This window comes from Sulfurimonas sp. hsl 1-7, from assembly GCF_030577135.1.
GTDB classification, from domain to species: domain Bacteria; phylum Campylobacterota; class Campylobacteria; order Campylobacterales; family Sulfurimonadaceae; genus Sulfurimonas; species Sulfurimonas microaerophilus.
In genome coordinates this window covers 399192-454939 of the sequence record NZ_JAUIRR010000002.1, presented here as the reverse complement: position 1 = coordinate 454939, position 55748 = coordinate 399192, and the positions used below count along the sequence as shown (strand labels likewise).

General features: G+C 38.1%; 61 protein-coding genes (2 of these 61 cut by a window edge). 23 read left to right on the top strand and 38 right to left on the bottom strand.

What is annotated here, in order from left to right; genetic code table 11:
- The 3 genes from QWY88_RS06035 to QWY88_RS06025 form a co-directional block, all read right to left on the bottom strand.
- On the bottom strand, positions 1-1187 hold the 5' portion of the coding sequence (locus QWY88_RS06035) for a B12-binding domain-containing radical SAM protein (protein WP_304545111.1). The gene continues 310 nt to the left of window position 1, outside the view; 1187 of the gene's 1497 nt are visible here — the first part of the coding sequence; its start codon is at positions 1185-1187; its stop codon lies off the left edge, out of view.
- Between the two features lie 174 nt (positions 1188-1361).
- The gene (locus QWY88_RS06030) at positions 1362-2810 is read right to left on the bottom strand and encodes a methyl-accepting chemotaxis protein (RefSeq protein WP_304545108.1); all 1449 of its coding nucleotides are present in this window, start codon (positions 2808-2810) and stop codon (positions 1362-1364) included.
- Positions 2779-3264 carry a PAS domain-containing protein gene (locus tag QWY88_RS06025; protein ID WP_304545107.1) on the bottom strand — a complete coding sequence of 162 codons (486 nt, stop codon included), beginning with the start codon at positions 3262-3264 and terminating at the stop codon, positions 2779-2781. The genes QWY88_RS06030 and QWY88_RS06025 overlap by 32 nt, the downstream gene beginning before the upstream one ends.
- A gap of 106 nt (positions 3265-3370) precedes the next feature.
- On the opposite strand from QWY88_RS06025, the gene QWY88_RS06020 reads away from it, so the two are divergent.
- On the top strand, positions 3371-4477 hold the full coding sequence (locus QWY88_RS06020; protein ID WP_304545105.1) for an MFS transporter: 1107 nt from the start codon (positions 3371-3373) through the stop codon (positions 4475-4477).
- Between the two features lie 5 nt (positions 4478-4482).
- On the opposite strand, the gene QWY88_RS06015 is transcribed toward QWY88_RS06020, so the two are convergent.
- From QWY88_RS06015 to QWY88_RS06000, 4 genes are read right to left on the bottom strand one after another with little or no spacing between them, the layout of a single operon-like run.
- The gene (locus QWY88_RS06015; protein WP_304545103.1) at positions 4483-5277 is read right to left on the bottom strand and encodes a DUF481 domain-containing protein; all 795 of its coding nucleotides are present in this window, start codon (positions 5275-5277) and stop codon (positions 4483-4485) included.
- A gap of 12 nt (positions 5278-5289) precedes the next feature.
- Positions 5290-6108 carry a mechanosensitive ion channel family protein gene (locus QWY88_RS06010; RefSeq protein WP_304545101.1) on the bottom strand — a complete coding sequence of 273 codons (819 nt, stop codon included), beginning with the start codon at positions 6106-6108 and terminating at the stop codon, positions 5290-5292.
- 28 nt (positions 6109-6136) lie between these two features.
- On the bottom strand, positions 6137-6469 hold the full coding sequence (locus tag QWY88_RS06005; RefSeq protein ID WP_304545099.1) for a DUF309 domain-containing protein: 333 nt from the start codon (positions 6467-6469) through the stop codon (positions 6137-6139).
- Complete coding sequence (locus tag QWY88_RS06000; protein ID WP_304545097.1) at positions 6459-6779, bottom strand: type 1 periplasmic-binding domain-containing protein; 321 nt, start codon at positions 6777-6779, stop codon at positions 6459-6461. The genes QWY88_RS06005 and QWY88_RS06000 overlap by 11 nt, the downstream gene beginning before the upstream one ends.
- Positions 6780-6871: 92 nt before the next feature.
- Here QWY88_RS06000 and QWY88_RS05995 point away from each other — a divergent pair, with 92 nt between their 5' ends.
- Entirely contained in the window at positions 6872-9670 is a 2799-nt protein-coding gene (locus tag QWY88_RS05995; RefSeq protein ID WP_304545095.1) for a helicase-related protein, read from the top strand.
- On the opposite strand, the gene QWY88_RS05990 is transcribed toward QWY88_RS05995, so the two are convergent.
- From QWY88_RS05990 to QWY88_RS05960, 7 genes are all read right to left on the bottom strand, one after another.
- Positions 9671-11260 (bottom strand): methyl-accepting chemotaxis protein, encoded by a 1590-nt coding sequence (locus tag QWY88_RS05990; RefSeq protein WP_304545093.1) that lies wholly within the window; start codon positions 11258-11260, stop codon positions 9671-9673.
- Positions 11261-11298: 38 nt separating this feature from the next.
- A complete protein-coding gene (locus tag QWY88_RS05985; RefSeq protein ID WP_304545091.1) occupies positions 11299-11835 on the bottom strand; it encodes a histidine phosphatase family protein in 537 nt (178 codons plus the stop codon).
- On the bottom strand, positions 11832-12545 hold the full coding sequence (locus tag QWY88_RS05980; protein ID WP_304545089.1) for an adenosylcobinamide-GDP ribazoletransferase: 714 nt from the start codon (positions 12543-12545) through the stop codon (positions 11832-11834). Before QWY88_RS05980 ends, QWY88_RS05985 begins: the two co-directional genes overlap by 4 nt.
- The gene (locus tag QWY88_RS05975) at positions 12542-13042 is read right to left on the bottom strand and encodes a bifunctional adenosylcobinamide kinase/adenosylcobinamide-phosphate guanylyltransferase (protein WP_304545087.1); all 501 of its coding nucleotides are present in this window, start codon (positions 13040-13042) and stop codon (positions 12542-12544) included. The genes QWY88_RS05980 and QWY88_RS05975 overlap by 4 nt, the downstream gene beginning before the upstream one ends.
- A 9-nt stretch (positions 13043-13051) precedes the next feature.
- Entirely contained in the window at positions 13052-14110 is a 1059-nt protein-coding gene (gene cobT / locus QWY88_RS05970; RefSeq protein ID WP_304545085.1) for a nicotinate mononucleotide-dependent phosphoribosyltransferase CobT, read from the bottom strand.
- Positions 14111-14124: 14 nt separating this feature from the next.
- Positions 14125-15864 carry an Lnb N-terminal periplasmic domain-containing protein gene (locus QWY88_RS05965; protein WP_484600485.1) on the bottom strand — a complete coding sequence of 580 codons (1740 nt, stop codon included), beginning with the start codon at positions 15862-15864 and terminating at the stop codon, positions 14125-14127.
- Positions 15865-16005: 141 nt separating this feature from the next.
- On the bottom strand, positions 16006-16452 hold the full coding sequence (locus QWY88_RS05960) for a DUF3015 family protein (protein WP_304545081.1): 447 nt from the start codon (positions 16450-16452) through the stop codon (positions 16006-16008).
- Positions 16453-16577: 125 nt separating this feature from the next.
- Here QWY88_RS05960 and QWY88_RS05955 point away from each other — a divergent pair, with 125 nt between their 5' ends.
- The 4 genes from QWY88_RS05955 to QWY88_RS05940 all read left to right on the top strand — a co-directional run bounded on the left by QWY88_RS05955 (position 16578) and on the right by QWY88_RS05940 (position 19372).
- Positions 16578-17363 (top strand): MlaE family ABC transporter permease, encoded by a 786-nt coding sequence (locus QWY88_RS05955; RefSeq protein ID WP_304545078.1) that lies wholly within the window; start codon positions 16578-16580, stop codon positions 17361-17363.
- A gap of 98 nt (positions 17364-17461) precedes the next feature.
- Positions 17462-17827: a hypothetical protein gene (locus QWY88_RS05950; protein WP_304545076.1), complete on the top strand. Its 366-nt coding sequence runs from the start codon at positions 17462-17464 to the stop codon at positions 17825-17827.
- Positions 17817-18731 (top strand): MlaD family protein, encoded by a 915-nt coding sequence (locus QWY88_RS05945; protein WP_304545075.1) that lies wholly within the window; start codon positions 17817-17819, stop codon positions 18729-18731. Before QWY88_RS05950 ends, QWY88_RS05945 begins: the two co-directional genes overlap by 11 nt.
- Complete coding sequence (locus QWY88_RS05940) at positions 18728-19372, top strand: hypothetical protein (RefSeq protein WP_304545073.1); 645 nt, start codon at positions 18728-18730, stop codon at positions 19370-19372. Before QWY88_RS05945 ends, QWY88_RS05940 begins: the two co-directional genes overlap by 4 nt.
- Before the next feature lie 3 nt (positions 19373-19375).
- Here the strand turns inward: QWY88_RS05940 and QWY88_RS05935 are convergent, their stop codons facing one another.
- From QWY88_RS05935 to QWY88_RS05900, 8 genes are read right to left on the bottom strand one after another with little or no spacing between them, the layout of a single operon-like run.
- Complete coding sequence (locus tag QWY88_RS05935) at positions 19376-20077, bottom strand: GNA1162 family protein (protein WP_304545071.1); 702 nt, start codon at positions 20075-20077, stop codon at positions 19376-19378.
- Complete coding sequence (locus QWY88_RS05930; RefSeq protein WP_304545069.1) at positions 20067-20450, bottom strand: DUF4810 domain-containing protein; 384 nt, start codon at positions 20448-20450, stop codon at positions 20067-20069. The genes QWY88_RS05935 and QWY88_RS05930 overlap by 11 nt, the downstream gene beginning before the upstream one ends.
- A complete protein-coding gene (locus tag QWY88_RS05925; protein WP_304545067.1) occupies positions 20450-20746 on the bottom strand; it encodes a hypothetical protein in 297 nt (98 codons plus the stop codon). Before QWY88_RS05925 ends, QWY88_RS05930 begins: the two co-directional genes overlap by 1 nt.
- Positions 20746-21723, bottom strand: a complete 978-nt coding sequence (locus tag QWY88_RS05920) for a CsgG/HfaB family protein (RefSeq protein ID WP_304545065.1) — start codon at positions 21721-21723, stop codon at positions 20746-20748. The genes QWY88_RS05925 and QWY88_RS05920 overlap by 1 nt, the downstream gene beginning before the upstream one ends.
- Before the next feature lie 37 nt (positions 21724-21760).
- Entirely contained in the window at positions 21761-22624 is an 864-nt protein-coding gene (cbiB, locus tag QWY88_RS05915; RefSeq protein WP_304545063.1) for an adenosylcobinamide-phosphate synthase CbiB, read from the bottom strand.
- The gene (locus tag QWY88_RS05910; protein WP_369811214.1) at positions 22608-24038 is read right to left on the bottom strand and encodes a cobyric acid synthase; all 1431 of its coding nucleotides are present in this window, start codon (positions 24036-24038) and stop codon (positions 22608-22610) included. Before QWY88_RS05910 ends, cbiB begins: the two co-directional genes overlap by 17 nt.
- A complete protein-coding gene (locus QWY88_RS05905) occupies positions 23983-25026 on the bottom strand; it encodes a pyridoxal phosphate-dependent aminotransferase (RefSeq protein ID WP_304545060.1) in 1044 nt (347 codons plus the stop codon). Before QWY88_RS05905 ends, QWY88_RS05910 begins: the two co-directional genes overlap by 56 nt.
- Positions 25023-25229, bottom strand: a complete 207-nt coding sequence (locus QWY88_RS05900) for a hypothetical protein (protein WP_304545058.1) — start codon at positions 25227-25229, stop codon at positions 25023-25025. Before QWY88_RS05900 ends, QWY88_RS05905 begins: the two co-directional genes overlap by 4 nt.
- A 46-nt stretch (positions 25230-25275) precedes the next feature.
- Between QWY88_RS05900 and QWY88_RS05895 the strand changes: the two genes are divergently transcribed.
- Positions 25276-25902 (top strand): alpha/beta hydrolase, encoded by a 627-nt coding sequence (locus tag QWY88_RS05895; protein ID WP_304545056.1) that lies wholly within the window; start codon positions 25276-25278, stop codon positions 25900-25902.
- Positions 25903-25991: 89 nt separating this feature from the next.
- Positions 25992-27677 (top strand): protein adenylyltransferase SelO, encoded by a 1686-nt coding sequence (locus QWY88_RS05890; RefSeq protein WP_304545053.1) that lies wholly within the window; start codon positions 25992-25994, stop codon positions 27675-27677.
- A gap of 3 nt (positions 27678-27680) precedes the next feature.
- Here the strand turns inward: QWY88_RS05890 and QWY88_RS05885 are convergent, their stop codons facing one another.
- The 9 genes from QWY88_RS05885 to QWY88_RS05845 form a co-directional block, all read right to left on the bottom strand.
- Positions 27681-28481 (bottom strand): phosphotransferase, encoded by an 801-nt coding sequence (locus tag QWY88_RS05885; RefSeq protein WP_304545051.1) that lies wholly within the window; start codon positions 28479-28481, stop codon positions 27681-27683.
- Positions 28481-28906, bottom strand: coding sequence for a cytochrome c-type biogenesis protein (locus QWY88_RS05880; RefSeq protein ID WP_304545049.1), 426 nt, complete (start codon positions 28904-28906; stop codon positions 28481-28483). Before QWY88_RS05880 ends, QWY88_RS05885 begins: the two co-directional genes overlap by 1 nt.
- 1 nt (position 28907) lies before the next feature.
- Positions 28908-29534 (bottom strand): 5,6-dimethylbenzimidazole synthase, encoded by a 627-nt coding sequence (gene bluB, locus QWY88_RS05875; RefSeq protein WP_304545047.1) that lies wholly within the window; start codon positions 29532-29534, stop codon positions 28908-28910.
- On the bottom strand, positions 29531-30883 hold the full coding sequence (locus QWY88_RS05870; RefSeq protein WP_304545045.1) for a cobyrinic acid a,c-diamide synthase CobB: 1353 nt from the start codon (positions 30881-30883) through the stop codon (positions 29531-29533). Before QWY88_RS05870 ends, bluB begins: the two co-directional genes overlap by 4 nt.
- Positions 30880-31824 carry a FecCD family ABC transporter permease gene (locus QWY88_RS05865; protein WP_304545043.1) on the bottom strand — a complete coding sequence of 315 codons (945 nt, stop codon included), beginning with the start codon at positions 31822-31824 and terminating at the stop codon, positions 30880-30882. Before QWY88_RS05865 ends, QWY88_RS05870 begins: the two co-directional genes overlap by 4 nt.
- Positions 31821-32513 carry an ABC transporter ATP-binding protein gene (locus QWY88_RS05860; protein WP_193114712.1) on the bottom strand — a complete coding sequence of 231 codons (693 nt, stop codon included), beginning with the start codon at positions 32511-32513 and terminating at the stop codon, positions 31821-31823. Before QWY88_RS05860 ends, QWY88_RS05865 begins: the two co-directional genes overlap by 4 nt.
- A gap of 1 nt (position 32514) precedes the next feature.
- The gene (locus QWY88_RS05855) at positions 32515-34077 is read right to left on the bottom strand and encodes an ABC transporter substrate-binding protein (protein ID WP_304545039.1); all 1563 of its coding nucleotides are present in this window, start codon (positions 34075-34077) and stop codon (positions 32515-32517) included.
- Positions 34078-34091: 14 nt separating this feature from the next.
- Positions 34092-35918: a TonB-dependent receptor plug domain-containing protein gene (locus QWY88_RS05850; protein WP_304545037.1), complete on the bottom strand. Its 1827-nt coding sequence runs from the start codon at positions 35916-35918 to the stop codon at positions 34092-34094.
- A 111-nt stretch (positions 35919-36029) separates the two neighbouring features.
- On the bottom strand, positions 36030-36185 hold the full coding sequence (locus QWY88_RS05845; protein ID WP_304545035.1) for a hypothetical protein: 156 nt from the start codon (positions 36183-36185) through the stop codon (positions 36030-36032).
- Positions 36186-36269: 84 nt separating this feature from the next.
- Here QWY88_RS05845 and QWY88_RS05840 point away from each other — a divergent pair, with 84 nt between their 5' ends.
- The 8 genes from QWY88_RS05840 to QWY88_RS05805 all read left to right on the top strand — a co-directional run bounded on the left by QWY88_RS05840 (position 36270) and on the right by QWY88_RS05805 (position 43885).
- Positions 36270-37598: an NFACT family protein gene (locus tag QWY88_RS05840; RefSeq protein WP_304545034.1), complete on the top strand. Its 1329-nt coding sequence runs from the start codon at positions 36270-36272 to the stop codon at positions 37596-37598.
- Between the two features lie 9 nt (positions 37599-37607).
- Positions 37608-37919, top strand: a complete 312-nt coding sequence (locus QWY88_RS05835) for a hypothetical protein (protein WP_304545032.1) — start codon at positions 37608-37610, stop codon at positions 37917-37919.
- Between the two features lie 39 nt (positions 37920-37958).
- Positions 37959-38717 (top strand): phosphatidate cytidylyltransferase, encoded by a 759-nt coding sequence (locus QWY88_RS05830; RefSeq protein WP_304545030.1) that lies wholly within the window; start codon positions 37959-37961, stop codon positions 38715-38717.
- Between the two features lie 3 nt (positions 38718-38720).
- Positions 38721-39791: a 1-deoxy-D-xylulose-5-phosphate reductoisomerase gene (gene dxr, locus QWY88_RS05825; RefSeq protein WP_304545028.1), complete on the top strand. Its 1071-nt coding sequence runs from the start codon at positions 38721-38723 to the stop codon at positions 39789-39791.
- A gap of 10 nt (positions 39792-39801) precedes the next feature.
- Positions 39802-40785, top strand: coding sequence for a tRNA (adenosine(37)-N6)-threonylcarbamoyltransferase complex transferase subunit TsaD (gene tsaD, locus QWY88_RS05820; protein WP_304545026.1), 984 nt, complete (start codon positions 39802-39804; stop codon positions 40783-40785).
- A 35-nt stretch (positions 40786-40820) separates the two neighbouring features.
- Entirely contained in the window at positions 40821-42380 is a 1560-nt protein-coding gene (locus QWY88_RS05815; protein ID WP_304545023.1) for a sensor domain-containing diguanylate cyclase, read from the top strand.
- A gap of 102 nt (positions 42381-42482) precedes the next feature.
- On the top strand, positions 42483-42989 hold the full coding sequence (gene tpx / locus QWY88_RS05810; protein ID WP_304545021.1) for a thiol peroxidase: 507 nt from the start codon (positions 42483-42485) through the stop codon (positions 42987-42989).
- A gap of 131 nt (positions 42990-43120) precedes the next feature.
- Positions 43121-43885, top strand: a complete 765-nt coding sequence (locus tag QWY88_RS05805) for a TIGR04219 family outer membrane beta-barrel protein (protein WP_304545019.1) — start codon at positions 43121-43123, stop codon at positions 43883-43885.
- 4 nt (positions 43886-43889) lie between these two features.
- Here QWY88_RS05805 and QWY88_RS05800 read toward each other — a convergent pair whose 3' ends face one another.
- The 4 genes from QWY88_RS05800 to QWY88_RS05785 are packed head-to-tail and all read right to left on the bottom strand — an operon-like array spanning position 43890 to position 46080.
- Positions 43890-44696, bottom strand: coding sequence for a UDP-N-acetylmuramate dehydrogenase (locus QWY88_RS05800; RefSeq protein WP_304545017.1), 807 nt, complete (start codon positions 44694-44696; stop codon positions 43890-43892).
- On the bottom strand, positions 44696-44962 hold the full coding sequence (gene fliQ, locus QWY88_RS05795) for a flagellar biosynthesis protein FliQ (protein ID WP_304545015.1): 267 nt from the start codon (positions 44960-44962) through the stop codon (positions 44696-44698). The genes QWY88_RS05800 and fliQ overlap by 1 nt, the downstream gene beginning before the upstream one ends.
- A 1-nt stretch (position 44963) precedes the next feature.
- Positions 44964-45827: a menaquinone biosynthesis family protein gene (locus tag QWY88_RS05790; RefSeq protein WP_304545013.1), complete on the bottom strand. Its 864-nt coding sequence runs from the start codon at positions 45825-45827 to the stop codon at positions 44964-44966.
- 46 nt (positions 45828-45873) lie between these two features.
- A complete protein-coding gene (locus QWY88_RS05785) occupies positions 45874-46080 on the bottom strand; it encodes a hypothetical protein (RefSeq protein ID WP_304545012.1) in 207 nt (68 codons plus the stop codon).
- Between the two features lie 175 nt (positions 46081-46255).
- Here QWY88_RS05785 and recA point away from each other — a divergent pair, with 175 nt between their 5' ends.
- From recA to QWY88_RS05750, 7 genes are read left to right on the top strand one after another with little or no spacing between them, the layout of a single operon-like run.
- Positions 46256-47308 carry a recombinase RecA gene (gene recA / locus QWY88_RS05780; protein WP_304545010.1) on the top strand — a complete coding sequence of 351 codons (1053 nt, stop codon included), beginning with the start codon at positions 46256-46258 and terminating at the stop codon, positions 47306-47308.
- Positions 47309-47368: 60 nt separating this feature from the next.
- Positions 47369-48634, top strand: coding sequence for a phosphopyruvate hydratase (eno, locus tag QWY88_RS05775; protein ID WP_304545008.1), 1266 nt, complete (start codon positions 47369-47371; stop codon positions 48632-48634).
- 8 nt (positions 48635-48642) lie between these two features.
- Entirely contained in the window at positions 48643-48921 is a 279-nt protein-coding gene (locus tag QWY88_RS05770) for a hypothetical protein (RefSeq protein ID WP_304545006.1), read from the top strand.
- A gap of 47 nt (positions 48922-48968) precedes the next feature.
- Positions 48969-49607, top strand: a complete 639-nt coding sequence (locus QWY88_RS05765; protein WP_304545004.1) for an AMIN domain-containing protein — start codon at positions 48969-48971, stop codon at positions 49605-49607.
- Positions 49608-49617: 10 nt separating this feature from the next.
- Entirely contained in the window at positions 49618-50268 is a 651-nt protein-coding gene (locus QWY88_RS05760; RefSeq protein ID WP_304545002.1) for a glucosaminidase domain-containing protein, read from the top strand.
- A 24-nt stretch (positions 50269-50292) separates the two neighbouring features.
- Complete coding sequence (gene mgtE / locus QWY88_RS05755) at positions 50293-51618, top strand: magnesium transporter (RefSeq protein WP_304544999.1); 1326 nt, start codon at positions 50293-50295, stop codon at positions 51616-51618.
- A 15-nt stretch (positions 51619-51633) separates the two neighbouring features.
- The gene (locus QWY88_RS05750; protein ID WP_304544997.1) at positions 51634-52677 is read left to right on the top strand and encodes a CNNM domain-containing protein; all 1044 of its coding nucleotides are present in this window, start codon (positions 51634-51636) and stop codon (positions 52675-52677) included.
- A gap of 12 nt (positions 52678-52689) precedes the next feature.
- Here QWY88_RS05750 and QWY88_RS05745 read toward each other — a convergent pair whose 3' ends face one another.
- From QWY88_RS05745 to asnB, 3 genes are all read right to left on the bottom strand, one after another.
- Positions 52690-53871, bottom strand: a complete 1182-nt coding sequence (locus QWY88_RS05745; protein ID WP_304544995.1) for an NAD(P)/FAD-dependent oxidoreductase — start codon at positions 53869-53871, stop codon at positions 52690-52692.
- A gap of 75 nt (positions 53872-53946) precedes the next feature.
- Complete coding sequence (locus tag QWY88_RS05740) at positions 53947-54792, bottom strand: DMT family transporter (protein WP_304544993.1); 846 nt, start codon at positions 54790-54792, stop codon at positions 53947-53949.
- Positions 54789-55748 carry the 3' portion of an asparagine synthase (glutamine-hydrolyzing) gene (asnB, locus tag QWY88_RS05735; protein ID WP_304544991.1) on the bottom strand. The gene runs 846 nt beyond the window's last position, so 960 of the gene's 1806 nt are visible here — the last part of the coding sequence; the start codon falls outside the window, past its right edge; the stop codon is at positions 54789-54791. The genes QWY88_RS05740 and asnB overlap by 4 nt, the downstream gene beginning before the upstream one ends.

The window sequence follows — 55748 nt, the reverse complement described above, 5'->3', positions numbered from 1 at the left end:
TTTCCACTGTTGTGGAGTATATCCCAAAATCTGGCAAAGCGTTTCATCTTTTGGATCTCTTTAAAAGAGAGCTGATTGTTTTTGAGTATATCGTATGGCGGTATATCGCTGTAAACCATTCCAAAAGTTTCATCATGTCTGTCGATGTAAGTCCCTGAAAGCTTTTTTAGTATCCCTATCTGTATCTCGCATGAACTCATAGCTTTAACTGCATCGAGATTTTCTCCAAAGCTCTCTAAACTTTCTCCAGGTAAGCCGACGATGAGATCAAGGTGGATATGTGCAGAGGTTTCATTTTCTAAAAAGCTGATGTTCTCTTTGATCTTATCAAGTTTGAGTTGTCTAGATATATTGTTTGCTATCTCCGTATTGAGTGTTTGAATACCAATTTCGAGTTGCAGTGCGCCGTGAGGGAACGATTTTATCTTTTCTCTGAGTGATGCGGGAAAATGATCTGGGATCACTTCGAAGTGTGCAAAGTAGGGCGGCTCTTTTTCTAAAAAGAAATCAAGCACCATATTTGCCGCTTTCATATTGAGGTTGAAAGTACGATCGACAAACTTAAATGCTCTTGCACCACGCTGCCAAAGAGTTTCAAACTCCTCTAGCACTTTTTCAAGATCAAAGGCACGTACTTTTTCATCCATCGATGAGAGACAAAATTCGCACTCAAAAGGACATCCGCGTGAGATCTCGACATAGATATAGCGGTTTTGAATATCTTCGTCGCTGTAGTATTTGTAAGGGAGTTCTATCTCTTTGAGTTTCGGAGCCGAGAGGGGTGTGATCCTCTCTTGCTCTTTGTTTTCAATAATATTTTTACAAAGTTCGTAAAATGCGACGTCACCTTCCCCTTTGATGATATAGTCGGCGTCACTAAAGTCTACTCTAAAAGGCTCATAACTTACCTCCGGACCGCCGAGAACTATTTTTGTTTGCGGAGAGACTCTTTTTATAATGTGAATAAGTTCATGGATCTGTGTAGCATTCCAGATATATACGCCAAGCCCTAAGATATCTGGGTTTTCATCCAGAATTTTCTCGGCTACGCTTTGCATAGCATCGTTAATGGAGAACTCCATAATGGATGTATTGTTTTGAAGCTCTTGCATATTTGCGTAAAGATAGCGAAGTGCCAAAGATGTATGTGTATATCTGGAGTTAAGAGTTGAGAGTACTATTTTCATAAAGGGAAGTCTATCATAAAAAGGGAAAAATCAGCCAAGAGGTAAAAAAGGGAAAAACTTGGCTGATTCATATAGTTTATAGGAGTATATTTTTCTCGCATATGAAAGGGGGAAACATATTTGAGATGAAAAATTATATTTATTATAAGTAAATGCTAAGTAAATAGGATAGTTTTACTCAGCTTTGCCTTTTACCGATGATGATGCGATTTCAGTTAACATCTCAAAGAGTTTAACTGACGCATCTTCCATAGTCTCGAAGTTTTCTATGATTTTCTCTGGATTACCCGTTTTGAAAAGACCGTCTTCTTTGATAATATCCATATTTTTAAATACCATATCATGTACCTGAGCGTGAACAGGGTCCATCTCTTTAAATGTTCTAAGATGCCCAAATCTCTCCTCTCCAAATCCTGTATACCATTTCCCCATACGGCACGATTTATGATCTGAAAATTCAGTATTTTTATCATTTTGTAAAACAGTCGAATAGGCTTTAGATTTAAAAAGGATGTGATCAACTTTTACCAATGTTGTAAAGAGGCGGTTTTGGATCTCATATGCTGTATCTGAAGAGCGTTCTGCCATGGAGTTTAGATCCGAGAATGTACCCTCAAAAGCGTGAATAACATCATTTGATTCTTGTGCAATTGAGCTGATTTGATCAGAATTGCTACGCATATCGTTTGCTTCTTGCTGGAGTGTCGAGATATTTATCTCGATTTCAGTTGTCGCTTTTTGTGTGCGCTCTGCAAGTTTTCTTACCTCGTCGGCAACAACCGCAAAGCCACGTCCATGTTCACCCGCACGTGCCGCTTCGATTGCAGCATTAAGTGCAAGTAGATTTGTTTGATCAGCAATATCTTTGATAAGTCCTAAAACTTCTGAGATTTCACGTGTACGCCCTTCAAGAGAGATGATCCCCTCGTGTGAAGATGAGATAAGTGTTATGAGTTGTTCTAAACGCTCACCTATCTCTTTAACACTATTGAGACTGTTTTGAGATTGTTGGGCAGTCTCATGTGCAACCGTTACGATATCGTTTGCACTCCCTGAAGTTTGTGAAAGATCGGTTTGGATCACTGTCAGACCCCCTTCGATTCCTCCACCTGATTTTGAAAAGCTGTCGGTTAGATCTCCTAAGATCCTTTTTTCATGCCCTTGTGCAACAGAGTTTAGGGCAGTGTTTAATTTTTCCTCTGTCGATTTAAAAATTCCATGAAGACCGTAAGGGAAAGTAACTCTGTAGTTTTTCCCTACTGAAGCGTGTTCGATAGATGCTCTGGCATCTCTCATAAAAGCTTCTGTTTGATCGAGTACATCATTGAGTGCCCATGCAAAACTTGATTCAAAAGAGTTGTCTTCCGGAATTTGTGTAATACGTCCGTCAAGTTTCCCTTCAGCAGCTTCTAAAAGTACTTTATGTGCATCTGTAATGAGTCTATTGTTTTTTGTACACCCTTTACTCGCTGCAGGTATAAAGAGAGCTAAAAGAGCTATAAAAAGTACAATACCGCCTGCAACAAGTTCTCCAATGAAAAGTGTATAAAGTGCAATACCAACAAGTGTTAAAAATAAAAGAGTGCTTTGTTTATTGCTGAATAGTTGTAATAAATTCGTCATACGAAATACCTTTGTCACTAAGTGTTTTTTCTAAAAAGCGGATACTAGCATCCATACCTTGAGATTTTTCAATCGATAACATCTCTTGATAAAGAGGTTTAATGATCTCTAAGGCAGACTCTTTTGGCTTGCGTCTGACTGAGAGGTAGCCGATAATGTTACCGTTGTTATCAAAGGAAGGAGTGACGTTGGCAAAAACCCAGTAGTCGTTTTTATTTTTTGTTTGGTTGATGACAAACGCAAAGATCTCTTCTTTGTTCTGAATTCTGTCCCAAAGCAATTTAAAAACCGCTTTTGGCATAGAGGGGTGTCTGATAATATTATGAGGTTTTCCAAGCAGTTCCACCTCAGTGTACTCACCCATCTCCATAAAAATTCTGTTTACGTAGGTGATGATACCTTTTTTATCTGTTTTAGAAACGATGAAATCGTTTTCATTTAGATGCTTTTCCATAAATATTTCCCTTAAAAAAAGGAGTGAAGTATATATAAAAAATTATTATAAAAAGATTATTTTGTGATAAATTAGTGTTTTTTGGGAAATTTGTTATACTTCCATCATGTCAATATTTTTAGCAATATTTTATTATTTTTATTTTTCCATTATCGGTGTTTATGTAATATTTATCCCTAAAGTATTATCAACTATAGGCTACAGTGCCAGCGAGATAGGGATACTTTTAGGAGCAGCTCCGCTTGTTCGTTTTATACTTCCATTTCTGTTTATCAAGGGGCTAAAACTAGATGCAAAGATGTTTAATCTTTCACTTATAATTTTAGTAATTGCGTCGCTTTGTTTTTATCTCTCGGTTGAGAATTTTTATCAGCTTTTATTCTCAAACATTTTTTTAGGGATTGGACTTAGTCTGGTACTTCCCTACGTAGAAGTGATATCGCTGGAAAATATAGGGAAACAGCGTTACGGAAAGGTGCGTTTATTTGGCTCTATCGGGTTTATAGTTGTCGCTCTGGTTCTTGCAAAGTTTTTAAGTTCATCTATTGTCGCACTTAACTTTTTACTAACACTAACATGGATAACAGCCGTTTTTGCTTTTATAATAGGACAGCGTTACTCACAAAAAAGAGAGCAGGAGAGAACGAAAGAGACTAAAACGATGTCGATACTCAGTGATCTCTATCTCTGGGGCGGACTTATTTTAATGCAGGTAAGTTTCGGTTCTTTTTACAACTTTTTTACCATCTATGAAACGGATCACGGCGTGAGTCTAGATATGACCGTATATCTGTGGAGCTTTGGTGTGCTTGTCGAGATTGTGATGCTTTTTAGTCAAGGGAAACTTTTGGCAAACAGTTCTCTTTTAAACTTAATACGTTTGAGCGTTCTGGCTTCCGCATTTCGATGGTTTTTAGTGTTTGCTTATCCTGAAAACCTCGCTATTTTATTTTTCTCTCAATCGCTTCATGCACTCTCTTTTGCACTGTTTCACTCCGCTACGATCAGTTATCTGTATCAGATCTATCATAACAAGCAACTCTCACAACAGTTTTTTATGGGGCTTACATATGGGCTAGGGGGTGTTAGCGGTGCGGTTATTGCAGGATATATCTATGAGTACTATCCAAGCTATCTCTTTTTAAGTTCAAGTGTTTTTGCGCTAATTGGTTTTGTAATGTTGATGAGTTACAAGCATAGGCATGAAGCCTAAGCTCTTTAGTAGTCTAGAATAAGATTGAATGCAAAAGTTCTGTCTGTTTTTTGCTTTCCGTCAGCAGGCAAGTTTACATAATCGATCTTATAGCTGATACCTGCAGAGAAGATACTGTTGATCTTGTTGTTCAATGCTGTTTTTGAATAGATGAAGTATTTGTCAGCTTGTTCAAAAGAACCTCTAAAAGTCAGTTCTTGTTTAAACTTTAACGTTTCTAAGATCTTCCAGTCATACACACCTTTGATTCTGTACGATGCATAGTCATCTTTGTAGGCAGGAACACTAATGTGATCTTTTACTACACCGTCGTAAGGGTATGCAAGTTGCGTCCCTAAAGCATCTACCCATACATCTTCATACTGATCTACAGAGTATAAAAGGTTCCCCTCTAAACTTAGTTTATGAGCCTCTTGATCGATTGCCTTATATTTTGCACCCGGACCTGTATAGAATTGGTATCTAAAACCTGAGAATTTGTCCGATTTAAAACCAACGAGATAATCTAGAGAGAATCTTTCTGAGAGTTTATATCCGTAATCTACTTCTGCCGTATATTTGTTTTTTGTTTCAACATTTTTATCTGTTGCGTATTGTCCGTCAAACTCAAATGTTAATACACTTTTTGTCCACTCTTTTTTTATGTCCAGTTCAAAGTTAAACGCTTCCGTTTCTGTATTTCCGCTTGTTTGAACATATCCCAGTTCACTATGTGCTTTTAACGGTTTTTCTGTTGTTTGAACATCAGCTCCAAGAGCCAAAGATGCAAGTGCAACTAAACTTACTACTATTTTTTTCATTAACTTCCTTTCTTAGTTTTCCTCTTTTTTCATATGGACATCCATTTGCGGATAAGGGATTGTAATCCCTTTTTCATCAAATGTCAGTTTTACTTTTTCAATCGTATTAAAATAAACATCCCAGTAATTAGCTGTATCAACCCATGCACGAGTGATAAAGTTTACACTGCTATCACCCAACTCGCTAACAGCTACAAACGGTTCGGGGTCTTTGTGAATTCTTTCATCGCTGTTAAGAATATCGATAAGAACCTGTTTTGCCAAACGTAAATCATCATCGTACCCGATACCAAACGTCAGATCAACACGTCTTTTCTCTTTTTTAGAAAAGTTTACGATGTTGCCGCCGATGATTTTTGAGTTTGGAACAATGATGGTTCTGTTATCTAACGGTGAGATGATAGTTGAGAACATAGTGATATCATCAACCGTACCCGTAGCTCCACCGGCTTCGATAAAGTCACCGATCTTAAAAGGTCTGAAGATGATAATAAGTACCGCAGCACCAACATTTGCCAAAGAGCCTTGGAGTGCTAAACCAACAGCAAGAGAGGCTGCACCAAAGACTGCGATAAACGACGTAGTATTGATTCCAAGTGCGTTGAGTGATGCAAGTATCACCATTGCAAGAAGTGAAAAGTAGACTAAGCTTTCTGTAAATTCAGATAAAGTGATGTCGACTTTTGCTTTGGTCATCATAGTTTTTGTGACTACAGAAAGTTTCTTAGCTACCCATTTACCGATGATAAATATGGCAAGAGCAGCGACTATTTTAAGTCCGTACTCACTGAGATATACTAGTGCGAGATCAGCATATTTGTTAAAGTCCATTGTGAGAACCTCCATTTAGTTTCATAAATTATATAATAATATTATGTCCAAGTAGTGTTTTTTGCTTATTTTCCAGATATCTCGCGAGCTTATGATAGGAGTTTTTATACTCTGAATTGATTCTGTAAAGGTTTTGTCTGTATTTTAGATAATTTGCCCATACTCTTTTACTTTGAGGGATTCTTCCACGTTTAATCAGCTCAAAACTTACAGCTGCATTGATAAAACCTTTGAGCAGTTCCACCTCACTGCATTTTTCAAAACGTCTTGGAAACCACACCTCTTCAAGTGCTTCGTGTGCATCATAGAAACGACTTTCATCAATGCAATGTACAAATTCTTCGATTTTTTTATTTATCATCTTCATCCAATAGCTGCATATTTACACGCCAGTATCCGCGTCCGCCTTTAAGTGATACACAGTTGTAATCGGGAAACTTCTCTTTATACTCACTGAGTCTCTCTTTTGTTGCCTTACCGGTATCGCAGTAAAAAACAAACACACTCCCTTTTGGGTACTTCTTCATCTCATATGGATTGTATGTAATAGTGTCTGCTTTATCGATCGGAGAGAGTATGGTATCGATTAAAACTACATCAACACCCTCTTTTTTAAGGGCTCGTTTATTTCTTAAGAACTCCTCTTGAGTCCATTCATCTTTTATTTCCATGGGTGCATTATAAAAGGATATTACTTAATTTTAGAGTATAATGATAAAAAGATACTACATATTAAAACGAAATTAAAGAAAAGACCTTTTTAATGGCAAAAAAACATAAAAAAAACACCAAAATCAACCAACGCATAAGAAAATTTTTTGATGACGATCCTTTCGATATCGGGATCGAGCGAGTTGAGTCTAAAACATTAAGTGAACTCTTTGGAGCACTTGGAATCTACGATATTGAACATAATCGCGATCTGATGATCAAAACACTTCGTATGATCTGGTCTGAAGCAGACAGCGAGATTCGTCGTGATATTTTGCACTTCTTTGAGAATGAGGGGACGATCTATAAGGGGGATAAAATTAGCGAACAGCACCACTTTGATCGTGAAGCCAAAATTGAAGCACTGCTGAGTGAACTTGAGGTAACCCCCGTAGAAGCGGCACGACTGCGTGAAGCATTCTCTACAATCAGAAGTAAAAAAATCACCATAGAGAAGATGGAATCAAAACTGCGCCATATCCGTTTTGAGATCAAAAAAGAGGCTTTAGAGAAGGAGTTGGAAGGCTTTTTCGATATTGATGACAGTCTGGAGTTCAATGCTTCGCTCAAGTACGATATCTACGATCAGCAGTTTCATAAAATCCTTACACTTAACACAAAGCCTTACTCTTACGAGTATATAGAGTCGGAACCTTTTGAAGCCATTGTAGAAAAGATAGGTGCCGATAAAATAGAGGTTGTAAAAGCAAAACAGGAGAGTATTGAGAAGTTTATCGCGTCGATCAAAGATCCGCACCAGTACTTAACACACGAAGAGATTGTAAATTCACTGCGTTCATCTCCTCCTAAAACGATGTTAAGTTATCCGCTTATAACACCGAAAGTACTGCGAAAAATTATTAACCAAAAGATAGACGCAAAAGCGATCGATATCCACGATGAAGAGCTGTTGATCGAAGTTGTTCAGAGCTTGGAGCTACCAAACTCTCAAAGAGTTGTTGAGTACAATTTAGACCTTCACGTAGAGTTAAACGGTGTACTAGAGGAGATCTGGAATGCACGCGGTTTTAATTTCGATCAGCTTTTAGATGAGTATAAAAGCGAGTTTGAAAAAGCCTTTTTTGAAGAGCTTGAAGCACTTGCAGATGAGTGTGGTTCGTATGCAAATCTTCTCAATTATGAAAAAGAGGAGATCTACAATAAGGTTTATGACTTCTTGCTCGATCAGCTCGGGATTCATCTTACTATTACACCGAAGATCTACAGAAAAACGGTTCGCAGATTTTTATACTCAATTCAAGAGGAGTTGATCAAAAAGCAACGCCAGGAACTTCTTGCCAGAACAATTCGTGATTTTAAAAATCTTTTCCCGATCGCACGCGACATGAAAAGAAAGCTTACTTTACATATAGGGCCTACAAACAGTGGAAAAACCTATACCGCGATGCAAAGATTAAAAGATGCCGACACGGGATATTATCTTGCACCCCTTAGACTTTTAGCCCTGGAGGGGTATGAGAATTTAAACTCTATGGGTGTTGACTGCTCACTTATTACGGGTGAGGAGCAGCTCATTAACGATGAAGCGACCCACATCAGCTCCACAATAGAGATGATGAACTTTGACGTTGATGTCGATGTATGTGTGATCGACGAGGTACAGATGATCGATGATCGTGATCGCGGCTGGGCATGGGCAAATGCCATTATCGGTGCTCCGGCAAAAGAGATCATCATGACGGGTTCTGTAAATGCCAAAGATGCAGTTATCGCACTTGCAGAGTATCTCGGCGAAGAGCTTGAGATCATTGAATTTGAGAGAAAAAATCCACTTGAAGTTTTAGAAAAACCTGTTGCAATAGAGGATATAGAACCCTCTACGGCAGTAGTTGCTTTTAGTAGAAAAGATGTTCTTAAACTCAAACAAAGACTTTCAAAAACTTTTAGCGTAAGTGTCGTTTACGGAAACCTCTCCCCTGAAGTAAGGCGTGAAGAGGCAAGAAGATTTCGCGAAGGTGAGACACAGGTGTTGGTTGCAACCGATGCTATTGCAATGGGGATGAATCTTCCGATTAAGACCATTTTGTTCTCCAAAGCTGATAAGTTTGACGGGATCATTCAACGCGATCTTTTCCCTTCAGAGATCCATCAGATCTCTGGACGTGCTGGAAGATATGGTCTTGAAGAGAAAGGGTATGTAGGGGCTTTAAACAAAGAGACCCTTAGAGTGATCAAGAAAAACTTCCATAAAGAGGCAAGAAAAATTGCAACACCTTTTAAAGTGATGGCAAACTTGGAGCATATTAAACTGGTAAGTTCGATCTTGGAAGAGAATTCACTCGAAGAGATCTTAAACTTTTTTATCCAAAATATGGAGTTTAGCGGCCCTTTTTATGCGGCAAGTCTGGATGATATGCTTGAAGCCTCAAAGATAGTGGACAGTTATAATCTCGATATCGCGACAAAGTACCATTTAGCGTGTGCGCCGCTGACATTGAAATCGCCTTATATCATTACGGCCTACGAGACATATATTCACGCCTTAGAGAAGCAGGAGCTGGTTCATTATCAATCTCCTAGACTCAGCGGTGATTTTGCACAAACATCTCAGGAACTGTTGATGGCAGAAGATATGGTTAAAGAGATCTCGCTGTATCTGTGGCTGAGTTACCGTTTTAGTGATTATTTTGTAGATGTAGAAAAAGCGACAGAATCAAGATATATTTTAAACCGCTATATAGAAAAAACACTTCAAAAAACGGAACTCTCGCAAACATGTAAGTTATGTAGTGCGGTGTTACCGATTAATTCAAAGTATAATATTTGTGAAAACTGTTTTAAAAAGAATTATACGAGAAGGGGTGCGGGTGCTAGACGACCTAGAAGCTGATTAGCTTCTGAATTCGTCGATCGTAGTTTGAAGTTTTGTCGCAACTTCCACTAATCTTTTAAGATCAGTCTCGATGTGAAGTACGCTTGTGTTGTTTTGTGAAGAGAGGCTCTCAATCTGATTGATATTCTCAAGGATCTCTTTTACATTGTTAGAGATTTTGAGGCTGTCCTCTTTTGATTTATTTGCAACCGTTGTTGATGTTGCCATCGCATTTGATGTAATGTTGATCTTCTCTTCAACATCGTTTGAGATCTCTGCGAGTGATTCGATCTGTTTTGCATTTTTTGCCATTTTGTCTGTAGCATCGTTGATCGATTGAACAATAGTGCTTACCGTGATATCGATCTCTGTTAAACTTTTTTGCGTACGCTCTGCAAGTTTTCTTACTTCGTCTGCAACTACCGCAAATCCGCGTCCGTGTTCACCTGCACGTGCAGCTTCAATAGCAGCGTTGAGTGCTAAAAGATTTGTCTGGTCTGCGATATCGTTGATGACGCTTAGTACATCTTTTACTTGTGCCGTATCATCTTTAAGTGCTGAAAGCTCTTGGAGTAACTCCTCTTCACTTTGCACAAATCCTTCAACCTCATTACTAAGCGTCGATAAAGAAGATCTTGCATTGTTTAACTCTGTATCAGCTTCTTGGATAGTTGCCTGAGTGCTTGCTGCAGCTTCTAGAGTTTCTTCTAGAACATGTTGGATATCGATCCCTTTTTGTCCCGTAGCGTCAACTAAGCTTTTCTCTTTTTGTGTCGCTTCTCTGATCACGTGTGATGCATGCTCAATCTCAGAAGCAATTTTAATGTTTTGTTTCCCTTGCGCTTTTACCTCGTTGATAGTGGCTTGGATCATCTCAATAAAGTTGTTTACTTCATGAGCAGCTTCCCCAAACTCGTTCCCCTCTTTTACTGCAAGTCTTTTTGTAAGGTCTTTATCTCCGCTGATAAGGTCTGAAATTTTATCTTTTAGTGCCGTTAGCGGGTGCATAATCTCATGCATGAAGAAAACTGATGAAACAATCATAAAAAGAACAACAACTACAATAAGTGTAATAATCAATGCTGTATTTGTAGCAGTGATCTCTTTATCGTTTTTATCTAGTGAAAGTACAAGGTCCATCGCTCCTAAAACGTCACCAACTTTTGAGTTGTAGTGACACTGTAAACATCTCTCTTCTGCAACCATCGGTTTGATTTGTCTGATCGTATGGTGAGCGTTATTTGTTTTTTCAATCAGTTTAGTTGTTTTGTTGTTGAGTACATCAATTAAAAGAGGATCGGTTGTAAACTTCTCCTGCGGTGAATATACCTCTATAACAGCTTTTGATTTTGCAATGTTTAAATCTTCAATACCGTCTATTTTTTTTGCAGAGTGAAAAGTTTGTTCTACAATAGAGGGATCACCCATCATCATACTTGTTGTCATTGTTTGAAAAATAGATTCACTAAGCATAGTCAGTGAACGTTTTGTTGTGTTGTTTGAAAGCTCATTAAGCGTGTAAGACAAATAATACGTGATGGAGATCAATCCGACGATTGATAGTGAGAGTATTGAGGCAATAACTTTTGACTTGACCGATTTAAACATTATACCTACCTAGTATGGTTTGAATTGGGAGTATTATATCATAATAGTATTTCAGTGACTGATGAATATCTAATCGGTTTTGAAAAACTCTCTTCAAGTGTTTGAGCATTTATAATTTGTAAAAGAGTTTTTATAACTCCCGAGTGTGTCACTATTAAAACCGTTTTGAGATCTTTTTGCTCTTTGAGATAGGAGAGAAAAAAATTCTCTATTCTGTCGGTAAATTCGGTTACTCTCTCTCCGTCAAGCTGTTCAACCCATTCAGAAAATGTAGTGTATTTGATTCCGCTTGCTTCGATCTCTTCAAAACTCATACCTTCGTGTTTCCCCCACGATTTCTCACGAAGCTCTTTTGTATAAAGAGGTTTTAGAGGCAGAGCAAATTGTGCAAGTGTTTCTTTTGCACGTGTAAGATCGGAACAGTACACAGCGTCAAAATTATAGTGTTGTAGTTGTCTGCCGAGTGCTTTTGCATCTTCAAGCCCCTTTTTTGAAAGGGGGATGTCGATATGGCCGTTATATTTTCCTTGATACTCTTCAAGCACCTCGGAGTGGCGTACTAAAACAAGATTCATAGGAGTATTAGAGCATTGAGTAAGATAAGTTCGCTGCTCTCGATGATAAACCCATACATATCACCATTTAGCCCTTTATATCTTCGTGTTAGTAGACCTGCAATTATAAACATACTTATAAGTGCGATCAAAAGCATTAAAGTTTGGCCAAAAAGATAACTGAGTATCACACTAAAAAGAAGTGCTATGACGATATAGGTTGTTTTTAGCTCCTGCTTTATAAGCGCTCCGACACCGCTGCTTATGTAAGGGAAGATGAAAATAGCAAGAGTTGCATTAAGACGTGAGAGGAGCATCACTAAAGGTAAAAGTATCCAGGCCTCAAAGTAGATAAATGAGGAGAGTTTCAGGCTTAAAAATACAAAGGTAAAGATCATCCCCATACCGCCGATGTGGCTGTCTTTCATCACCTCTAAAGCTTTTTCCTTTTTTACAAAAAAACCATCAATTGTGTCACTCAGACCGTCAAGATGAAGCGCACCCGTAAAAAGTACGCTCAAACCAAAAAGAAGAACTGCTAAATGTGGTGCAGGGAGATGGTTATGAAGTAAAAGATAGAGTCCGTAAACAACAGCGCCGAGGATAAACCCTATAAACGGGTAAAAAAGTGCGGATTTTCCGTTGATCCCATCTTCATAGGTGTGGATCTTAAAAAAGGGAAAGATCGTAAACATATTAAAGGCGAGGGCAAAGGCTTTTAGGTAACTCATTTTATTTTCACACTTATTCCGGCGGTAACGTGAAACACCTCTTTGGAGTGTTCTGCGATATACTGGGAGATGATTCCGTTGATATCTACAAACTTTCTTACAAGCTGGTTTTCACTGATAACGGAATTACTAACATCGTTGATAACAAAGATAACATCGTTTTCCTGTTTGGAGATATTTTCAAGTTGCGTCATCATCTCTTCAAGGGTTTTGTTATGGTAGAGCATATTGTTGATCCACATACTTACACACTCTACTAAAACGGTTTTGTTTTGTTTTTGGAGTGCGTTATCAAGATTGAGCGCTTCTTCAAGTGTTTCAAATTTGTCTGCGCGTTGATCTTTATGCTTTTGTACACGTTCGTGCATCTCATCATCAAAAAACTCTGTCGTTGCAAGATAGAGAGGTTTTTGTTTTGCAAATTTCAGGGTATAGGCTTCGGCATTTTTACTTTTTCCCGATTTTATACCGCCGATAAATAATGCTTGAAAACCCATATCTTACCTTTACATCATGTTGTACATAATAAGCTCAACCGCTTCAACTACCTGATCGTTTTCTAGGGAATTGGCAACACCGTATGCAAGTGCAGCTCCGGCACCCACACCCTCTTTAGCTTCCCCTTCGTCATACTTTTTAAGTACAGGTATCTCGGCATTTTCAAATGTGAAAGTTGTGTAGAGGGCATTTGGCGTGTAGCTTAGTTTTGAAAGAATTTTTGCAATATCCGAAGCGGGATCTTTTGCTACCCACACAGTTGTCGCAAGGGTTACATTGTTATGGTTGATTCTCTGTAATATATCTTCACGCACGGCATCGGCAATGAGCAGACATGCAGCCATCTGTGTACCGCCCGCTAGTACTACTTCGAAACGTTTACTCGCTTCTACTAAAAATCCTGCACAAAACAGCAGCATATTGTCACTTACCATTCCCAGTTTGTCAAAGTTAGACATCTCTGTATCTATAAGCGAAAGTGCTTTATCAAGTGTCTCTTTTTTAATATCTTTTGGAGCATTTAGAAAGCTTGATGAAAAAGCATCTTCTAAATCATACCCAAGAGCAAGTACACTTGCCGCTGCAGTTGTTGTACCCGATGGAGTAGATTCCCCTAAAATAAGGTAGTTTCCTTTGAGCTCATACTTACGTCCAAAATCCATCCCTTTGGCAAAGATCTCTTTTGCATCTATCTTTGCCCCTTGATCGATAGCCTCAGAAGCTTTTATATCAAAGTTGTGCAAAGGGACATTCTGCGGTTTTACCTCTAAGCCCAGATCTAAAATCTCAATAGTATTAAAAGGATTAAGATTATGGATAGCACGAGTTATAAGTGCAGGTGTCGGTACACCGCTTGGAGTCTCTGCAATCTCAGGCATCGAGTAGAGTTTTTCATCTACGATAAACTCCGCATCGAGTGTCGGCGTGTAAGCAATTTTTCCGGGGATTCCCGCTTGGGTGATCCCTGCTATTTCACACGTCTTTGTTACAGAGGCAGCGAGTAGAAAATCTGCCTTGCCTTTTGGGAGAGAAGTTGGTTCATTTGTTAAGATATTGTATGTATTCATAGCTGGAATTTTAGCTAAAAATAGTAATTTAGAAGAATTTGAAAGTTGTCTTCCTGTTTTTTCTGCTTAAGAATATATTTTTCTTTGTATTCGTATTTCACTTTTAGTTGGAGGTTTTGTACCGGATTTACGGACTGTGCAGCAGATATTAACAGTTGTTCATCTCCTGTATCATAGTATCTTTGCGTAAACTCTACATTTGTTTTAAGGTACTTATATTTGTCTATATCAAAACCAAAACTAGCACCGATCCCTCCCGCACTTTTGTCTGCAATATAATAGAGAGGATCTACCATCATGTATAGGTATCCGAGTTTATTCCCCCAGCTAAATCCCGCACCCACACTTGCACTAAAGTTTGCTTTTGTATCAACATAGTTTTTATCCCAGCCAAATTTTGTTCTCCATGAAAAAGGGGAGAAAAGTTTTGTGCGTTGTGCTATTGACTTGATTGATAGTACCGTTAAATCTTCAATTTTTAGAGAGTCTTTAGTAGCTCCAAGTTCTATATTTAAAAACTCTATCTGCGTACCTCTTAAGAATCCGTATTGCGGATCTTCAAGGGTATGGTATGCCGGACGGATACCTAAAACAGTATAGTAAGAGGAATCCCTAAGAGCACCACCGATAGACAGCTTCACTGCACGGTGTGATTCTAGAGGGTTCTGGGGATTTGGAAAATTGAGTTTTTTCCCTTTACCCAGTTTTGCTCTTGAAGAGGAGAGTTTGTAAAAAAGATCAAGATATTTCTCTTTTTTCATCTCGTTACGGGAAAATGAGTATTCCAAGTATTCAACTGCCGCTTCATAGATATATTGTTTTTGCTGAGTAGAGATGTTGTTATCTTGCAGTAGCGTTAGATTTAGCTTCTCATCCTCTTGGAGCTCTTTTACCAAGTGAATATTCTGATCCTCTATCAGCTCCTCATATTTTAAAAGGATAGTACGTTTTGAAGGTCTGTAAAACTCTTTAGCGATAAGATCTTCTTCATTGGTAGCATGAACACTCTCCAATGGAATTACCTGATAGGCAAAATGCTCCCGTATATGTGTACTAGGACGTGCTATCTCCATAAGCCAGAGCATATTGTACGAGCAGTTCTCGGTAAAAAAGTAGTAGTAAGATTTTGTGCCGTTAAGCTCCCAGATATGGCGTACCATACGCATAACTTCCTCTTGTGTGAGGTTTAAATCATACTCCCAGATATCACGTCTTTCGGTATCTCTATACTCTTTTAATTTATCGTAATAAGGTAAGAGTGAATACTTTCCGAAATAGCCTCCAAAAAGCCCTTTAAGGGCAAATCCGACAGCATTTTCTTTATCTGGATCGGCGTCAGCTGCATAGTTGATCGCATACGCTAAGAGTTTGGAATTGTACTTGGAGTTTATACGTAAAAAAGTGTGTCCAAACATTGAAGCAGGAGAGTTTATATGCGCTGCCGGGAAAACCAGGGTTGCCGAAGTCGGGGAGAGTTTCTCGATCGTGTCGTCATACTCTTGACACTGTACCTCAGGGAAATCGGTAATGTTCAGGTTCTCTTGCAACCACGCTTTTCTTGCAGGAAACAAACATGCTGAGGAGTTATCGTCAAAACGCTTTTCGTTAAAGAATGCGTCCAGAGTCGCATCGAGTTCTGCTTCGGCATCTTCTTTACCGTTTTTTGCAAAGAAAAATCTTGGATCATCAATCTCACTTACACCATTGCTCATATGGAGTAAAAGATGCCAGTAACGTTCGTCGGATAAGTGCAGCTCTTTTGCTTTTGTTTTATATTCATCTACATTAGCATAGGCAATAGATGCAAATAAAATAAAAAATAAAAATGATATTTTTAAAATGGGAAGTTCCTAAGATAGAAATAGAACAAGCAAAAAAGCTTGTTCTGTAAGTTATTACATTGAAGTTTCAGAGATGTTGTCTAATACTTCGTTCATTTCTACATTTTTAGAAGTGTAGATTTTGTTGTAGTTTGCTTGAAGTGCAGATGCGAAAGTTTCTTTATCTTGAACATCTAAAAGCTCAGCTAGAGTATCAACAGATTCACCGTGACCTGCTGCAATCTCTTTTGCTAAAGTATCCATGTTAGATGCAACGAACTCTTCAGCTCTTTCATTCATAACAAACTTAGTTTTTTTACAGCCTAAAGTTCCTGAAGTGATACCGAAAGTTTGGTTACCTAAAGTACCGTTTGTTGTAGCTTGTAGAGCTAAAAGAACTGCAGATGAATCATCTTTGATAATTACCGAACCAAGACCACAACCAGTTTGGTTGTTTACACCTGCAAACGCTGTTGCCGTAATAGCTAAAGCAGCTACTGTACTTACTAAAATCTTTTTCATGACTTTGACTCCTTGAATTTTGGTATCACACATTGTATGCAAAAGAAACTTAAAGAAAATATAAAATGTTAAAGTTAGTATAGTTTTGTGATACAATACATTAACAAGGGTATTAAAGAGACAACATGATCAAAATAGTAGAGTATATCGGCGAAAAAACACTTCATGCTCTAAGCGCACTTAACGATATTTTTTACTTTACACTTGTATGCAGTGTAAGTATGTTTCTCCCTGCCAGTTATAACCCTGCAATGCGTTCAGTCCTTATAAAGCAGATCTATTTTACCACTATTGAGATATTACCCCTTTTTACAATCCTCTCCATCTTATTTGGTACGGTTGTTATCGGCGTAGTTATCTCAGTATCTGTCGAGTACGGTCTTCAGGAGCAGATGGGATCTATCATTATCAAGTTTGTGGTTGATGAGTTTGCTCCTTTTTTTACCGCCTTGTTAATCTCTCTGCGCTCTTCGGCAGCTGTAAATGCAGAGATAGCGGTGATGAAAGTTAATAGAGAACTAAACACCCTCAATGAGTACAAAATAGATCTGGTGAGTTATCTTTTTATCCCTAGAATCATCAGCGGAATAATCAGTGTGACCTCTTTAACCTCGCTGTTTGCGATCATTATGTTGTTAGCAGGATATATTTTTGTTTTCTTCTATATGAGTTTCGATATCCACTCCTATAAGATGCTTCTGCTTAATGCGATCGAGTTAAAAGACCTCTTAATACTTTTTGCCAAAGGGATCGCCTTTGGATTTATGACGATGCTTATCCCCATCTATAGTGGACTACAGGCATTTAACAGCTATACGGCTATACCGATATCGGTCTTAAAAGGGATGGTAAGATTGTTTATCTCTATTTTTGTTATTGAGGTGTTATCATTACTAGTACAATTTATATAAAACTGTTTCATCACTATTATGAGCTTGATAATCATATAAAAACCTATAGGTCTTTAACACTGATCTCAAAAGAGACCCCTTTACTCTCAAATCTTGATATGAAGGAAAACATCGCTTTAATACGGGAAGTACATCACGGTTTAGATTTGCGTTTGGCAGAACAAGAGGCTATAGATATGTTGCAAAAAATAGAGTTGGAAGATATTGCCGACAAACGTCAGCGGGATTGTTCCAATTTGGAGAAGTTCTACGTGATGCTGATCCGCGCAATAATGGCAGATGCCCAGAAAATCATTATCCGTCTTCCTTTTTCCATAATAGACTCGATCGTAGATCCAAATGAACTGATTGATAGTATCAGAAAATTAGGCTCTCAAAAAGAGTTTATATTTTTAGACACTATCGCAAACAAGTCACATTATGATAAGATAAGTGATCAAAAGGTTGTAATAGATGCGTTATGAACATATGAAACTCTCTGTCGGTATTTTTGTTCTCGTACTCGTATTTAGTTTAAGTGGTTTTACCTACTTCTTACTCGATGCAAAAGGGGTTTTTGAAAAGCAGTACCGATACTACTTCGTCACCGAATCCGCAGCAACATTTACTATAGGGATGCCTTTAAAATTTTCGGGATTTGCGATAGGAAACATAGACGATATAGAACTAAAAGATGATGGTAATGTACTTATTCACTTTGCCGTGACAAATGAAAACAGAAAGTGGATCAACCGTTACACTTACCTCATGTTAAAAAAGCCCCTTATCGGTTCTGCACATATCGAAGTATATGCTACAAGCCAAAAAGAGTACTTGGAGGTTGATTCACGTCTGCCTATTGTAATAACGGATGATATTAATGACCTCGTAACAAAGTTTGAGCCGGTTGTTGAAAGACTGCTGCATATTATCGAAAATATCGAGACGATGACGAATGAATTAAGTAAACAAGACTCCTCATTTAACAAAACGATTAAAAACCTTGAGCTTTTCAGTGAAAAACTTGCAAAAAACGATGCACTCTTAACGACTATTACAGGGGATAAAAAAGCGACACAAGCGATGATCGACTCCGTGAACGAGTTAAATCAGATCCTGCAAAATATTAACGGGGCGACAAAAGATCTTAAACATGATATCATCGAGCCTACATCTTTAAGTATTAAAGAATTTTACAATATTTTGAATGATGTGAATAAAAAATTGAAAACGCTTGAACCGCTTGTAGAAAATCTGGGGGAATCGGGAAGCGATATCAAAGTGATGCGTCAAAGTATAAAACATACTATAGAGAAGACCGATGCATTGATGGAGAAGATAGATACCCTTTTACAAGACCAATCCAAAAATGAGGTGGAGTTACCATGATAAAAACGTTCTTGATTGTTTCACTATTGTTATTCACATCTTGTAGTATGGAACCTGCTCCAAACAGTTGGGAGTATAAAAGCAGCTCCTATTTTGAGAGTTACAAAAAAAACTTTCTCTGTGACAAGGAGATTTTGGCACAGGCTGATCTGCAATCTGCACGCTCTTTTGCAAAAAGGGGCGGTGATGTTACACAGCTCGCTTCTATAGAGCTTGGAAAATGTGCACTTAACATTGCAGTGGGGATTAATGATAAGTGTGCAGAGTATCAAGAGATGGAGGAGCTGGTAAGCTGTCCAAGGATAAAAAACTACTACAAAATGCTCCAAAAAGAGTGGGGTGATATAGATCTGGAAATGATTCCCGCTAAATACAAAGAGTTTGTTGCAGTTATGCAAAAAGGGGATTTGACTCAGGCAAATAAAATCGTACAGAAGATAGATGACCCGGTTTCAAAACTCTTAGCTGCTGCTTTGCTCGGGGATGAGGTTTCCAAAGAGACACTGAGTGGTTCTATAGAGACAATGTCGTTTTACGGGTATAAAAAAGGGATTGTGTTTTTACTCAAAAAACTCAGAGATAAAACAGAAGATCCCCAAGCTAAAAGATTGTTAATCAAGAAGCTTGAGTTATTAGAGTAAAAGTTATTGATCTTTTGGTGTTTGGTCCACTAACTGCATATTTTGATCCTGCATATAAGCTTCATGGTATGGACCAACAGGAAGCGAGTATATCAATCTGGAATTTGCCTGACGTGCATATGTAACATAATCTGCAGCAGCACTGTTTACGGCAGTTGCAACAACTTTGATTAAAAGTCCCGCCATACTGCCGCCTGAGTCACCGCCGCCGCTAAGATCAACTCTAACCATTCCCGTGTATCTCCACAACTCCTCTGAAGTTTTTGTAGAGACTATTTTTGCTTCAATAGCTACGGTAAGTGTTGATGCTAAGACCATGTATGAGAGATCCCATTTTGTGATCTTGGTAAAAAGTACTGCATCTGCACCGAAATAGTCGTAAAACTTATTTGCAGGAAGGTTATAGAGAATCTCCGTATCGTATACACCCTCTTGCTTCATAACATCACCCACCATCTCAACAGGGAAAGTGTAATACCCCATCATTGCAAAAGGCATCTCTATCGTGGTCATATAGTAGTCTTTTGCTTCGGCATCGGTACTTATATTCATCGGTGGGAGAATGAGAAGTGAACGGGGTTGTTGTTCATACATTTTAGGAAACTCCGAGCCTTTTGTAACATAGGTCGGTCCCGCTGTACAACCGCTTAAAATAAATGTGAGTGTCAGTAGTGCTATATATAGTGCTGATTTTTTACTTCTCATCTTCTTGCTCCAGTGCCTCTACTTTATTGATCATTTTGTCCATAAAAAATGTCGCTTCTGGATAGATAGTTTTCTCTTTAGTAAAGTTTTCTATCGCCTTTTTGTTTTGTCCCGCTTTAAGATGCAGATATCCTAAGTTTGCATATATCCCCGGCGGTACTCTTTTTGAACGGCTCTCTTTAGCATTCTCTATACAGTATTCTAAAGATTTTTGATACTCTTGGGCACTTTCGGGAGTAGCCTCTTTTTTTAGAGCATAGTAGTTTTCACTATATTCACCGTAGTTGTACAGCGGTGTATGTGTTGAACATCCGCTCATAGCGAGTGTGATAACGGTAAAAGTAAAGATCGAGAGTACTTTAAGGCTTTTCATTATCGTACCTCTATCTCTTTGGCAATACCATCACCTACATATATCTCTCTTTTAATAATAATCTCTCCGTCTTTAGAGATCTCAATAAGGTGTTTCCCCGGTTTTATGGAGTACTGGTTCTCTCTTCCCTCTTTTACTTCAAAAGGTTCACCGTTATCAATCGATACCAAAACATCATCGGTATCTCCACTAAAGTAGAGATACGCCTTTTGTGCCGAAGTTTCCACACCCTGTTTTAAACCGCATCCTGAGAGTAACAAAGTGATCATTATCAATAATGTTGCTAAAGTTTTCATTATTTATCTCCTGCTTGAATATATAAGTTTGAAAAATCTTTGCTTGAAATATACGAAGAGAGGTCACCGTTTATGATCTCTGCCAAAGATACTTCATTTTCAGGTGTATCTCCAAGTGTAGCAACGATAGATACGGATGCCAGTTTTTTCCCTGGAAGTGTTATCATCATGTTTGTTTGAGGATTTTTCACCTGTTTCCCTTTTTTATATACATCAAATATATCACCGATGTTTATGTTCTGGCTTTTTCCTCCCGAAGTTATAAGGTTTCCGTTCTCGTAACCGAGTATGTAGCCTCTCCAAGGTTTGTCAGTCATATTTTCAATGATGTTCGATGTGAGATCGGAGATAGCGGCATCGATAGCGAGATCGTTAAGTTGAGCGTTGTAGCCTGCTTTTCCCCCGATACCCATCACAGTTCCCGCTTCGGCAGATGAGGTTCCTTTCCCCTCTTCAGAGTAGATGATCTGTCCCGTACTGACATCAACGATTCTAATGTGTACTCTTGCAAAAGCCTCTTGCTTTTTAACGCGGCTGAAAATACCGACGTCGCTTACTTCTCTACGTCCAAATTCTGTGATGGAACCGAGTATGAGATAGTCAGCTGCATTGGCAAGCGTTTTTGAGTTTCCTATTTTCAGTTCTTTTTCTATTTTTGCAAGATCGGCACGCTCAAGCATGATAAACTTGCCCGATTCAAAAAGTTTTGCGGAGAGAATATCCATTGCCTGTTTCCCGATCTTGTCGTTATTTTTATCTAGAAAAAAACTTTGACCGTATTTTGTCTCGTTAGTAAATCTTCCGATCGCAACTTTACGTTTTAACCCTTTTGGTTGGGTAGTGTCAACTTGTAAAGACTTACTAACAACTGGTTGAGTGCTCTTAGGTGTTTCATGTGTTTTCGTTTTTTGCATAGTTGCACAACCGCCGAGCAGTAACGATAACCCAAGTGTAAGATAGGTAGTTTTTAACAACATCTATTCCTCCTAAATAATTGAGAATAGATTATTATAACTAAAAACTAAGAGATAACATTTGTTTTAGATCTGTTTTTGAGATGGTGCTTTTACCGTTTCCGAAAAACGGCTTTTTTTTGATTTTGCCGAAGTAGGATGTATCGCCGCCGAGTTGCAGTTCTAGCACCTGTGCCATCGCAGATATAGGGTAACCTGCGTTTGGGCTCTCATGAAGCTTAGCAGTTTTAAGATAGCTGAGATCAAACTTCTTTTGGTATAGCAGTACAATTAAAAGAGCGGTGATTCTTGCAGGTATAAAGTTCGCGATATCGTCAAGACGTGCCGCCACTTTTCCAAACTTCTCATAACGTTCGTTTTTATATCCGATCATAGAGTCCATTGTGTTGATCGCTTTATAGATGATAATTCCCGGAAGTCCGAAAACTATGAGGTAAAACAGCGGTGCAATAACTCCGTCACTAAGGTTTTCCGCGTATGTCTCAATAGCAGCTTTGTAGATATCACTTTCGCTTAGATCTTTAGTATCACGGGAGACTAGCATAGAGACAGCTTTTCTTTTTGCTTCGATAGTCTCTAAAAAGATGATCTCTTTTACGGAGTCTTTTAACATTCTATGGGCTATAAATATCGAAGCGATAACTGCATCGATAATAAAGTGGATATAAAAGTTAAAATGGGCAAGATAAATCTCTAACACATAACTCACGAAACCTATAACACCTAACACACAGAGTACAAGGAAAAAGCCTCTAAGGATTGAATCGCTGTAGAGTTTTTTTTCAAAGAATGTGATGAGATCCCCCATAAGTATTACGGGGTGTTTGATAAAAGTGAATTCCCCGAACCTTTTGTCGATCATGTAGGCAAAGAGGGCGACAAATATATTAGTGATAAAGAGCATCAACAATCCTGTCTAAGTCTATATGTTCCTGTACATGCATTGCAAAGAGATCGATAGACTTGGCTTTGTATTTGTTAAAATTGTACCCTCTATATGTTACATCTATGTTAGTAAAAAGTGCTTTTCTAAAATTGTCATTATCAAAAATACCGTGTATAAAAGTTCCGTAGAGATTTTTTTTACGTTTTGCATTTTTCTTGGCAATGCCGTTGTGGATCTCGTACCCGTTGCCCATCACTCCAAAAAGGTTATAGCACCCCTGTTTTACGATCTTCTCTTTTTGAAAAACAACTTCCCCTTTAAAACGTCCAAAACCTAAGATATTCTCTACCTTCGATTCTACTTGCTGCGGATCGCGTATGTTTTCAAACATCATCTCATAGCCGCCGCAAATAGCAAAGATTTTGCGTTTTTTATCTTGAAAAATTGCTTCAAAACCTCTCTCACGTAACCACATCAGATCATCAACGACCCTTTTTGAACCAGGTACTATAAGGAGATCGTAACTATCTGCCTGTGCAGGATTTGATATGAAATTTAACTCAATTTGGGGATCTACTACAAGGGGTTCAAAGTCCGTAAAGTTACTGATATGCGGCAGGTTTATCACTGCAACTTTTATGATCGCATCTTTTGTATTTTGTTTGTAGTTCATCAGTGAAGCGGAGTCTTCAAAACCGAGATTAAAGGGTCTATATGGAACAACGCCCAGAACAGGGATTTTAAACTCCTCTTCGATGATTCTCACACCCTCGTCAAAAAGGGTAATGTCCCCGCGAAATTTATTTACAATCACACCGACCACGTTTTTACGCAGTTTTTTCGGAAGAAGATTATACACTCCGTAGATCGAAGCAAACACACCGCCGCGCTCAATGTCTGCTACGAGGATAATTTTCGTGTTGAACTCCTGTGCTACGTAGATATTGCTGAGATCTTTATCCATTAAGTTAAGCTCAACGGGACTTCCCGCACCCTCTGCAACAATACACTCATACTCGTTTTTTAAGCGCTTATAGGCCTCTTTTACGATCGGTTTTAGGGTGTCGATGTTTTTATAGTATTCACGCACATTAGTGTTGGAGACACTTTTGCCGTTTATGATCATATGGGCTTTGTTTTTTCCGCCCGATTTTAGCAGGATCGGATTCATTGCAGGAGTAGTCGCAAGCCCTATCGCTTTTGCCGCAAATGCCTGAGGGATAGCAATCTCTCCCGCATCTATGTCTGTAACAACGGAATTGTTTGAGACGTTTTGGGCTTTAAAAGGGGCTACTTTAATTCCCCGCTTGTGCAGCAGATAGGTAAGGGCAAAACTCAGAGTTGATTTGCCTGCATCACTGCTTGTCCCAAGGATACTAAGGGAGTTCATCTGTTTGTACTTCTGAGGTTTTAAGAAGCGTTGCGAGTGCATCTCTGAGCTTTTGGTGTGAAGCTGAATCTTTTACGGCAAAACGCAAAAAGGTGTTATCTAGATAGTCAAAATTAAAACAGCGTCTTACTAAGATTTTTTCCTCAAGAAGATGGTTGAAGATCTCTGCTGCACGTTCTGATTTTGTCAGAAAAAAGTTTGTATCGCTCTCAAACACCTGCTCAAACACACCCGAGTTTTCCAAGATCTCAAACAGTTCGTTTTTTTGTTTTTTGTGAAACTCTTTTGAAGCGGTTTTAAACTCTTCATCACTGAGGCGCTGTTTTAAAAACTCCACATCGAGTGAAGAGATGTTCCAGATACTTGGTTCAAGTTTTTTAATGTTCTTTTTGCTTGAGAATATGGCTCCGATTCTCACTCCCGCACATGCATAAAACTTTGAAAAAGACTGGATGATATAGAGTTTTTTATACGTGTTGATTTTATGACGAATAGATGGAAGGGCTTCAAACTCTAAAAAGCTCTCGTCGATAATGATCGTACACTCTTTTTCGATCCACATAGAAAAAAGTTCTTCAAGCTCTTCATTGTCATAATAGGTCCCATCAGGCGTAGCGGGATTTACAAAGACGACGATCGATTTCTCTAATACTTCATCTTCCATATCTCCGCCTAAACGGCTTACTTTGAAGACAGCTTTTTTTGTTTTTTGGGCAGCTTTTTCATACTCGCTATACAGTGGGGCATAGAGAAAAATTCTTTTTTGCTTGATGCTGCGAAACAGTTCATAGATAGCAGTGGTTGCTCCGTTATATAAAGCTATTTGAGAGGGTTTTACATCGTAGTTTTGTGCAATAATACTTTTTAGTTCTTTATATCTAAAGTCTGCATATTGCGTAATGGTTTTGTTTGTTAGCGTTAGCTCGTTTTCTGCTTCATAACAGTTGATATTGGATGAAAAGTCGATGATCTCATCGGGCTCGCACTCTAAAATTTTTGCGTATTTGTAGATATCTCCGCCGTGGCTCATAGATCAACCCCGTCCCAAAATTCATCAAAGTCTAGGTTGGTCATACTGTTGTCATCTTCAAGATTTTTTTCAACCAGCTTTTTGTGTTGATATTCAAAGTAGCTTTGCAGAGCTTCATTAATCATCTCGGAAGGCTCTTTTTTGAGCAGTTGTGCAAAGTTTTCCAGGTTTTCGTAATTATCTTCTGTAAGTTTTATTTCCATAGTGTAATTTTATCCAAATGTGGGAAATAAAAATGTAAAATAAATTATGAGAAAAGATTTAGAACTAGATAATATTTTTATACCATCCAAAATTCCATCTAAAAAATTGATGATAGTGTTGCACGGCAGAGGGGATTCCTCTGAAGGATTTGAAGGCTTGCCTTCGTTTTTAGAGCTTGAAGATATGAACTATATCCTCTTTGATGCACCGTTTGAGTACTATGGCGGTTTTTCGTGGTATAACCTCCCTCCAAACCAATATCCAGGGATTCAGTACTCATCGGAACTCCTGACAAAATGTCTCGATCTTTTATTTGAAGAGGAGTTTGATCCTACGCAGAGTTACCTCTTCGGTTTTTCGCAAGGCTCGCTTCTTACTTTTGAGTTTGGAGCAAGATATCATAAAGCACTTGCGGGTTATATCGCTATAAGCGGGTATATTTACGATGTAGAAAAGCTTTTAGCTGAGATGAATTCTGATGTGAAACAAGCTAAATGGCTCTGTACACATGGAACATATGATGAAGTACTTCCGTTTGAAGAGAGTAAAAAACAAGTGGAACAACTCATAGATGCCGGATTTGAGGTAGATTTTAGAGCTATAGAGAAAGATCACAGTATCCATAAAGATGAAATAACAATCGTAAAACAACTGTGCGATAAAAATTTATAAAATATTTTATCTACTCTCATTGAGCAAGCAGAGTTTGTGTTTTACTTGATATAGTGCCAAATATAGAACAAGATCCTTAAGGAAGATATATGAAGGTAAAAACACTTGAAGAGCTTTCCAAACTTGCTGATTATTCACTTGTAGATACACTTACACCCGATCCAGACGCTAGAGATGACGGCGCTGATCATTACCCAAGAGAGGTTTTTAGCGGGCACTATGTTCCGGTAAATCCTACCCCTATAGAAAATCCGATTTATATCGCACACAGCAAAAAATTTTTTGAAGAACTTGGTTTTGATGATGCAATGGCAAAGTCAGAAGATTTTATGAAGATGTTTTCGGGTGACAGTTCTGGGCTGCCAGAGTCACTGAAAAAGCAAGGGTGGGCAACGGGTTATGCACTCTCAATTTATGGAACTGAGTACTATGAGCAGTGCCCTTTTAGAACAGGTAACGGTTACGGGGACGGACGAGCCGTATCTATTTTAGAAGCTGTTATAAATGGCAAACGCTGGGAGATGCAGCTCAAAGGGGGCGGGCGTACACCTTACTGCCGAGGAGCTGACGGTCGTGCGGTACTTCGTTCAAGCATTCGTGAATTTTTGGCGCAGGAGCATATGTACGCTTTAGGTGTACCTACATCCAGATCTTTAACTCTTTACACTTCAAAAACCGAAAAAGTAAGACGTCCTTGGTTTCGAGATGGCTCATACTCAAGAGATCCTGAGGTGATGATAGAGGAGGATGTTGCAATTACGACACGTGTCGCACCCTCATTTTTAAGAGTGGGGCAGGTGGAGCTTTTTGGTCGCCGTGCACGTAAAAAAGAGCATACTAGGGCGATGGAAGAACTAGAGCAGATCGTTTTACATGTAATTGAGCGTGAGTATAAAGAGGAGATTGAGGAGAGTCTGCCGCTTGAGAAAAAAGTGGTGTTACTCGCAAAAGCATTTCAAAACCGTCTGACTTCTTTGGTTGCAGATTGGATCCGTGTTGGGTATTGTCAAGGGAATTTTAACAGCGACAATACTGCGGTAGGCGGTTTTACCCTTGATTACGGTCCTTTTGGGTTTATGGATATGTTTGATCCACGCTATCAGCCGTGGACGGGCGGGGGTGCACATTTCTCGTTTTTAAATCAGCCCCAGGCTGCCGAGCGTAACTTTGGGATGTTTATAGCAGCACTTAAGCCTTTATTGGATGCAGATAAGGAATCACAACAACAATTAGAGACGATCGAAAAACAGTTTCCAAGAGTGATGCAGGGTAAAATGATCAAGATGTGGGGAGCAAAACTAGGTTTAGAGCATTTTGATGCTGAGCTGTTTAATGATCTTGTGACATTGATGGTGGAGAGTTCAGTTGACTATACGATCTTTTTTCGTGAACTCTCAAATATTCCTGAAGATATCTCCACTCTCAAAAAAAGTTTTTATGGCGATGCAAACTACAATGAAAAACTTTTAGTGCGATGGATTGAGTGGTTAGAGAGATGGAAAACGTTTATTGATGTAAAAACGGTGCCAGAGCGTGAAAAACTTTCCCAAAAGATGAAAAAAGTCAATCCAAAATATACACTTAGAGAGTGGTTTTTAGTCCCTGCATATCAGGCAGCCCAGAGAGGGGACTATACCCTTGTACACGAACTCCAAGAGGTGATGAACGATCCTTATGCTGAACTCTCAAAAGAGATGGAGGAGAAATACTATAGACTCAAACCTGACGAGTTATTTAGAGTAGCGGGTATTTCGTACGTGAGCTGTTCATCGTGATACTTAGCATAGCTTGAGAAGCTCATTTGCTCTTTGAGTGTTTTTGTTTCGTGTGAGGCGAAGCAGTGCATAAAACTGTGCAGCTGTTTTGATCATTGCTTTGAGCTCTTTTTCTTTTATCTTGTTCGAGCTAAAACGGTTGTAGGTGTTGATGAAGATCTTAAAATCCGAAGGTTTTTGTTTTGGTGAGAAGGATAACAATGCCACGGCAATGTCAAATAAAAACTCTCCGCATCCCCCGTCTATAAAGTCAAAAACTCCTATTTTATTTTGTTCAAAAACTGTATTGTCTGTAAAAATATCTCCGTGGATAAACCCCTCATTTTTTAGTTTATAGTGTTTAAGCGGTTCTAACTTTTTGTAGTGGAGATAGAAATTTTTTTTCAGAAAGTAAAGTTTTTCATCAATGTTGTATGGGGCAAAAAAAGAGTTTGCACAGTGGTGGCTTTTTGTGTGTGAATGGTACTTTGCCATAAAACGGGCAAGTGCTTGGATATGAAAAAGGTGTATGTTTTTTGGGCTTGAGCCTTTCAGGCGTTTAAAAAGGTACCAGCCTTTTTGCTCATCGAGATATAAAGGGACATTAAGACCTGCTTGATGGAGAGTTGTAAGCAGTTGTTTATCTTGCTTGATCTGTTGAGATATATCTCTGTCAAAATATTTTAAAATATAACTCTCTTGTTTGTTTGTTATGATGTAAGTGGTATCTATAACCCCATCAGATGTTGGGTGCAGCTTTGTAAAATTGTACTCAGGAAACAGAGTGTTTAAGGTCGTTAAATCTATATGAGTGTTTACTCCCATTAAAGGATACACTCCTGCATAATCTTTTTCCAGTCGAGGTCAAAATGTTTCTCAACATAACCTCTGTGATGTGGCACAGAACATTTTGAGCAGTCTTGATGGATCTTCTCTCCATACACACCTTGACGCCCGTCTTTTGAGTCGATCGAGCAGAAGCTGTACTGTGTCAGGTTATCAATTTTTTGAATACCCACGTCTTTAAAGCGGAAATTGGGGCAGGCACACAGGTAACAGTTTAATTTCTCCATGTCGTGACATTTACGGTTCTCTTTATAAAGGGGACAAAAATCCTGCTCTTTTTCAACCATATTTTCAAAATCAAAATAATCGATGATCTCCTCTTTAGTTTTCCCCTCGGCAACCAAACGATCAACGATCTCTTTATGCATCTCTGCATGTTCTTCAAACCATGAGCTATATCCCATCTTATCTCCTATATGTTACACACTGTGTAAGTTGTTTTTCTTGTTCCCAGCCGAGTGTTTTTAACTCGCTCTCTTCGTAAAATTTATCGACATAGCCGACACAAAGGTAGGCTATCAGTTTTGCATGTTTCGGAGCTTCAAGTGTTTGGAGTACCTTGTTTTCATCCAAGATACTCACCCAGCCGATCCCGATATTGAGGCTTCTTGCAAGCAGCCACATATTTTGCACGGCACACACTACGCTGTATTCACCCATCTGCTCCATGCTTGTCATACCTAGTACATCTTCACCGCTTGGCTCGTAAAGTACGGCGATGTTTACGGGTGCCTCTTTTATCCCTTCTAACTTTAGTTTTTGGTAGAGTTTGCGTGAGGCAAAGAGCTCTTTAGCTTTTTCATTTTCCCCGTCAAAATTCTCTAAGATCGTATCTTTTGTCTGCTCATCTTCGATCACTATAAACTTCCAGGGTTGTGAATAACCGACCGATGGTGCCAAAAGGGCAGCTTCCAAAATAAGGGAGAGTTTTTCATCCTCCACTTTTTTGTCTATAAAGCGGTTGCCTCGAACATCGCGTCTTGCTTTCATAATCTCCAAAAGTTTTTGAGTGTCGTTTTCGCAAAATTTCATAGAAATCTTCTTTTAACAAGTTCGCCGTTTGGACGCAGCATTATATGCAGATAGGTTCCAAAAACATCACCTTTTTCCCAAGAGCCGATTTGCCCCTCGCCACCTTTAGTTTTAGAGAGAATTTCCGTGCCCTCTTTAGGGTCTATGACATTGGTATAGTGAAACGAATGCCCTTTTGTATGCTCCTCATTGGCGTAATAATACCCCATACGCTGAAACCGCTTATGCAGTGTAAAATCAAGATCTAAAATCCCGCTCATTGCTTTTTCGTCAACCCTATTTCCAAGATACAAAAGCCCTGCACACTCCGCATAGATTTTCTTTGTTTTAGCGTGCTCTATTAGGGAGTTTTTGAAGTTGTTGGAATCTTTTAGATTGGCATAGTTATGCTCCATTTCCACGTAACCGCCCGGGATGTAAACAACATCTGCATCGCTTGGAATCTGCTCATCTTTTGTACCGCTAACAAATACCACATCGCTAAAGAGCTCCTGTAAAAACTGTGCGTTGTCGTGGTAGAGAAACGAGAAGTTCTCATCGTTTACAATTGCTATTTTTCTCTCCACTTTTTCTAATGTTTCAAACGGGTAGTTTGGGGTAGTTTGGGGTGTGAAATTAGATGCGATCTGCTCAAGTTTAGTTAGATCGATATGCTCTAACACCTCGTTTGCGATCGTCTCTATTTTGTTAGTATCTTTTAGATCAAGTCCCAGATGGGTGTCAGCTAAGGTGTTTAGCCCTTTTTTGATCCACCCTAGAACTTCGATCTCATTAAAGTCACTCTCTATTTGCTTTTTAATCAGCTCATAATGGGACTCAGAGGAGAGCTTGTTAAGAACAACACCTTTGATCGTGTTATCCTCCTTATAAGTTGCAAGCCCTTTTAAAACTGCTGAAACCGTGATGTAGCTTGAACTTCCGTCTAAGAGTAAAATAGTAGGAATTTGCAAAAGTTTTGAGAGATCGTAAGCACTGCTCCCTTTATCCATCCCGTCATAAAAGCCCATTACCCCTTCGCAGATTGAGATTGCTTTATTGGAATAGTGGTTAAAAAGCCACTTTAACTGCTCATCATTCATCATAAACCTATCAAGGTTGATCGAAGGGGTTTTGCAGATCGATTCATGAAACTGCGGATCGATAAAGTCAGGCCCTATTTTAAAGGGACGGACTGAGTCTCTAAAATGGTGTAAAAGTGCTGTTGTTAGCACTGTCTTTCCCTGATTTGATGCGATAGCGCTTATACAAAGAGCGCCAAGGGCGCGAGGGCTTTCTGCCGAAGAAAACTCAGCGTTAGCGTAGTCTGAGGGGCTTTGCTCCTTGGACGTATATAAACAATGGTCTTTCAACTTCTTCTCCTTGAGACTAACAGATAGATAAAAAACGGTCCCCCTAAAAACGATGTTATAACACCTATAGGGATATCTGAAGAGGCCCCGAGGTTTCTTGCAATAAGATCACATAAAACCAAAAAGATACCGCTGTAAAAAAATGTCACTCCAAGGAGTTTATCGGCACTTTTTTTGTAGATGATTTTTAAGATATGGGGGACGATCAGACCGACAAACCCGATAGGCCCGACTACACTCACGGTAACACCGATGGCGATAGAGACCACAAGGAGTAAGATCGAGCTTACTTTTTTGACCTCGATTCCCTTTAAAAAAGCGTTATCGTAAGAGGTGAGGAGGATCTGTATCTCTTTTTTGAACTTTAGGGCAATTCCAAGAAGTATAAGTGATGCGATCACAACCGGCAGAGTGCTTTTTAGCCCGACGATATCTAAACTTCCCATAGTAAAACGGACAATTTCATAACTTTGAGTTTCATCACTGAGATAAAAAAGTATCATAAGTGCCGCAGAGTAAAAAAACGACAGTGCAATTCCTACGAGTAAAAGTGTCGATATCTCGTAGTTTTTCAGTCGTGAGGTGATCGCAAATAGGATCACGATTGTCATAATAGCACCAACAAATCCAAAGAGTGCCGCAAAGCTTACAAAACCAAAGACGATCGCAAAAGCGGTTCCGAGTGTAGCACCGCTGGCCACTCCTAACGTAAACGGGGTACTCATAGGATTTCTAAACAGAGATTGGAAGATCAAACCGCTTAGCCCCAGCAGTGCACCGCTAAAAAATGCGATGATAACACGCGGCAGGCGCAGATCGAAAAAGAGCATATGATCAACGGTGCTTAGTTCATTGAGTTTGTCAAAGTGAAGCTCGATCTGTCCGAAAAATGGTGCGAGGGCCAAAACAATTAAAGATAGGAGTATAAATAGCGTTTTCATAGATTCACCATAAAATAGCCTGCAACTGTTTTAAGGCTTGAGCCGAAAATGTTTTGGAGGTTTCCTTCCTCAAAAAAATCTTCATTCTTTCCGAAAAACGTAACAGCTCCATCCTCCATATAGAGGATTTTAAATCCAAGTTTATGCGCAATATTCAAGTCGTGCGTGATGATGATCTTTTGTTGTATATGATCGTTTTGTAAAAAGTGAAAAACCTGTTTGGTTTTTTTCGGATCGAGATTTGCCGTAGGCTCATCAAAGATCGTGATCTTGGCATTGTGTAAAAGCGCGCTGCACAACATTGTGAGTTGCGCTTCTCCGCTACTGAGATTTTTGCAACTTTTTTCCTGCAGATCTTCAAGTGCTAAAAGTTTGAGCGCTTGATCTACATTAAATTCCGAATAGAGACGACTCAGTTCAAGATACTCCCTCATAGAGATATATTCATCGAAAATATCGAGTTTAGCAGGGACGTAGTTAATAAGTTGTGCTCTTTGTTTGGCACTAAGACGAGAGAGCTTTTTAGAGAAAATCTCCACATCTTCAGAGGGGGTGAGTCCGCATAAAACTTTTGCAAGTGTAGATTTTCCTGCACCGTTGGAACCAAGTATAATAAGGTTCTCGCCATCTTCAAGGGAGAAGTTGATATTACGCAGAATATGGTTTGAAAAGCGGTTTACTTTGAGCATCTTACCACTCTCCCTCTTTTGATTGTAACTCTTGTAACCCTTTTAACAGTGTAGCAGGGGCTGGGTGCATAAAATTATCTCCGTTAAGGTAAACAATCGGAAGCTTTTTAGTTGTCTCTAACACGTGACACGTTGTTGCTTTAGAGTAGGGTACAAAGCCAAATATAAAGTCGATTTTCTCTTTTTCTATAAACTCGTTGAGTTCGTTAAGGGTAAAGTTTCTCACTTTTTTTGCATTGTCGACCACTTTAAAACCGCATTGTGAAAAAAGATCGCCCAGATAGGTGTTTTTCCCGTAGGAGTAGATATCTTTTGAACAGGCAGATAAAAGAAGCACTTTTTTCTCTTTGGCATCTATTTGTTTTGCAAGTGAATGATAGCTCTTTTTAAAGCGTGCTATTTTCTCTTGTGCATCTTGCAGATCTAAAGCTTTGGCAACTGTTTCTAGGTTTTCTTCGATCTCGTGCATTGAATGAAAACCGCGGAGAATAAAGCTTTTACTTTTTTCAGGGGTAATTGTTTTAAGCGTTTGCGGTTTTGTCCACTCAGAGGTAAAGATAAAGTCTGGTTCAAGCTGCTTAATGGCATCTTTATCGGGGTTTATAACTTTACCGGTTCTTGGTGTATTTTTTTTCACCGCTTCATCATAGATACTTGCACCCACTATACACTTTTGCAGATCAAAAAACTCCAAAGTATGAGTGATGTATGGGCTTTGAGAGACTATCGCTCTATTTTTACATTGGGTGTAGTGGAGTAAAATATTTTTAAAATCATCAATAAAATATACAAGTCTGTTGCTTGGAATCCCGGCATATTTTTTATCTATGATGTAGATAGAATCTGTATTTGCGGCATTGACTGGAAGTGCTTTCCACGGGTTAATGAGATCCTCTCTTGTGAGGTGTTTTTCTTTCATAGAGTGAGCAAGTAGGATCACGATGTCCGGATTTGTCGCCACTATGTTTTCGGCATTTAAGATAGGCTGTCCCTTGCGTGAGCTTTGCAGGGCATTTGTATTGCCGCTTGCCACAATGATATCGTCAAAGTAAAGGTTTTGTCCCGCTACGAAAACTCTTGAAGCTAACGATGTATTATGCCCGATAACAACTAACACTTTTTTGTTAGCAGTTATGTTTTTAAGGCTTTGAAGGGCTTCGTTTATATCTTGGATGATCTTATTTGCTTGCTCTTGCTTTTGAAGTAAAGTTCCAAGTTCAACAATGGAGTGTTTGATATTTTGCAAAGTATCTATCTTTACAATTTTTGTTTTGATCCCGAGCTGTTGTAGTTTTTGGCTGAGTTTATAGTTGTTTTTCTGCATAATTACAACAGTCGGGTGCAGTGAAACAATCTTCTCTAAAGAGGGGGAGAAGTAACCTCCCACCTTTGTCACTTTTTTTGACTGCTCGGGATATGTACAGTACTCGGTATTGCCTACCACCTCACCTCCACTTCCAAGAGCGAAGATGATCTCGTTGATCGAAGGCGATAGTGCGATAATACGCTCAGCTCCAAAGAGGTTAAGGGTAAAAACAAGCAATAGCACTGCAAATATTTTCAATCGTTTCATCCTCTTTAGTATCTATAACTTACACCGAGATATGTGCTTCTCTGGGCCGTTGCATACCCGTCAACCACTTGATAATCAGTATCTGTTATATTATCGACTTTGAAGTAAGTTGTAAAGTTTTTGTCTATTTTGTAATTTGCTACGAAATTTACCAGAGTATAGTAGCCTGTTTGTACCCCCTGGTTATTGTCTCTGTCAAAACGTGAACCGATATACTCCCCGTCAACTCCAAGTTGCAGTTTTTGCGTCGGATAGTATGCAAATGCAAATTTAACCGTATCCTGCGGTCTTCTTCTTAAAGCCTCTTTATCTTCGTTCTTTGCATCGAGGTAGGTATAACTGATATCTGCCAAGATCTCATCTGTAAGGTACTCTTTGTATCCAAGCTCAAAACCTTTGAGAATAGAAGTCCCTTGAATGTTATTGTATTTACTGATCGTAAAATCATAGTCGATCATGTTTTTGACTCTGTTGTAAAAGTAAGTCGCTTTAAACCCTTTGTACTCAATTGTCGCATCGAAAGATGTCGTATCTTCGGGTTTGAGGTTTTCATTTCCGTAGTATGAGTAGAGGTTGTAGAGAGTAGGAACATTATACGCTGAACCGATATTTGCAGAGAATGAGAGAGTTTTATATTTTTTAGAGTTGTATTTTACCCCCGCTTTTCCCGTTGTTTTATCATCAAACATATCGTAGTGATCGTAACGCAGGGCTTCAGTCAAGATAATTTCGCCATTATCTGTTTTAAAAATATTTGAGTTGGTGATTGTACCTGCCTGGTTTTTATATTTTTCATTCAGATCATTTTCGTGCTTAAACGTTTTATAATCAAGTGCGATCAATACAAAATCTTTTTCATCATAGCCGATTTTTGAGTTTGCTCCGTACTCATAAACACTTCCGTTATAGTGAGAAGTCGGATTGTCTGTAAGATATTGTCTGTTAAATATTGATCTTTTTGCGTAGAGTTTAAACTCGTTAAAACTGTCAATATGATCAAAAGTAATTTGCCCGAATGAATCGTGGGTTACATCTTCACCGTATTTATTTGCTTCGATTGTATCGTTAGAATCGTAAGGATCGTACTCTGAATAGGCATCAATGCGAGTATAAGAGAAGTCAACTTTATTTGTCTCATTAAATTGAAAACCGAGCTTTAGATCAGATGTGATGTTCTTATAGCCGTCAGCTTCATAGTCATCTACGTTTTCACCTTTTGGCACTTTTGTGGAAAAACCGTCACTTGTCAGTATCTGCGAAGCTGCTTTTACATAGTAAGTGTCAGTTTTGTAGGAGAGGTTCAGGGCATGTTTTTGCGTGTTGTAGTTGCCGTATTCTACATTAGCACCGGCATGGAACCCTTTTTCTGCCGACTTTGTGATGATGTTGATAACACCTGCACTTGCATCAGCTCCCCAGATACCGGATTGTGCCCCTTTGATCACTTCGATTCTCTCAATATCGGAGATCATTAAATGTCCAAAAGGTGCACCGTCAAGCCCTGTCAAGTCGTTGTAACGGATTCCGTCTATTAGAACTAAAACTCTTTTAGAATCAAAACCTCTAAGATAAACAGAGGTTGCTTTTCCGAGTCCGCCGTTGCTTGAAAAATTGATCCCTGAAAGAGAGTTTAGCGCTTGTGTAACGGTTGTAAAACGGCGCTCTTCGATCTCTTCGGCAGTGATCACTTCAGTATTTGCCGTGACGTCATGAAGTTTTTGCTCAGTATTGGCCGCAGATGTAACTGTAATAGATTCTAGGTTTATATCTTGAGCAGTTAATTGGCTTGTGAAAGCGATACATAGTAGTGATAGTTGTAGTTTTTTTTGCATGAAAATTTCCTGTATTTATCTATTTTTTTTAAAAGGATTGCACAGTAAAATCTTGTCCGTTTTCGGCTACACATTTTACAAATGTGTGCTTGTCAACGGGATTTTCTGCGTTTAAAATACAGGAGGAGAGGCAATTTGTACACGTAAGGGTTTCCCGCTTAGCGTACAAACAGAAGAAACAAGAGCAATGATCTTCAGCTGCGATATGTATGCTTGGATCGCTGCTAATGTAAAATAGTTTTTACCGAAACCTTTAGGTCTATACATAGCCCTCTCCTTAAAATTTAGCGAATTATAGTGAAAAAGTTATAAGAGGAAACAAAGTTTTTACAATTAGGATAAAATACGGTTATGAAATTATCACACCTCAAACAGATCGTAGAATATCTCAAACAATTTAAAAAAATAGCAGCTATCCATCGTGTGAACGACACAATTATCAAGATCGCTTTTGACAGAGATGATGAGATCTATTTTAATATGACCCGCTCAAACTCCAGCATTTTTAAATGTAAAGAGTACCCTAGAAGTAAGGTCTACAACGCTCCTTTTGACGTAATCCTTGCAAAACGGTTTAACCGCTCAAACATTTTAGGTGTAGAACTTCTCAATGATGACAAAATTATCCGTTTTAAAACATCGATTGCTTCGGCATATAAAGAGGAACTCACTTATCTGCAGCTAGAATTTACAGGAAAGTACACCAATATCATCGTTTTAGATGAGAACAATATTGTTCTTGAGGCATTGCGACATATTGACCTTTTCTCATCATTCCGTGAAGTAAGAGTGGGGCAAAAACTTTTAGATATTCCACAGGCACCGTTTATTGCAAAGGAGTATCCGATTGAGGATGTAGAGAGCTTTTTATATGGAGTGTACGATAAAGAACAAGAGCAAAAATTAGCATCTTTGAAAAAACAAAAGATCAGCTCTTTAGAGAAAAAACTCAAAAAACTTGAAAAGCTTTATAAAAAACTCGATTCTGAAGAACTTTTGCAGGCTCAGGCGAGTGAGTTTGAACATCTGGGGAACTTGGTACTTGCAAATGCGCAGAACATCAAGCCTTATGTGAAAAAACTAGAACTTAACGATTATGACGGAAGTGTCAAAGAGGTGGCTTTAGAGAAGCAGTACCCCAATGCATTTTTAATCAGCGAATCGTTCTTTACAAAGAGTAAAAAAGCGAAGCAAAGAGCAAGACATCTTCACATTGAAGAGGAGTCTTTAAGAAGCAAGATAGAGCATACAAAACTCTTTATCAATACCGTTTCCCAAGCGAAAGATACGGCAAAAATAGAGTTACTCTTTCCAAAACAGATACAAAACAAGAAGATAAAAAAAGATGAATCGATCGAGACTTTTTGGATCGAGGGTTATAAAGTGCAGTTGGGGAAAAATGAAAAAGGGAATATCAAGCTTTTAGAGAGTGCTAAAGCAAAAGATATCTGGCTCCATTTAAAAGACAGACCTTCAACTCATGTTATAATAACTACAGATAAACAAAGTCTTCCTGAGCGGATCATCAAATCGGCGGCAAGATTATGCGTAGATTTTTCAACCGCTTCAAAAGATAAGTTTTTGGTCGATTATACCCCTCGTAGGGAAGTAAACATCCAAAACGGGGCAAATGTTCTCTACAATAAGTATAAAACGGTAGAGATAGATACCCGAGAATAGGAGAAGGTTATGGCTGTTGGACCGATAGGAAACGCAATTTTTGTCAATCAGATGACACCGGCAGCGACTACTGTGCAAAATGCACACAATAATCGTGTGGACTTTCAAAACATGATTGCTCAGTCTCAAGTGCAAGATAAAGAAAAAGAGGTACTTGAAGTACGTCCTACAGAAGAGAATCAAGCAGTTGATCCCGATCGTGAACATACAAAAGAGGAAGCGGATCAACAAAATAAAAGAAGTAAAAAACGTCTAATAGAAGATGAGGAAGAGGAAGAAACATCACCACCTCCAATCCATAAATTAGATATTAAAGTGTGATAGGTTATAATAAATCATATTTTTTATAGGATATCTTTCATGGTAAGTATATTTGAAGAGCATAGAGAACGAATTGTAACTGGTTTAGCACTTTTAGCAGCAGTATTGCTCATAGGGTTTATAGATAACTTTTTCTTAATGTGGCTAGTTCTTGGTGGTGTCTATATTTTAGCATTTAACGAAGCGATCAAGCTTTTTGGTGTTGAAAAAGATGGTTTGCTAATTTATGCAATAGGTATCTGGTTAGTTGCAGGTGTATATCCGTACGGAGACGACCTTTTTGTCTTAGCCGGTGTAGCATATGCAGGTGCTGTAGCGTATAACAAAGAGCTTCCATGGAAAGACTTCTTACCGTTTATCTATCCGACTGCAGGGATGCTTTTTATACTTACTATGTACCAAGAATACGGTGTAATGTCACTGCTTTGGCTTTTAGCTGTTGTAGCCCTTACTGATGTAGGTGCATACGCGGTGGGTAAAGGTATCGGTCATACACAGTTTTGTGAAACATCTCCAAACAAAACGATGGAAGGTGTTGTAGGCGGCATAACGGTTGCTACTTTCGGCGGACTTTTTTTCGGTTTGACTATCGTTGATTTTACTGTAGCGTTTTTTATCTCATTTTTTGTAGCAGTATCTTCTATCTTCGGAGACCTTTTTGAATCTTCTTTAAAACGTGCAGCGGGCGTAAAAGACAGCGGAGATATATTACCGGGTCACGGCGGAGTACTTGACAGAATAGACGGTTACCTTTTCGGTGCAATCGTGATGTTGGTATTACTACGCGGCTTAGTATAGTAGATGGTACTTTTAGGCTCAACAGGCTCGATAGGGGTCAATGCCCTCATCGTTGCTAAAAAGTTTGGTATCGAAGTTGAGGTACTAGTTTGCGGCAATAACATACAACTTCTTAACGAGCAGATACAAGAGCATAACCCTAAAGTGGTAGTTGTTGGGAATCAAGATGCCGTAAAAGATGTTAGGCATTCGAATGTTCTTTGGGGTGAAGATGCCATCTTAGAGGTGATCGAAGCTTCAAAAAGTGAATTGGTTGTCAATGCCCTTGTAGGTTTTTTAGGGCTGCGTCCAACGTTAAAAGCATTAGAATGCGGGAAAAAAGTTGCATTAGCAAACAAGGAATCTCTTGTTGCGGGTGGAGCTTTTATAGATACTGCGAAAATTCAACCGATTGACAGTGAACATTTCGGGCTTTGGTATCTGTTGCAGGATAGAGCTGTAGAGAAGATGACTATTACGGCAAGCGGCGGGGCTTTTCGTGACTGGGTGATCGAAGATATTCACAATGCTACTTTAGAAGATACACAAAGACATCCAAACTGGTCTATGGGACAGAAAATCACGATCGACAGTGCTACAATGGTGAACAAGATGTTTGAACTTCTTGAAGCAAGATGGCTCTTTGGTGAAGGGCAATATGATGCAATCATTGAAACAAAGTCGCTTATCCATGCATTAATAGACTATAAAGACGGCTCAACCACTGCACACTTTGCAAATGCTTCTATGCAGTTGCCGATAGCGTATGCGTTAAACAAGAACTGCAATGAGAAGATCTTGGACCATGTTAATCTTCTTGAAGTGGGAAGTTTAGAGTTTAGAAAGATTACACCTGAGCGTTATCCTGTTTGGGAGATAAAAGAGGATCTGCTGAAAAATCCGGAATACGGTGTAGTAGTAAATGCTGCAAATGAAGCATCAATTGAGCGTTTTATTGCTAAAGAGATAGGTTTTACGGATATTAGTAAAAATATTATCAAAGCATATAATCACTTTAAAGTAAAACCGAAAAGTATTGAAGATGTATTTGCTTTAGATAAAGAAGTTCGAGCGTTTATCCACGCTAATTGTTAGGGAAAAAGAGATGATTTTAAGTATAGAAAGCAGTTGTGACGACAGTGCTATAGCGATCACTGAGATCGAAACAGGGAAACTGGTTTTTCATAAAAAGATCAGCCAAGAGATAGAGCATAGTGTATACGGCGGAGTAGTTCCTGAACTAGCAGCGCGTCTGCATGCCGAGACACTGCCGAAGATTTTGGAGCAAACAAAACCGTACTTTTCACAACTTAAAGCCGTAGCGGTAACATCTTCACCGGGACTTGCCGTGACATTGATCGAGGGTGTAACGATGGCAAAAGCTATCTCGATCGCACTCGATATTCCGATTATCGGAGTAAATCATCTTGTAGGACATATCTACTCGTTGTTTATAGAGAAAGAAACAACTTTCCCTTTAACTGTTTTACTTGTTTCAGGCGGACATACGCAAGTGATGGAAGTAAAAAGTCTAACGGAGATTAAGACTGTCGCAAAGTCTATGGATGACAGTTTCGGTGAGAGTTTTGACAAGGTGGCAAAAATGATGGGACTGGGCTATCCCGGAGGCCCACTTATTCAAGAGTTGGCAAAAGAGGGTGATAGACTAAAATACAACTTTACAGTACCGCTTCATCAATCTCCTCTTATCGCTTTTAGTTACTCGGGACTCAAAAATGCAGTAAGACTTGCAGTGGAAGAAGCAGGGGAAAATAAAGAACTTTACAAAGATATAGCAGCATCGTTTGAGCATATTGCTACAAAACATTTGACTATGAAACTCAAAAAATATTTTAAGTCAAATCCTCCAAAAAGATTAGCTATAGTCGGAGGAGCTAGTGCAAACTTATATCTTCGTTCACAAATAGAAGCGCTTTTAAAACCGTATAATGCACAACTGCTTTTAAGCGAACTTCAATATTGTTCAGATAATGCGGCAATGATAGGAAGAGTTGCACTCGATATGTACAAACAAGGGGACTTTTCGGAACTAAAAGAGTTAGATATCTCCCCAAAAAGCCAATTATAATGAACTTTTTACACTATTTTTTTAAAAATAGATATATGTTCTTAGTGGCGCTGAGTTTCTTTTTTCTATTTGAGATAGTAATTATTTCAACTGTAAAGTATTTAGAAAATATTGACAAGTCACATTTCTTGGAAAATAAAACAAAAGAACTTAATGTTCAAATGCAGATGGGGAAACACTATCTCAGCGAGATGGCAGAGGTTCTCTATGATACGATGGTTTACGATCCGAAAATTTCAGAGATTATGCATCAAGCCACCATAACAACAGATCTTCAAAAAGAGGCTTTATTAAGAGCTGAACTCTATCAACTATTACAAAAAAAATATGAGTATATGAAGAAACTGGGTGTAAGACAATTACACTTTCATGCCCCGGGTGCTGTAAGTTTTTTACGATTTCACAGAGTTGAAAAATTTGGGGACTCTTTAGCAGGTATTAGAGAATCTCTAATGTATGTGAATAAGTCTAAAAAACCTGTGGAGTGTTTTGAAGAGGGTAGAATTTTTAACGGATTTCGTCATGTTTATCCTCTTTTTTATAACAAAGAGTTTGTCGGCAGTGTAGAGATATCTTACTCTTTTAAAGCATTTTTAAATCATATGTTAAAGATAAACCCGAATGCTTCTTACCTTTTTCTGATGAATCAAGAGGTTATTGACACGAAAGTATTTGATGATGAAAAACGTAACTATATTAAAAGTGATTTTGATGGATATAGTATAGATAAAAATACTTTGAACAATAATATGGGAATCTCTTTGGATGAGATATTTGCAATTAATAAAAAAATATCAAAACGGATCTCAAAAGATTTACAAAAAAAAGAAAATTTTACTGTTGATACATTTATAGGTCAGTTGCAAAATAAAAGTGTACTAGTAAGTTTTATAGGGATTAAAAACTTTGAAGAGAAAAAAGTAGCATATATGGTTGGATATAGCTACAGTGTAACAATGGATATCTTTAATAAAAGAGCTACACAGATGGCATTACTGTTAACATTTGTAAATGTTGTTTTAACTCTTTTACTTATTATACTTTTTAGAAACGAAAAGCTCAAAACACAACGTGCTTCAGAAGAGGCGATTCATGATCCTCTCACCGGAGTACTCAACAGAAGAGGATTTGATAATATTTTGGATTATAAGGCCTCTATCTCAAGAAGATATGATTCAGATATGAGTGTGATCTTTTTTGACATAGATCATTTCAAAGAGGTGAATGATAGTTACGGGCATGATATAGGCGATACTATTCTACAAGAGATAAGTGATGTAATTAAAGCCAATATACGAGAGAGTGATATTTTTGCGAGATGGGGCGGGGAAGAGTTTATTTTAGTTCTGCCGCAAACATCTATGCAAGAGGGTGTTATTTTGGCAGAGAAGTTACGAGCGGAGATTAAAAGATACCATTTTACAAAAGTGGAAGCACTTACATGTAGTTTCGGTGTTACACAACTACACGATGATGAATCGGTAGATGAACTGCTTAAACGTGCAGATGAGCTTTTATATCTTGCCAAGACAAAGGGGAGAGATAGGGTAGTAAGTGATACGGAAAGAAGCACCAATCTTAAATATAGCTTATGAAGTACTATTCTATTTTTTAATAAGAGTAAAATTATCCTATATAAAATATACTTCTCGTACAAAAACGCAAACAGCGTGAAAAATTAAAACTAAGGAGCCGAAATGGCAACTACAAAATTTAAAGGTACAGACGTAGAGTTATTAGGAAATCAAGTAAATGTTGGAGATAAAGCTCCAGAGGTAACAGTTGTTAATTCAGATGGTTTAGGTGATGTAGTAGTTGGTGGTGCACAAGGTGTAAAACAACTTATCATCGTTGTTCCTTCTTTAGACACTGGTGTATGTGCTACTGAAACTCGTAACTTCAATGCAAAAGCTGCTGAATTAGAAGGTGTTAAAACTACTGTTGTATCTATGGACCTTCCATTTGCTGCTGGTAGATTCTGTTCTGCTGAAGGTATTTGTAACTTAACTGTTGCTTCTGACTTCAGAAACAAAGATTTCGCTAACGCTTACGGAGTACTTTTAGGTGGTTCTGTTTTAGCAGGTGTAACTTGTCGTGCTATCTTCGTTGTTGATGAAAACGGTGTTGTAACTTACAAAGAAATCGTTCCAGAAATTACTGAAGAACCAGCATACGATGCAGCTTTAGAAGCAGCTCAAAAATAATTTTTCTTTTATAAGAAACTTCCTCTATTTTGGGGTCTTTTTTAAGACCCCTTTTCCCATTTAACCCCAAAAATTAAGAAATCACTTTTAAAACTCTGATATAATAATAGTAAATTTAAAAAAGGTTTATTATGAAAAAAATCATATCTACTTTGGCGATAGTATCTGGTTTAGCTACTGTTGCAAGTGCAGATTTTGCAAGAGTTGAAATGGGTGTCGGTGCTTGGGGACAAGAACCTGCAGGTGGCATTACATATCAAAATGGTCCAGCAACAGGTAGTTACACAAGTAATGAAACTAAAAAAACATCAGCTTATGCATGGATGCTTGTAAAACATCCTATTCCGGTAGTACCAAATTTAAGACTTGAATATTCAAGTGTTGAAGATAAAGGTAGCGTAGATGGAACTTTCAAAGACTTTACTGCTAGCAGTGTTACGACAGGATCATTTAAAGTAGACCAATATGATGTAATTCCATACTATAATATCCTTGACAATACTGCTTGGATCACATTAGATTTAGGTTTAGATATTAAAGTATTAGACTCTTCATTTAAAGCTGAAGGTGTAAATGTAAATGGTGTTGTGGGACTTAGTGATTATGAAGATAGTGCATTATTAGCAGTACCGATGGGATATGCAAGAGCACGCGTAGAGATTCCTGCTACAGATATCGGTATTGAATCAGATATAAAATATATCACGTACAGCGGTTCAACTCTATCTGATTTTAGAGTAAAAGTTGACTATACTTTTGATATCACTCCTGTTGTACAACCTGCTATAGAAGTTGGTTATAGAACACAAAGTTATGTAATAGAAACAGATGATGACAAAACAAAAGTAGATATGAAATTTTCAGGTGTTTACGCAGGTTTAATGCTACGTTTCTAATCTTTTAGAGTACCTTTTTTCCAAGGTATTCTTGATCGAGGATTATTATTTCACATTCAAGTGAGATATCAAACTCCTCTTTCACCCTTTTTTGTGCCTCTTTTATTAAATATATTGCATCCTCAAATTTACCATTGCCGTAATTTACTAAAAAATTGGCATGTTCATCACTAAATGCCATATCTCCAACTCTTAAACCTTTAAGCCCTACTGCTTCGATCAGTCGTCCTGCATAATCACCTTGGGGATTTTTGAAACAACTTCCCGCTGAAGGTGTAGAGGGTTGGTTTGAGCGCATCTTTTTAAACATCTCTACTTTCTCTTCATCAAAACCGTATAAAAGTTCAAAAGTCGCTTCCAAAATAGGTTCGTTGATATTTGTAGTTCTGTAGCCGTATTTTATTTCATCTTTTGTTTTTACACCCTCAGGTGTCGTTATATCAATGAGATGGTTAAAGATCTCATACTCTTTCAAACCGGCATTCATGAAAACCAAACCACCGAGTTTTCCCGGCAGATGTGAGACAAATTCAAAGTTGGCAATATTGTGTTTTTTACAATATGAGGCAATTTTTCCCGATGGTGTAGCACCGCCTATTTTAAGTCTGTTGTCTTCTATTTTTATATAGTCAAACTCTTTTCCAAGGATCATAAGGGAAGGTGGATTGTTGCCAACAAGTGTGTTATTGCAAGAACCGATGAGATAAAAATCTTTGTAGGAGGTATCCCCTTTTTCAAAAACAGCGACATCAATCAAGCCGCCTATTTTAAAAGAGGAATAGTTTTTAAAGTTTATTGTTTTACGTTGCATTACTCTACAAAACTGGGGATGAGATTAAAGACGTGTAAAGAGAAGTCACGCATCTCATTGATCATCCAAGGCATAGTTAAAACGATGATAATAACAACACCGAGAATTTTAGGGATAAAAGAGAGGGTCATCTCATTGATCTGCGTTGTCGCTTGAAAAATAGAAACCATAAGCCCAAGCAGCATACCTACGAGTAGGGCGGGAAGAGCTAGTATAAGTGCTATTTTAAATGTTTCAACACCAAGGGCAATGAGCTTTGCTTCCATTTTATGAGTACCTTAACTCTTTATATTCTGTAGGGATGAGATAATCTTCTACATGTACAAGTTTATCATAAAAACCGTGGTTATAACCGATTTCAAAAAGTTTATCGATCGCTTTATATTGGATCTCGCTCAAACTTACACTCTCATCGTTGGCATAAAGTTCAAGATATTGATCGAGTGTCGGAGCATCTATTCTTACAAGATCACGCTCTAACAACATTTTTGAGAGTCTCTCTTTATGTTTACGAGCTACATCGACCGCTTTTGTAAGGGTTGCTTCATATTCGATAGCTTTATTAAGAGGAATTGAACGGCGAATAGCCATTCCACCTAGAGGTAATGGTAAATCACCCCCTGATAGTTCTTGCCAAATATCCCACATTTCACGTTCAACTTCTAACTCTTCATTATATGTGAGGATAGATTCATGGATAAGTACACCTGCATCTACCTTCCCGTCAAGGACTGCTTGCTCAATATCTAAAAAGTTCATATAAGTGATACGGGCATCAGGGTAAGCTATACGAAACAGCATAGCATTTGTAGTGTGTTTTCCACTAAGTGCCACTTTAAAATTTCGTTTGAGTTTTGTCCCTTTTTTCTTAATGATTTTAGGACCGTACCCCTCACCGAAGCTAACAGCCGTACGAAGCGGTGCATATTCGTTTGAGATGTGTGGATAGAGTGCAAAGCTTATAGCTACAATGTCATACACGCCGTTTAATGCATCCTCATTAAGAGTTTGAATATCTTTGGCAATATTGTCAAATTGAGTATCTTTCATATCTACCCAGCCAAATTTTATGGCGTAGTACATAAAGATATCGTCGGCGTCTGGTGAGTGTGCTATAAGTGTTTTTTTCATAAAAAAGATTTTAGCCCAATCAGACTAAAAAAGCACTTACGTTAAACTATTTAGTACAATATATCTTTGCTCTTTTTTTATACGATTCCAATGTAGTTTTTGCATATGCATCATCACGCATTTTTTCTTTATAAGTTTTTATTTTCCCTTGAAATATTTTACATAGCTCCGCATCATATTTAGGATTTTTTGTCTCTGAAGCTGAGAGAATAAGTGGGGTAAGAACTAGAAGAGTAATTGAGATTTTTTTCATAATGAGTCCTTTGATGAAAATATGTCTTAATAATACATCAATAAAAAAGATAAGTCAAATTAATAATAATTATCATAAAAAATATTAGTTTTAAAATATGACAATTTGTCATATTAATATTAAAAACAAAATAATTTATATATAATTTCCCAAAATTAATAAAAGTGAGCATAAGATGGATGCAAACAAACAAAAATCACTAGACTTAGCAATCAAGCAAATAGATAAAGCATTTGGTAAAGGTGCTTTAATGCGTCTTGGAGATAAAGAGTTCGAACCTGTTCAAGCAATCTCTACAGGTTCTTTAGGGCTAGATCTTGCTTTAGGTATTAACGGTGTACCTCAAGGGAGAGTTATAGAGGTATATGGACCGGAGAGTTCTGGTAAAACAACTTTAGCATTACAGATCACTGCTGAATGTCAAAAGAACGGCGGAGTGTGTGCTTTCATAGATGCGGAACATGCTTTAGATGTTGTATATGCAAAAAATCTTGGTGTAGATATAGATAACCTTTTAGTATCTCAACCCGATTACGGTGAGCAGGCTTTAGATATTGTTGAAACAATTGCAAGAAGCGGTGCAGTTGACCTAATCGTAGTTGACTCTGTTGCGGCACTTACTCCAAAAGTGGAACTTGAAGGTGAGATGAACGATCAGCAAGTTGGTGTACAAGCGAGACTTATGTCAAAAGCATTAAGAAAGCTGACGGGTGTACTTAACAAAATGAACTGTACAGTTATCTTCATCAACCAAATTCGTATGAAGATCGGTATGATGGGTTATGGCTCACCTGAAACAACTACAGGTGGAAATGCTTTAAAATTCTATGCATCTGTAAGAATCGATGTTCGTCGTATTGCTTCACTAAAACAAGGGGAAGCACAGATCGGTAACCGTGTAAAAGCGAAAGTTATTAAAAATAAAGTTGCACCACCATTCCGTCAAGCTGAGTTTGACATTATGTTTGGTGAGGGGATCTCTAAAGAGGGTGAACTTGTTGATTACGGTGTAAAACTTGATATTATCGATAAAAGCGGTGCATGGTTTAGTTACGGTGAAACAAAACTTGGGCAAGGTCGTGAGAACGTAAAATTGAAGTTCAAAGAAGACCCTGCATTAGCACATGAAATTGAAGAAAAAATCAAAATTGCTATGGGAATGAGCTCACTTATGACTATGGATACATCAGAGATAGCTGAAATTACAGAGGATGATGCAGAGGCATAAACTAAGATTTAACCAAATTTCGCTAAAATTGCATAATTAAATATACTAAAAGGCAAATATATGTTTATAGATGATGTAAGTGCAATAGAAGTTATGGATTCTCGTGGTAATCCAACTGTAAAAGCTACAGTGAGACTAAGCGACGGTACTGTAGAGAGTGCAGTTGTACCAAGTGGAGCTAGTACTGGTAAACGTGAAGCTTTAGAGCTTCGCGATGGTGGTGACCGTTATATGGGTAAAGGTGTATTACAGGCAGTTGAAAATGTAAACACTCAAATCTCTGATGCATTAATCGGAATGAGTCCGTATAACCAAGCTATCATTGATGCTACAATGAAAGAGCTTGATGGAACTGACAACTACGGAAACTTAGGTGCAAATGCAGTTTTAGGTGTATCTATGGCTGTAGCTCGTGCAGCAGCTGCAAGTTTAAATATTCCATTATACCGTTACTTAGGTGGTGCTAACGCTATGGTTATGCCGGTACCTATGTTAAATATTATCAATGGTGGAAGCCATGCTGATAACTCTGTTGACTTTCAAGAGTATATGATTATGCCTGTAGGTTTTGAGAACTTTGCAGACTCTTTAAGAGCATCTGCTGAAGTTTACCATAACCTCAAAAAGATTTTAAAAGATAAAAATCACAATACTGCATTAGGTGATGAGGGTGGTTTCGCACCGGATCTTAGCTCAAACGAAGAGCCTATCCAAGTTATTATGGAAGCTATCGAGAAAGCTGGATACAAAGCTGGTGAGCAAATTGCTATCGCTTTAGACGTTGCTTCAAGTGAACTTGTAGTAGATGGTGGTTACAGACTAGAGTCTGAAAACAGAACAGTTACTTCTGAAGAGTTAGTAGCTTACTATGAAGACTTATGTGCTAAATATCCAATCGTATCTATCGAAGACGGTTTAAGTGAAGATGATTGGGACGGTTGGAAAATTCTAACTGAAAGACTTGGTGATAAAGTACAACTTGTTGGTGATGACCTTTTCGTTACAAATGCAAATATTTTAGCTGAAGGTATCCAAAAAGGTATAGGTAACTCTATCTTAATCAAACCAAACCAAATCGGTTCTGTAAGTGAGACAATGTTAACTGTTCGTCTTGCACAAAGAAACGGTTACAAATGTGTAATGTCTCACCGTTCTGGAGAGAGTGAAGATGCATTTATCGCAGACTTTGCTGTAGCACTTAACTGTGGTGAGATCAAAACAGGTTCAACTGCACGTGGTGAAAGAACTGCAAAATACAATCGTCTTTTAGAGATTGAAAACGAAGTATTTTACGGTGAGTACTTAGGTTCTACACTTTTTAACTAAGAGTTGTCATGCAAAATGAGGAGCTTTTTGAAGAGATAGATAACGAACAGAATGTTGTTCAAAAATATCTAGGCTTGTCTCTAAAAAAGTTCTTTATACTTGTATCTGTAGTTATAGCTTTTGGTATATATTTAGGTATTATCCTCTACGGTACAAACTCCGTGGAGGTTTTGCTTAATCTCCAAGATTATGAAACTTATCTGCAAAATGAAGTTATCCGACTCAAATCAGAAAATGCTGAACTCCAACGTGAATATTTTGAACTCAAAGAGATTTCTGCACAGTAAAAGTTAGATTTGTGATATAATATTTACAAAAAACAGGCTTTTAATAGATGTATAGGTATATTCTTCTTTTTTCACTTTTATTTTCTACACTTTTTTCAAGAGAAAACCCTTTTTTCCCGATTGAATCTGATGATATTCCACTAACAACAAATCAACTTGAAAAAGATACTCCACTAAAACGTGCGAGTGTGAAACTCCCTTCAACTGCAAGAACTATTGAGAGTGTAACTATTAGTTATAAAAACCTTGATGGAAGTATTCACGAAAAAACGATAGAGTTGCAAAACAGTATTGATTGGCATTTACCTGTTTTTATAACGCAAAATTATCAAGATGAAACGGTAAGTAAAGTTCAAAAAGTTGAAGAACCGAAAAATAAAAAAACATTTAAAGAGATCGCTGCACTTCCATTTATAAAGTTTACGATCTATAAAAATGAGATAATATTACAAACAAAAGATAAAATGCTCAGAAAGTTTTTACTTGTAAATCCTCATAGAATTGTGTGCGATTTTCAGAGAGAGACAAGTATTAGAAGCTATGTAAAAAAAGTTAAAAATGAAGATGTTACACAGATAAAAGTTGGTACCCATAAAGGGTATTACAGAGTTGTAATAGAGTTAGACGGAAGTTATCGGTATAAAATTACTCCCGAAAAAAATGGATACCGTTTTACACTTAATTAAGTTGGATTAAATGAGAAATATTATTTTTATTGTTCTTTTTTTTACGACTCACTTGTTAGGAAATGAAAGTCTGAAAAAAATGAGTGTAAAAGAGAAGAAAAAAAGATTTTATTCTCTTGTTATACCTGTAGTAGACAAAGTGTATGAGCAGAGATACAAACTCTATGAAGATGTTAGTCAAGAGCTTAATACTACTAAAGATAGTACGAAAATTGAAGAACTAAAACAATACTACAAAGTAACGACAGACCAAGAGTTATTGATGTCGTTAAAACCACAACCAAAAAGTATGGCTATAGCTCAGGCTGCAATGGAAAGCGCATGGGGAACTTCACGTTTTTTTAATATGGGTAATAATCTTTTTGGTATGTGGAGTATAAGTTCCAAAGAAAACAGAATAGCAGCAAATGTGAAAAGAGATAATAATACAACGGTTTGGGTAAAGAAATATGATTCTTTAGAGGAGTCTGTTCGAGGATATTACATCACTTTATCCAAAGGTAAGCAGTATAAAAAGTTACGAGAACTAAACTACAACAGTAATGATGTGTATGAAGTTATCCAAGGCTTGGATAGATACTCGGAACGTAAAGAAGCTTATGTAGATGAAATAGGCAGTATCATAAGATACAATAAGCTGACAAAATATGATAGAAAGTAAGAGTAGTCTGTTATAATGACGCCAATGGAAGAGATAAAAAATTATTTAATTACACATGAAGATGTAGAGATGCATCCATCGGAGATAGCGAAGCTTTTAAAAGAATTAACTGATGAAGAGTTTAGTGAAGCGATTAAGATAGTTCCAAAAGACCTAGTTGGTGATGTCGCTTTAGCTTTACCGGATAGATATTTTGAAGATATTGTAGAAAACTTGAGTGTTGCAGATTTAAGTTATGCTGTTGCAGAACTTGAATCGGATGATCAGCTAGAGTTTATGCAAGAGCTGGAAGATGTTGATGAGAATGTCGCTGCAGAGGTTTTTAAAACACTTGATGAAGAAGACAAAGAAGAGATAGAAACACTTCAAAAGTATGATGATGATGAAGCCGGTGCATATATGCAGCTGGAGGTTTTTACATCTTACGAAGATGAAGTGGTTCAAGATGTGATCAAAAGATTTGCACGCCTGAGAAAAGAGAATGAACTCGAAAACGTACAAAATCTTTTTATTGTCGATCGAAGAGATAAGCTCCTTTTTACGGTCGGCTTGGACGAGCTTTTAATTTTTGACTTTTCTAAAACGATAAAAGAGAATATCCAGGCAAGCGAAGACACTTTTGAGCCGAAAATTGCACGTGACAATGAAGATATAAAAGAGGTTGTTCACTACTTTGAAGAGTATGACCTCTCTGTAATGCCTGTCGTAGACGGTGATGGAACACTTCTTGGACGTATAACATCAGACGACATTTACGATATCATTAATGAACACGCAACTGAACAGATGTATAACCTTGCCGGTGTTGATGATGAGGCGGAAGAGGATGATGTTATTCAGGCCGGTAAGAAGCGTGCTTCATGGCTGGCTGTAAATCTTTTAACGGCCATTGCGGCTTCTTTTGTGATCGGGATGTTTGAACAAACGCTGCAAAGTCTCGTCGCCTTGGCTATTTTAATGCCGATAGTAGCATCTATGGGTGGAAATGCAGGAACACAGACTTTGACGGTTGTTGTTCGTCAGTTGGCTTTAGGTGATATCTCTAATGGTGATGCGCTTAGGATCTTAAAAAAAGAGATATTTATTGCATTAATGAATGGACTTGTTTTTGCTATTGTTATGGGAATAATAGCGTGGGTTTGGTTCGATATAAGTCTCTTAGGGATTGTTATCGGGCTTAGTATGATTATAAACTTGTTTATGGCAGGTTTTTTTGGAGCGGTAGTTCCGTTAGGGTTAAAAATGTTAAAGATAGACCCGGCAATCGGGAGTACGGTTATTTTAACAACCGTAACCGATGTAGTCGGCTTTTTTAGCTTTTTAGGCTTAGCAACATATATTTTATTATAAAGAGGAAATAAACACTTGGATCTATTGATACTGTTTTTCTTGTTATCGGTTAGTATATCGTTTTTATGTTCAGTATTAGAATCAGTACTATTGTCTATAAATATGTCATTTGTGGCAGTATTGGAGAAGGAAAGACCAGCTGTAGGAAAGATACTACGTGTGCAAAAAGAGAACATCAACAAATCTATTGCATCTATTTTGATCTTAAATACTATAGCAAACACTTTAGGTGCGGCAGCGGTGGGTGCACAAGCAGCAAAACTGTTTGGTAACGATGCTGTTGTATATGTATCTGTTATTCTTACATTTGCAATTCTATTTTTCTCGGAAATTATTCCTAAAACTATCGGTGCAATCTATTGGAAGCAGTTGGCTCCGGCTGCAGCTTACTTTATCCGTGCATTTATCTGGTTGACATACCCGATTATTATTTTTACATTAGCGGTAACAAATAAGATCTCTAAAGGGAAAACCGATGCACACTCTATGACAAAAGAGGAGCTTTTAGAGAGTATGCTTATGAGTGAGGATGAGGGTGTCATCGATGAGAAAGAATCTGATGTTATTGAAAATATTCTAAAACTGCGTGAGATCAAAGTTGCAGAAGTTTTAACACCTAGAAGCGTTATCTTTGCACTAGATGAGACGATGACAATTAAAGAGGTGATGGAAACTCAGCCTGCCATATTTAAATTTTCACGTATCCCAATCTATAAAGACTCTATAGAAGATGTAACCGGATTAGTTCTGACTAAAAAGATTTTTAAACAGGCACTTAAAGATGACACTGTGTATCTTAGAACAATTAAAAAAGATATCTTTGCGATCAATGAAAATATTCCGGTTTCAAAAGCACTTGATCTGTTTATATCTAAAAAAGATCATATGTTCTTGGTTCGTGATAATTACGATCAAACTGAAGGGATTGTAACTCTGGAGGATTGTGTTGAAACAATTTTAGGGGTTGAGATCATGGATGAAAGTGATACGACTGAGGATATGCGAGAGCTTGCAAAACGTAAAATGAAGCTCAAGCGAAGGTTAGAAGAGGAGAAGTAAAACTTCCTCTTTTTACATACCTGGAATTCTCGGGATTTTCCCGAGTTTTGAATTACGACAATAAAATCCCCACCCTTTTTTAAGCCAGTGCCCGATAAACGGCATAGGTATCATAAAGGCACGTTTCTCATCTCTATAGACAAAAGCAGCCCCGTCACCGCTATCCATTACACATAAGATGTTTAGGTGCTCATTGTAGCCTTTAAAATCAAAGCCGCCGTTATCTCTTTGGTCAATATTATGTACAGCATTTTTTGCCATCACTTCAGCTATATGACCCTGTTTTGCACGCCATTCATACCCCTCTAGGGCTGCAACGTCACCTACGGCATACACATTAGTCATTTCACCGTTTTCATCTAATACACAAGAGTAATCGTCAGTTTTTACAAACCCTGCTTCATTTTGTGGGAGATCGGAGTTTTTTACCACATCATGACCATTGCCGGCAGGGATGAACATAATGAAATCAGCTTCAAGTTTACTCTCATCTTCAAATACTATACTATCAGCTTCAAAGTGAGTGATCTTTTTTCCGAACTGTTTTTTAATGTCGAGTTTTGTAAAGAAGGTATCCATCATTTTTAAGGCTTTTGGACCCATACGTTTTCCCGGTTCAGGCATTGGTGCAAAAAAAGTGAGTTCAAAGTTTTGGCGTAGCCCTTTTTGTTTAAGAAGATTGTGTACATTAAACATCAGCTCAAATCCTGGCCCACCGCGAACTGCAGAGGTATCTTTCGGATTTCCTCCAAACCCCATAGCTATTTTACCGCTTCCTTTTTCTATAAGTGCATCGAGCTTCTCTCTGATTAGCAGAGACTGTTCAGGTGCCCCACAGATTGAAAGGGTATTCTCAACCCCTTGAGGTTTCATTTTGGAAGCTCCCATAGCAAGGATGAGATAATCATAATCATCAAGTACTTTAGAACTTTGAAGAGTAACTTTGTTTTCTTTGTATGAGATAGATGAAACAGCGTCAATGATAAGTTCAAATCCATGTGCTTGTTGTAACTCTTTTAAGTCAACGCATACATCTTTAAACTCCACATTACGTGTCGGCACCCATATAGAAGTTGGATAGATGTAAAAATACTCTCGATCACTTACAAGTGTAACATCATACCCCTTTTTTCTCAGGTGTGCAGCCGCATCAACTCCTGCAAATCCTCCACCAAGAACTAAAACTTTTTTCATTTCATACCTTTCAGAAAACTAACTGTTCTATGTAGTTTAACTAAGCTTATATAAAAGATAGCTTTTTCTTATAAATTACTTTTTATTGATAAAATATACAGCTACCATGCTAATAATTCCGCCAATTATAACATGAATTTGCATAGGTTCATCTAGTAATATAGATGCACTTAAAAGGGCAAAAACAGGGACTAAAAACATGTAAGAACTGGTCTTTTCACTTCCTAGTTTACCGCTTGCTATAAAAAAGATGGTTGTTGCTATAGTTTGTCCAAATACGGCAAGATATATCATCGATATCCAGAACTTGAAATCTTGGTCAAATACCACCATAAGATCGGAATCATAGGAGTAAAAAAACATAAACAGCGTTGCTACTACAGAGATAAAAAAGCTGTAATGGATCGGATGAATATGTTTTTGGGAGTGTTGTGAAAGTACGGTTACTCCCGCCCATATAGTTGCACAAAACAAAAAGTAGAGATTCGCCGAGTTTAAAAAGAGACTAAAATCGCCAAGTTGCAGAAGGATATACCCTCCGACAAGCCCTAATAGCAAACCAAAGTACTGTCTTGTTTGAAGTTTGTTACGAAATAAAATCGCTACAAGTAAAAATGTCATAATTGGACTAAAAGTGGTGATTATGACACTTCCTGCACCTGCTAAACCGTACTTGATCCCGTAAAAAGATGAGAACATAAAGCTTACGTTGAGCACAGAACTAGACATGATATATTTGAGCGAGTCTTTGTTTAATACAAGAGGTCTTTTAAAGAAGATCAGTATCGGTATAAAGGTAAGTGACATAAAGAAAAAACGCCAAAAAACAACTACGTCCATAGGCAGTTCATAAGTAAGAACTTTAAGTGCACTCCAGCCGCTTCCCCATAAAAACATAGCCAGAATCATCAGCTTATTCATAAAAACTCTCTTTTGAGAAAATGACTCAGAACATACAGACCCCAGATATGCTGTTTAAAAGTTCCGCGTTTTGCAGTTGCAATATAGCGTTCAAGGACATCTGTTTTAAACATACCTGTCTGCTCATTCACCTCTTGGATCAAAGAGATTTTCCCACTGGAGATCAGGTACTCCATATATGGATTTGAAAACCCTTTTTTCTTACGGTTGATGATAGGTTTTGGCAGTTTATCTGCCATAACTTTTTTCAGCAGAGATTTTGTAACGGCATCTTTATATCTGAGCTCGGGTGCTATTGAAAATATCAATGAGGCAAACTTATGATCCAAAAACGGTGTACGTGATTCTATTGAGTGTGCCATAGAGATCCGATCGAGTTTTGTTAAGAAGTGCTCACTTTGAAAATGATTTAGATCGATATAACTAAACCAGATCGACTCATCCTTATGAGCTGAGGCTTCATAGCGATCACGATACTCTTGAATGTAGCCCATACTTTCACCGTCGCGTATATTTCGGCGTAGGAGCTGGTTTTTTTGCATATCGGTAAACTTTTCACTGCTGCATCGAAACACCACCTCATTTTCAAAAGCACGTTTATACCACTCCCATTCACGGTTCATCGAAAAGTTTGAGCGGAAATATTTTTTAAGCCAGTTTGCATGGTAAAGATGTTTTGCCTTCTCAAGCTCAATGTATTCAAAATATTGTCTATACCCCAAGAAAAGTTCATCACTCCCCTCACCGCTAAGGACAACTTTGTACCCATCTTTTTTTACCTCTTCAAGCAGGATGTAAAGGGGGATGGCTGCGGGATCGTTGAGAGGCTCATCAAGTGCATGGAGTACCGGATCAAAACTCTCAATAAATTTCTCTTTTGTAGCAATGACCGCTTTATTACGAACCCCTAAAAGTTTTGCACTCTCTTTGGCTTCATCTAGTTCATCATATTTTCT

Bases quoted from the DNA above. Each gene is read 5' to 3' on its own strand.
- QWY88_RS06025 (WP_304545107.1), bottom strand. From the start codon at position 3,264: ATGGAAAAGCATCTAAATGAAAACGATTTCATCGTTTCTAAAACAGAT.
- QWY88_RS05760 (WP_304545002.1), top strand. From the start codon at position 49,618: ATGAGAAATATTATTTTTATTGTTCTTTTTTTTACGACTCACTTGTTA.
- cobT (WP_304545085.1), bottom strand. From the start codon at position 14,110: ATGAATACATACAATATCTTAACAAATGAACCAACTTCTCTCCCAAAA.
- QWY88_RS05835 (WP_304545032.1), top strand. From the start codon at position 37,608: ATGGCTGTTGGACCGATAGGAAACGCAATTTTTGTCAATCAGATGACA.
- QWY88_RS06010 (WP_304545101.1), bottom strand. From the start codon at position 6,108: ATGGACTTTAACAAATATGCTGATCTCGCACTAGTATATCTCAGTGAG.
- QWY88_RS05880 (WP_304545049.1), bottom strand. From the start codon at position 28,906: ATGGGATATAGCTCATGGTTTGAAGAACATGCAGAGATGCATAAAGAG.
- tsaD (WP_304545026.1), top strand. From the start codon at position 39,802: ATGATTTTAAGTATAGAAAGCAGTTGTGACGACAGTGCTATAGCGATC.
- QWY88_RS05745 (WP_304544995.1), bottom strand. From the start codon at position 53,871: ATGAAAAAAGTTTTAGTTCTTGGTGGAGGATTTGCAGGAGTTGATGCG.
- QWY88_RS05840 (WP_304545034.1), top strand. From the start codon at position 36,270: ATGAAATTATCACACCTCAAACAGATCGTAGAATATCTCAAACAATTT.
- QWY88_RS05785 (WP_304545012.1), bottom strand. From the start codon at position 46,080: ATGAAAAAAATCTCAATTACTCTTCTAGTTCTTACCCCACTTATTCTC.
- QWY88_RS05815 (WP_304545023.1), top strand. From the start codon at position 40,821: ATGTTCTTAGTGGCGCTGAGTTTCTTTTTTCTATTTGAGATAGTAATT.
- QWY88_RS05850 (WP_304545037.1), bottom strand. From the start codon at position 35,918: ATGCAAAAAAAACTACAACTATCACTACTATGTATCGCTTTCACAAGC.
- QWY88_RS05995 (WP_304545095.1), top strand. From the start codon at position 6,872: ATGGCAAAAAAACATAAAAAAAACACCAAAATCAACCAACGCATAAGA.
- fliQ (WP_304545015.1), bottom strand. From the start codon at position 44,962: ATGGAAGCAAAGCTCATTGCCCTTGGTGTTGAAACATTTAAAATAGCA.
- QWY88_RS05765 (WP_304545004.1), top strand. From the start codon at position 48,969: ATGTATAGGTATATTCTTCTTTTTTCACTTTTATTTTCTACACTTTTT.
- QWY88_RS05925 (WP_304545067.1), bottom strand. From the start codon at position 20,746: ATGAAAACTTTAGCAACATTATTGATAATGATCACTTTGTTACTCTCA.
- QWY88_RS06005 (WP_304545099.1), bottom strand. From the start codon at position 6,469: ATGATAAATAAAAAAATCGAAGAATTTGTACATTGCATTGATGAAAGT.
- QWY88_RS05890 (WP_304545053.1), top strand. From the start codon at position 25,992: ATGAAGGTAAAAACACTTGAAGAGCTTTCCAAACTTGCTGATTATTCA.
- QWY88_RS05935 (WP_304545071.1), bottom strand. From the start codon at position 20,077: ATGAGAAGTAAAAAATCAGCACTATATATAGCACTACTGACACTCACA.
- QWY88_RS05900 (WP_304545058.1), bottom strand. From the start codon at position 25,229: ATGGAAATAAAACTTACAGAAGATAATTACGAAAACCTGGAAAACTTT.
- QWY88_RS05895 (WP_304545056.1), top strand. From the start codon at position 25,276: ATGAGAAAAGATTTAGAACTAGATAATATTTTTATACCATCCAAAATT.
- recA (WP_304545010.1), top strand. From the start codon at position 46,256: ATGGATGCAAACAAACAAAAATCACTAGACTTAGCAATCAAGCAAATA.
- QWY88_RS05805 (WP_304545019.1), top strand. From the start codon at position 43,121: ATGAAAAAAATCATATCTACTTTGGCGATAGTATCTGGTTTAGCTACT.
- QWY88_RS06020 (WP_304545105.1), top strand. From the start codon at position 3,371: ATGTCAATATTTTTAGCAATATTTTATTATTTTTATTTTTCCATTATC.
- QWY88_RS05905 (WP_304545060.1), bottom strand. From the start codon at position 25,026: ATGAGCCACGGCGGAGATATCTACAAATACGCAAAAATTTTAGAGTGC.
- eno (WP_304545008.1), top strand. From the start codon at position 47,369: ATGTTTATAGATGATGTAAGTGCAATAGAAGTTATGGATTCTCGTGGT.
- QWY88_RS05865 (WP_304545043.1), bottom strand. From the start codon at position 31,824: ATGAAAACGCTATTTATACTCCTATCTTTAATTGTTTTGGCCCTCGCA.
- QWY88_RS06030 (WP_304545108.1), bottom strand. From the start codon at position 2,810: ATGACGAATTTATTACAACTATTCAGCAATAAACAAAGCACTCTTTTA.
- cbiB (WP_304545063.1), bottom strand. From the start codon at position 22,624: ATGCTCTTTATCACTAATATATTTGTCGCCCTCTTTGCCTACATGATC.
- QWY88_RS05910 (WP_369811214.1), bottom strand. From the start codon at position 24,038: ATGCACTCGCAACGCTTCTTAAAACCTCAGAAGTACAAACAGATGAAC.
- dxr (WP_304545028.1), top strand. From the start codon at position 38,721: ATGGTACTTTTAGGCTCAACAGGCTCGATAGGGGTCAATGCCCTCATC.
- QWY88_RS05885 (WP_304545051.1), bottom strand. From the start codon at position 28,481: ATGGGAGTAAACACTCATATAGATTTAACGACCTTAAACACTCTGTTT.
- QWY88_RS05940 (WP_304545073.1), top strand. From the start codon at position 18,728: ATGATAAAAACGTTCTTGATTGTTTCACTATTGTTATTCACATCTTGT.
- mgtE (WP_304544999.1), top strand. From the start codon at position 50,293: ATGGAAGAGATAAAAAATTATTTAATTACACATGAAGATGTAGAGATG.
- QWY88_RS05980 (WP_304545089.1), bottom strand. From the start codon at position 12,545: ATGAGTTACCTAAAAGCCTTTGCCCTCGCCTTTAATATGTTTACGATC.
- QWY88_RS05830 (WP_304545030.1), top strand. From the start codon at position 37,959: ATGGTAAGTATATTTGAAGAGCATAGAGAACGAATTGTAACTGGTTTA.
- QWY88_RS05960 (WP_304545081.1), bottom strand. From the start codon at position 16,452: ATGAAAAAGATTTTAGTAAGTACAGTAGCTGCTTTAGCTATTACGGCA.
- QWY88_RS05990 (WP_304545093.1), bottom strand. From the start codon at position 11,260: ATGTTTAAATCGGTCAAGTCAAAAGTTATTGCCTCAATACTCTCACTA.
- QWY88_RS05740 (WP_304544993.1), bottom strand. From the start codon at position 54,792: ATGAATAAGCTGATGATTCTGGCTATGTTTTTATGGGGAAGCGGCTGG.
- QWY88_RS05770 (WP_304545006.1), top strand. From the start codon at position 48,643: ATGCAAAATGAGGAGCTTTTTGAAGAGATAGATAACGAACAGAATGTT.
- QWY88_RS06000 (WP_304545097.1), bottom strand. From the start codon at position 6,779: ATGGAAATAAAAGATGAATGGACTCAAGAGGAGTTCTTAAGAAATAAA.
- bluB (WP_304545047.1), bottom strand. From the start codon at position 29,534: ATGAAATTTTGCGAAAACGACACTCAAAAACTTTTGGAGATTATGAAA.
- QWY88_RS05800 (WP_304545017.1), bottom strand. From the start codon at position 44,696: ATGCAACGTAAAACAATAAACTTTAAAAACTATTCCTCTTTTAAAATA.
- QWY88_RS05950 (WP_304545076.1), top strand. From the start codon at position 17,462: ATGAAGGAAAACATCGCTTTAATACGGGAAGTACATCACGGTTTAGAT.
- tpx (WP_304545021.1), top strand. From the start codon at position 42,483: ATGGCAACTACAAAATTTAAAGGTACAGACGTAGAGTTATTAGGAAAT.
- QWY88_RS05860 (WP_193114712.1), bottom strand. From the start codon at position 32,513: ATGCTCAAAGTAAACCGCTTTTCAAACCATATTCTGCGTAATATCAAC.
- QWY88_RS06015 (WP_304545103.1), bottom strand. From the start codon at position 5,277: ATGAAAAAAATAGTAGTAAGTTTAGTTGCACTTGCATCTTTGGCTCTT.
- QWY88_RS05945 (WP_304545075.1), top strand. From the start codon at position 17,817: ATGCGTTATGAACATATGAAACTCTCTGTCGGTATTTTTGTTCTCGTA.
- QWY88_RS05955 (WP_304545078.1), top strand. From the start codon at position 16,578: ATGATCAAAATAGTAGAGTATATCGGCGAAAAAACACTTCATGCTCTA.
- QWY88_RS05930 (WP_304545069.1), bottom strand. From the start codon at position 20,450: ATGAAAAGCCTTAAAGTACTCTCGATCTTTACTTTTACCGTTATCACA.
- QWY88_RS05790 (WP_304545013.1), bottom strand. From the start codon at position 45,827: ATGAAAAAAACACTTATAGCACACTCACCAGACGCCGACGATATCTTT.
- QWY88_RS05975 (WP_304545087.1), bottom strand. From the start codon at position 13,042: ATGGGTTTTCAAGCATTATTTATCGGCGGTATAAAATCGGGAAAAAGT.
- QWY88_RS05845 (WP_304545035.1), bottom strand. From the start codon at position 36,185: ATGTATAGACCTAAAGGTTTCGGTAAAAACTATTTTACATTAGCAGCG.
- QWY88_RS05985 (WP_304545091.1), bottom strand. From the start codon at position 11,835: ATGAATCTTGTTTTAGTACGCCACTCCGAGGTGCTTGAAGAGTATCAA.
- QWY88_RS05920 (WP_304545065.1), bottom strand. From the start codon at position 21,723: ATGTTGTTAAAAACTACCTATCTTACACTTGGGTTATCGTTACTGCTC.